Raw genomic sequence first — 56476 nt, 5'->3', positions numbered from 1 at the left:
GGACTCGGCACTGGAGGTCATCAAGGTCTAGGGAGGAAATCGCATACCACCGGGATGTCCGGTGCTCATTAAGTAGATAAGGGAACATCAAATGAAGAGAAGAGCTTTTTTGACGGCCACCGCACTCCTCGCGGCGGCCGGTCCTCGACTTGCGTCTTCAGCGTCGGGACCTTACCCGGCCGGCAATCCAACAATAGTCGTTGGCTTTGCAGCCGGCGGCGCGGGCGACATCGCAGCCCGCGTCGTTGCCAACTACGTGAAGGAGACACGTGGTTTAGCGGCGACACCGGATTTCCGTCCAGGCGCAGGCGGAACAATCGCGACCGACCAGGTTCGCCGCGCGCGGCCCGACGGATCAGTCCTGTCGCTTTATTCCGTCAGCCCGTTGCTCGTCGCACCGCATCTCCAGAAAGTGCCCTATGACTCGACGCGTGATTTCACCTACATTGCAAGCTACGCAGGAATTTCCGTCCCCTGCTTCGTGCGCAGCGACAGCCCTTTCAAGTCCTGGGATGAACTGCTCGACTATGCGCGCAAAGAACCGGAAAAGCTGAAATGGGCAACGGCCGCACCCCGCGGCCTTGCGCACATCGCAACGGATGCCGCGTTCCGCCAGGAGAAGGTGACAGCGACATTCGTCCCGTTTCGCGGCGGTGCCGATGCTGTGACTGCACTGTTGGGCGGGCATATCGATATGGTTGTTTCATCGGACTTCGGGCCCCATCTTGCGGCGGGTTCGGTTCGCTTGCTGGCTGAAACAAGCCCCAACCCCAAGGCCGCGCATCCTGACACCGTGAGCTTTGCCGAGCGAGGCTATCCGATCGCAATTCCCGCGTCCTACGGGCTCTTCGGGCCACCAGGCCTGCCGAAAGAGATCGTCGCGTGGTGGGAAGATGCCATCCGCGAAATGATCACGACCGCCATGTATGCGGATTTCCTCAAGATCATAAACGGATATCCGCTCTTCCAAGAAAGTGGCGAGTTCACGCAGATGGCCCGAGAAGCGTACGGGGATATCGGGCGTCAGGTCGAAGCGATGGGGATCCGCTTATGAATGTCGCCCCTCTCGTTCCATATACCCTCGCTGCCATCGGGCTCGGTGCAGCGGCAAATGCCCTTGAGCTTCGATTGTGGACCTACGGCGAACCGGGGGCAGGATTGTTTCCATTCCTGGCGGCCATCCTGCTTATTGTTACCAGCCTGCTTTCGACGCGGGAGAAAGTACCCGAAGAAGAGGCAATCGAGCTTCCTCGTCTTATCGGTTACTCCGCTGCGCTCGCGGGATTCTGCCTGATGTTGAACATCGTCGGCTTCGCACTGGCCGCGCTGCTGTTCCTAATAGCGGTCCTCACCCTCATCGAACGCATGGAATGGAAAAAGGGCATTCTCCTGGCGGCGCTCTTCGCCTTTTCGACATGGGGCTTGTTTGAGGGACTTCTATCGGTCCCTCTCCCTCAGGGCATGTGGAGGATGTAATGCTCGACTCCCTTACGCAGCTTCTTATGGGGCTTGGAATTGCTCTTGAGCCTGCCAACCTTGCGGTCGCACTTCTGGGAGCGATCCTGGGAACCGCGGTCGGCGTTCTTCCCGGCCTTGGCCCTTCCGCCACGGTCAGCCTCCTGCTGCCCGTCACCATGGTGCTTGACCAGACAAGTGCGATTATCCTGCTTGCCGGTATCTACTACGGCTCCCAGTATGGAGGCTCAATCACATCGGTGCTGATGCGTGTGCCAGGAGAGGCATCAAGCGTCATGACATGCTTCGACGGCTATCCCATGGCTCGCCAGGGGCGTGCCGGGGCCGCATTGGGGATCAGTGCCTTCGGGAGCTTCATCGCTGGGATCAGCGCGACCTTGGCGATCGCGATCGTCGGCCCCGCCTTTACATCGGTGGCACTCGCATTCGGACCGGTCGAGAAAGCATCTATCGTCCTGCTCGGCCTGGTGCTTGCCGCAAGCATTGGGAGCGGATCGCGTGTAAAGGCTTGGACGATGGTGGCTCTCGGGCTTCTTCTTTCGACCACCGGCGTCGATCTGATTTCCGGTGAGGAACGTTTCGCTTTTGGGATCAGTTACCTTCGCGACGGCTTCAACATCGCCGTCCTGGCAATGGGCCTGTTCGGAGTCAGCGAAATGCTGATGATGATCGAGAGGAGGAGTTCTGCGGAATCTGCGCCGATCCCATCCTATCGTCTGAGGGAATTGCTCCCGACAGGCAAAGACTGGCAGGCTTCGAGAGGACCGATCGCGCGCGGGACGGTGCTCGGGTTCTTCCTTGGTCTGCTGCCGGGCGGCGGGGCGCTGGTAGCCGGCTTTGCCAGTTACCTGCTCGAAAAGAAGCTTTCCCGCTCCCCAGAGCGCTTCGGCAAAGGGGCGATCGAAGGTGTAGCCGGGCCTGAAAGCGCCAATAATGCGGCCGCCCAGGCGAGCTTCATTCCGATGCTCTGCCTCGGAATTCCCGCGAATGCTGTGATCGGGATCATTATGGGTGCACTGCTGATGCAGAATGTCGTCCCGGGCCCACAAATCCTAACGGAGCATCCTGAGCTTTTTTGGGGTATCGTTGCCAGCATGCTGGTCGGCAATGCGATGCTGGTTGTGCTCAACGTGCCGCTGATCCGGATATTCGTGCTGCTCCTGCGCATACCCGCAGCGATGATGGCTCCGCTCATCGTATTGTTCTGCGTCATCGGTGCGTTCAGCATGAACAATAGCTTGTTCGATGTCGGCGTGGTGATCGGATGCGGTGTGGTCGCCTATGGACTGCGCAAGGCCGGCTTCGACCTGGCTCCGCTCCTGTTGGCGTTCCTGCTCGGCTCATTGCTCGAAGAAAACCTCCGGCAAGGTTTGATCCTCGGGCTCGGCAATCCCCGGATCTTCGTGGAGAGCCCGATCAGTCTGACGGTGATACTTTTCACGGTCGCCATTCTGATCGCACCGGCCGTGAAGGATTTGAGGACGCGCCTGATCCGCAAGCCCTGCTGAGACCCACCGGCGGACCGCTTAGAGCCGCCGCGTCGCTGATAAAGAACGCTCGATAAATGGGAGAGAGAGCTGTCAATGCAGAACGAGCACCTGAAAACGATCGAACAACGCGTTTTGTGGCTATCGCATTGGATGATCCATCACGCCAACCACATCCGTCCAAAGGCCGACGGGATCAAGGTGGGCGGCCATCAGGCATCGTCCGCTTCTCTGGTGTCGATCATGACGGCACTCTACTTCTCGGCGTTGCGTCCCGAGGACCGCGTGGCCGTGAAGCCCCACGCATCTCCAGTCTTTCATGCGATCCAGTATCTCATGGGCAACCAAACTCGCGAGAAGATGGAGAATTTCCGCGGCTATCACGGCGTCCAGAGCTATCCGAGCCGGACCAAGGACGTCGATGACGTGGATTTCTCAACCGGATCCGTCGGTTTGGGTGTCGCGATAACGTCGTTTGCATCAATGATCCAAGACTATGTGGCCGCAAAGAGCTGGGGAAAGGACTTAAACCCAGGACGAATGATTGCCCTGGTCGGCGACGCCGAGCTGGATGAAGGCAATATCTACGAATGCCTGCAAGAGGGATGGAAACATGGCCTGCGCAACACGTGGTGGATCATCGATTATAATCGCCAGTCTCTCGATGGCATCGTGCATGAGGGACTTTTCCGGCGGATCGAGGATATCTTCAGCGCCTTCGGCTGGGACGTGGTCCGCATCAAGTACGGTGTCCTGCAACGCGCCGCCTTCGAAGAGCCGGGCGGGCTCCGGCTGCGGGAATGGATCGATAATTGCCCCAATCAGCTCTATTCGGCTTTAACGTTCATGGGCGGAGCCGTCTGGCGCAAGCAGCTCATGGACGATCTGGGCGACCAGGGAGATGTGACGGCGCTGATCGAGCGGCGTAGCGACGAGGAACTCGCCACGTTGATGGAAAATCTCGGTGGCAACTGCGTCACCACCATGGCGGAGACTTTTGCCGCTATCGATCACGATCGCCCGACCTGCTTCCTGGCTTACACTATCAAGGGCTGGGGAACACCCATCGCAGGCCACAAGGATAATCACGGCGGGTTGATGACCAAATCCCAGATGGCGACATGGCAGGCTCAGATGGGCGTGCCCGAGGGCCAGGAATGGGAAAAATGGACGACGGTCGATGACCCGGAACGGCTAAAGGCTTTTCTCGACACCGTCCCCTTCTACTCGAAAGGCCGGCGCCGCTACGAGGATGACGTGATCGCGGTCCCCACTATTGCCGTCGGCAGCGAGCGCGAAATCTCCACGCAAATGGCTTTCGGCAAGATCCTGGACGACCTTTCCAAGAGCAGCAACGATCTGGCCGCCCGCATCGTGACGATGTCGCCGGATGTAACCGGAACGACGAGCCTTGGTCCTTGGGTCAATCGCCGGAAGCTTTTCGCTCGCGAAACGCGCGCCGACGTATTCATGGACCAGAAAATTCCCTCCACGGCCAAATGGGAGTTCACGCCGGAAGGACAGCATATCGAACTCGGCATCGCCGAGATGAACCTATTCCTGCTCCTGGGTGCAGCCGGTCTTTCACACTCTCTTTTTGGCAAGCGGCTGCTGCCTATCGGAACGGTCTATGACCCGTTCGTCGCGCGTGGTCTGGATGCGCTGAATTACGCGTGCTACCAGGACGCCCGCTTCATGATCGTGGGTACGCCTTCAGGTGTCACGCTGGCACCGGAGGGTGGTGCCCACCAATCCATTGGCGCGCCGCTGATCGGCATGTCGCAGGATGGCCTTGCCTCCTTCGAGCCGGCCTTCGTCGACGAACTTGCCGTGATCATGGCCTGGGCGTTCGACTATATGCAAAGAGATGGAAGCGGCGATCCGGATGAACGAACCTGGCTTCGCGATGAAACCGGCGGCTCTGTATATCTGCGGCTCTCAACGAATCCGATCGAACAACCCGTAAAACGGCTCGACGACGGCTTTCGACAAGGCGCCGTGGACGGCGCCTACTGGCTTCGCAAACCAGGTCCTAACTGTGAGATCGTGATCGCTTATCAGGGTGTCATTGCCCCGGAGGCAATCAAAGCCGCCGGGATGATCAGCGAAGGACGGCGCGACGTGGGCGTTTTGGCGGTGACCTCCGCCGATCGACTGCATGCCGGCTGGACGGCCGCACAGCGGGCCCGCGCGCGCGGAATGATCGCGGCACGGTGCCATGTCGAGCAACTGATGATGAATGTACCCCCGCATTGCAAGCTCATAACAGTTATCGACGGGCATCCGGCAACCTTGTCCTGGCTCGGATCGGTCACCGGACATCGGACAATACCGCTGGGAGTCGAGCATTTCGGGCAGACGGGCACGATCGCCGATCTTTACCGCCATTTCGGAATTGATGCGGCTGGTATCGTGGAAAAAGTCAATGGCCTGACGTATGGCCGGCCACTCGCAAGACCTCTTTCGATCGCGTGGTCCAATCCGTAACTAACAGGCTGGACAAGAGCATAGGAACACTCAATGCAGGGCGCGGTTGATCCCAGCGCCCTGCCCTCCCCGAAAACCTCCATCGGTTTTACGGAGACTGCGGCTCGGTCACGACTTCGACCACCTCCCGCGAACGGATGAAGCCGCCGAGATCGCCATCCATGCCGTTGAACAAGTCGACAATCGCCCCGCGGGTAACCGGCAGCGTATGAAGGCGCACAATCTTCATATCGCGCAGCGGCTGTTGCCGTCCCTCTTCTTCAATCAGCGCCGTCCTGAACGCCACGAGGTCGTTGCGCGCCTCGTCTACCGATTGGTAGAACTGGCGTGCGCAGTTTTCCAGATCGTCGCCGTAGGAGTAAGTATAGAAGGTAAAGCCCTTGTCGGTCCCTTGATCGATATCGGCCATATCACGGTTTCCAAACAGAGCATTCGCGGTACGCCCCCGCCTATGCTCATTGACCCCTGGTGACCGGGGAGTTCGAAACCGTCACGAAACGGCCCTGTAGCCTTTAGCCGGAGGCCTGTTGCATACGCCACAGGCTCCCCGACCATAAGGTCAAGGAGTGTGGTGCCGTAGCAGCCGACACCAACTTTCGTGAGGGGTTTCGACGCCCCACGGCAGCGCGTCACTGCCTTATGTTCATTCTAGTATACCGATCCTCGGTTGTCGCGCTTTTTTTTTGCATTTGCTTCGGGCGCTCAACAGGGGAATTGAAGGCAAAGACAAGGACTTGCCAGAGGGAGAGAATAGCTTGCTCTGCGGTCAGTGGTGCGACTCAGATGCAAAATGTTGGGCGATCAGGGAGGAGAGAAAGATGCGCAGGATCTCGCCGTTCTCGTTCTCGTCTTCCCAGATCATTGTATAGAGATCATCAGTGTCCAGCACGAAGGACACCTTGCGCCGCATGGCAGCAAATGTCCGGCAAGGATGGTGGAGAAAGACAAGGCCTGCGCTTTCGACGCTTCGAAACTCTCCCCTTGAGACACCAGATCGCCACCGGCAACAGCGCTGTTGAGCCATGCCGCCCGCGCGTCAATGTAGGCCGAGATTAACCGCTCGAGTTCGAAATCTTGTGCGGATTCCTTCATGCCGGGGCTCGCTGGACATGGCCGCATATTCCTTTGTAACTTACTCTTTTGGGCGCTAAGTTACGATTATGATAAGTCTTATAACTTTCGCTTTCAATACTAAAGTTTCCAAAAGGGAAAGTTTTGATCACAGCTGAACAATGTCGAGCCGCACGCGGCCTGTTGGACTGGACCCAAGCTGAACTGGCTCGGCGCGTGTCGATCAGCGTAGTTTCGCTCCGGGCGTTTGAAAGAGGCGGAGAGATGCGAGCTTCAAATTTGAAACTGTTGAAGCTAACTTTCGAGCAAGCCGGCGTGGTCTTCATCCCCGAAAACGGTGGCGGCGCGGGCGTACGGCTGGCAAAGCCGCGACATGCGGAATGAAGGGGCGGCAATTTAAGACTTGCCAAACCGAACCCACGTGATCATATGTAGGTAAAATCACTACTTTGGGATTCCTGCCATGGAAAAAGCCGTATCAGCAGCGGAGGCCAATCGCCGTTTCTCCCTGATCCTCCGCGAGGTTCGGGAGGGAGACAGCTATGTTGTAACCAGCCATGGTAAACCCGTTGCGCGCATTCTTCCTGCCGGCGCTCACCAGGAGACTGCCACGGGCGCTCGATCTGCCCTGATTTCCCGCCTCGAAAAACAGCCCATCGTCCATGCCGGAAAATGGTCGCGCGACGAGCTCTACGAGGATGACCGGTGAGGGTTGCGTTCGACACGAATGTCCTTGCCTATGCAGAAGGGGTCAATAGCGGCGAGAAACGCGATGTCGCGCTTGATCTCGTGCGGCAACTTCCACAGTCATCCGTTGTCATTCCGGCGCAGGTCCTCGGTGAGCTCTTCAACGTTCTGGTGCGCAAGGCCGACAGAAGCCGCAGTGAAGCGCGGGACGTCCTGCTAAGCTGGAAAGATACGTTTCTGGTCATGCCGACCACGGCGGAAACAATGATGATCGCTGTCGATCTCGTGACAGATCACCGGTTCAGCATATGGGATGCCGTTATCCTGGCGGTCACCTCACAGGCGGGCTGCCGCCTGCTCCTATCGGAAGACATGCATGAAGGCTTCACATGGGGAGGCGTAACCATCGTCAACCCCTTCGCGGTCCCGCGGCACGAGCTTCTGTCCATCCTGCTGAGCGGTCACCCAAACTGAGCGTACGAACCGGGACGTTGAACGAGCTGAGGCCCTTACAGCGGCCGCCGGGCCCACCGCATGTATGTCCAATCGCCCTCACCGGCTGGGGCTATCTCGGATAGCTCTGTCGGCTCGTTCAATGCGGCGGCCGGCCAATCGGCTTGGGACGTTAGCCATTCGTCCGAATAGACCGTGGATTGATAGCGATAGCCTTTGTCCGGCATGACGACCACGACCGTCTCCTCTGGATGGCTTCGGGCATACCAGGCACCCACGAGTGCCGCCGCACCGCTGGTCGGGCCGACATACATCGCATGACGGCGGTACAATTTCCTGGTGGCGCCAAACGCTTGCAACGCGCCCACCCAATGCACCTCGTCAATCAGCGTATGATCGAGGTTCTTGGGGACAATGCTGTTGCCGAGGCCGCGCAGCAGCCGGGGACCGGCCACATGTCCGAAGAGCACGCTGTTGTTGGTATCCACGGCGATGGCGCGCATCTCGGGAAAGAGCGAACGGAGATAGCGCGTCGTCCCGCTGAGCGATCCGCCGGAGCCGACACAGCCAACGAGGCAATCGATCCTGCCGAGCTTTTCCACGATCATCTCGGCAAGTCGCGAATAGGCGGCGGGATTGTCCGGATTGTCATATTGCTTCGGCCAGAATGCGCCTGGTTTGCTTTCCAGCACCCGGTGCAGTTCCGCAAGCCGGCCGCTCTGATTGCCGGTCCGGCTCTCGTCTTCCACCAAGGTGACGGAAGCGCCAAGCTGTTTCAGTCGTTCCTCGAATCCCGCATCCATCAGGCTTGTGGCGCTGACGATCGTGAGCCCGTATCCGCGAACGGCAGCAAGCATGGCAAGCGCCATGGCGAAGGTGCCCGAGCTCGTTTCGGCGATATGGCCGCCCGGTTGCAAGGCACCGCTTTCTTCGGCGCGATCCAGCATATAGCGGGCCGGCAGGAGCTTCATGAGATGAAACTGCGCGGCATAAAAGTTTGCCCCGAGCTCGACCATGCGCGGCGTTTCGTAGTCGAGAAGAAAGGACAGCTGCGGTTGCACGTTCATCCCCATACCGGCATGGCATCGGCATTCACGGCAAACCTTACGATATCGGTGAAGCCGGCCTCGCGGGCAGCTGTTGCGGCGCGCTTTGCCCGAGATGGTGCATCGAACGCCTTTCCGTCGAGCAGAACGCCCATCAGGTTTCCGCTATGGGCAACCTGCACACCGCAACCGTCGTTCTCTTCACAAATTCGAAGAAGCTCCTCGAAATGCTTTTTTGGAAGATGTCGCTGGTTGATGCGGGCGCTGGCCGTCGCGACGTGTCCCAACAGGCTGGCATCCTCATCAACGATAGCGCGGCGGGCAAGTCCGCGCAGCACACGGAAGCTTTCGATTTCCGAACTGTCATATTGGGCCGGTGAGAAGGCGATCGTATCCACGGGCGGATCATCTCGTGAGACAAATCCAACAACGTACAGGGGTGGATAATCGCCGGGAAAATATTCGAGCACCCTTCCCTCGCGATGCGCAAAGAGGACCACCCGCTCGCCGAAGGCAATGCTGTCGCTTGCGGTTTCGGCCTCGACAGCCAGCCGGCAAATCAAAGACCGCCGCAGCTCCACGCCTGTCGCGGCGGCAGCAGCGCGGATTGCCGCGACGACGTCCGCCGTCGATGATCCGTAACCGTAACCAATGGGAATTGAGGTTTCGATGGTGAGGCATCCGGAGACTTGGGAGTATCCCAATTCCTGGAAGGTCAGCGCTGCGGCTTTCGCAGCCTTGCTGCGGCCGGGCGGACGCGTGCGGATGTCCCTGCCATCCTCAGGCCAGAAAGTGGCGATGGATTCCGCACATGGAAATGGAAGCGTGAGGAGCGCGCGATGAAGTCGGCCCGCCTCGTCCAGGAAGACACCTTGCAGGATCTCACCATGATGGGCGCTGGCCCTGCCAGTTCCGACACGTAGCGGTCGGGAATAGACGTGGCCTAGAGTTGTGCGGGTTTCGAATGGAAAGCTGTTGGGAAAGGACATGGAGCGCCCTCAAAGAGAATCGTGACACGTCGTAAGTTTTCTCGGAGCGAGCGATGCTGTCTCTCCTCATTTATGAGGATAAACAATAACTTGACATGGATTTACGCTCTAACGAGTTCTTGAAGAGACGTGATCTTCTGACCATGTCGGCTGGTTGATTTCCGAGTTGCGAGCCGGGCGAAGCCCGGCGAGCGCCGCCACGCGCGCTTCACGGAGCCGTGAAAATCTGTCATAGACTGTTCTCTCGGGACACCATGCGACGGACCGATGGATCGGACGCGGCGGAACTCGTTCACCGCGTCCGATCCAATCTTTTATGATGCCCGCTCCAACAGGACCTTTGCCTTTCCTTCAAGCTCAAGGCGGGTATCCTGATGCGCCTTGGTGCGGGCGTGCGCCGTCAATCCCTGCACAAAGTCGAAGATGCTTTCAGGCGGGCGGCCCTCCTCCTGCAACACTGTCTCGATGATCCTGCCGGTCTCCGCCTTGCTGAACCCGCGACGGCGAAGGAAGGTTTCACGATCCTCATCGGTGCGGGCGACGATCTTTTCGCGGGCCGCCTTGATGCCGGCGACAAAGGGCGCGGGCGAGGAATTGGCGAAGCTCTTCAGCGCCGGGGCCGCTTGATGCGCGAAACGCTGCGCCGCGAACTTCGAATGCCGGATGGTGATTTCCTCGAAATTCTCGACGCCCCACAAGCAACGGTTCATGCAAACCGCCCTGAGATAGAAGCTGGCGATGCCGAGCGTCTTGCTGCCGACTTCGCTGTTCCAGCAATAGAAGCCTCGGAAATACAAATCGGGCTCTCCGTTCGGCAGGCGTCCGGCCTCGATCGGGTGCGTGTCGTCCACCAAAAACAGGAAAACATCCCTGTCCGAGGCGTAAAGCGTGGTGGTGTCCTTCGTCACGTCCACGAAGGGGTTATGGGTCATGGTCGCCCAATCCAGCACGCCCGGCACCTTCCACATCGTATCGCCCACGCCATTGCCCGCGATCTTCATCACCGCTCCGACAAGCTCATGATCCCAGATACGCCCGTAGTCCGGGCCGGTCACGGCGCGCAATTCAATCCGGCCGTCGTCCGTTTCCAGCGTCTTGACCAGTTCGGCGCGATGCGAAAGCAAACCATGCTGCAGGTTGATGCCTGCCAGCGGCCCGGGGAGCTGCCGCATATAGGATGCCGGTGCACCCACGAGGCTGCAAAGCTGGCCGAAACTCCAATGCGTCGGAGCAATCGAGGCCTCCTGCCCCGGGACGACAAGCGAAAGCCTTTCCGCATTGTCGCGACTGGCTTCCACGCGCACGGCGCGGCTTTCCACCGTGCGGGCCGTGGCGCGATCCGCACGCGCCCTCACGGCGTCGTAAAGTTCGGTGAGCGACAAGTACCGCTCGTCATCGGGACGCGAAAACCATTCCGAGGAAACGCGGGTGTTCAGGCTGCCACGCGACACATCAATGCGGAAACCGCTGCTGACTGGCTGGCTGTTCTGGCTGCTGCTGATATTCATGTCCTTGCTCCTTTCCCTTTGTTGCCGAAGGCATGTGCTCGGCATGCCTTCCGGGGGCGCGTGAGCGCGCGGGGATGGAGGGGGCAAATGCCGGCGAGCATGACCGGTCTGCCAGCGTGAGCGGGACGCAATCGAGAAGATCGGAATTATGAGGATCGACGGCCGTTCTGCGAACCGGCGGGCCTGCCATGCGCAGGCGGCATTTGCGGGGAGCAAGGGGGAAAGTCTCCCTTGGCTCCCGCCTGATCGGCAAGGCCCGTCCGCAGCCGAACGAGACAAGGCGCGCGCAGCGCTCCGAGTTCCATGATGGCGGCGGACATAAGCATGGCAAAGCCCCGCTTTCGCGGGGCCCGGCCGGTTCGGATTTCAGTCGTTCTCGTCAGGGCGGCTGCGGCGCGACCAGGCCAGCACTAGGTCTTCGCCCTCGGCTTCGAAGAGGCCCGCGTAAATGGGCTTCGGGAAGCTCGGGTCATCGAGCTTCACGGAGTAGAAGTCGCTGCCCCTGTCGGAACGCTTCTTCCAGGCCGCTCCGAACTCGGCGGTTCCGGCGAATACCCGGAAGACCGGGCCGTTCTCCACCGGCTCCTCGATTGGGACGAACCGTACGCCCTTGACGTTGATCGTGAGGGTCTTGACCGAGCCGGTGAAGCCGTTTTCGGTGCGGGTGAAAGTGCCGATCGTAGCCATGTCGTGATTTCCTTCTGCTGATCGGGCCGCGCCCATCGCGGCCTCGATAGCGGTCGATGGACCGGGGACGATCGTCCTGCACCCAAGGGGCGGCAACGCAGTGGGAGGCGGCCGGAGGCAGCTTTTTTGGTTGGCGATGCAAAGCCGAAGGCGGCGGAAAAAAGCTGGCGACGGACGTTGCGGGATCAAGATCGAGGCGGCGCCTGCGTTGCCGGTCTTCGGTCAGACCAGCCTCATCGAGGTCGCCGTGGTGCCGCCTGAATCAGTCGGAAAGGAAAGTCACGACACGATTGCCATCCGTCGAGCGGTTTCGCCTGCACCGAAAACGGCTTTACCGGATCCATTGCGGCAAACGCCCAAACATCGACCTCAAGGGCATGAGGTTTCCCTCTCCTTTTGAGAGGCGGTGGAGAACGGCGCCGTTCCTCGGGCCTGCTTCGCTTTGATCCGTTCGCTGCCGGACGGCGTGAAAGGCGTGGTCGGCGCAGCAGCGGCGGCTTCTCCGTGAAGCTTGGCGTTCGGGTTTCCCGATGCCCTCTTGCTCTATGCGGGCCTGTTCAAAACCACGGCGGAGATATGCGTGTCCTGTACTTGTCCTGCCGTTGCCGTCCCGACGAGAACGACTGAATCCCGGGTGGGGCGTGGGCTCTTGAGCCGGGGGATGACAGGCGAGGTCCGCCGTTGCCCTCTGCGTCAGGGATCGTCACCGGAAGGCGAAGACCCGTGAGGGGCTTCGCGAGCCGTCGCAGGCGGCGAGTAGAGCGCGGCCCGCAGGGAGACGCCTAGCGATTCAGACATTACAAAGTTATGTATATCCCAATTGGATATGCGGGAGATGGTCCATGACCAGTTCCACGGTTTCACCAGCAATCGCAGCCAGGCGGTTCGGCTCCCAAGGCGGTCACCTTTCCCGAAGACGTGCATCAGGTCGACATTCTCAAGATCGGGCGCAGCCGGGTGTTGCAGACCTTAAATGATGTCGCGAAAGTCTATTCTCTGCGACCGTGCATGCACCCACGCGGATGCTCGTGGTGCTTGTCGAGTTCGTGCGCCTGTTCGCGGGTTATCCCAAGATCGTCAAGCAGATGATTATCGAGCCGGGATAGCGGTCGATTATGTTGCGAGCCGCGCCGTATGCACAGTCTGCGCCAAAGCGATGCCATGACCATACCGACCAAGCTTCTTTTCACGGCAACCACGCCCAAATCCCGCCGAAAGCGTATCCGATCGCCAAAGAACCGATCACGGCGAGCGCCACGAGCAGAGCTATGGTTGCGGGCCCAAGGACCGCCACCACAGCCAGGACACCCCAAATGCTGACAGCGCCGCCGGACACGAGGAACGCCATCGCTGCACCAGGCGACATGCCGAGATCACGCAATCCACGAACCAGGGGCAGCGCCGCGTAGCCGTCGAGATACATTGGCGCACCCACCAGCACCGCCAGCGGAACCCCGTAGATGGAATCGTCGCCGACATAGGTTGCCAGGAGATGCGGCGGCAAAAGATCGCGCAGCAAATACTCCGCGGAGAAGGCGAAGCTGAGACATACAACGATCAGCCTCGTCATCGACAGAAGTTCTGCGCGAAAGACGCGCGTCCGGGCCGGTTCCCGCCAGATACGGAAAGAGAAGCCACTCGGAGAGCAGGTGTTGCAGTCATTGCTGGCCGCGATCCGTGACGCACGGAGTGGACGCCGCACCATACTTGTGCCCGTCAGCGCCGCCGTTCCCGCCCCCGCAACAATCCCGAGCGCGAAAGCCGCAATCATTTTTCCAACAGCAAAAGCGGGACCGAGAATGGCCCAGGTGACAGTGAACATTGCCGGATCGGTGAGAGGCGAGGAAAGCCAAAACGCCATGATGGGCGCCAGCGGTACGCCCGCCGCTAGGAACCCCGTCATCAACGGAAGCACGGTCACGCCGCAGACCGGCGTTACTGAGCCGATAGCGGACGCGATCACGATGGTAGAGGCAGGACGGCCCTCGAACCACCCTGCCGTGATAGCTCCCGCCCCGCTCGCTGCAACCCACGCCGTGAGGATAAGCCCGACCGCGATCGTCGGCGCTACGTCAACGAAGCTCTTCAGCACGAACCGCAGGGTCTCCTGGGCCTTCTCCGGCCAAGAAACGGCCACGGCGGCCATGGCGATCGCGACCGTCGCCCAGATGACCTGCCTTTGCCCACTCGGCAGCGCAATGTTCATGATTACCATCCTTTTCGTGGCAATCTATTACGTGCGCTTCCATTGATAAAACGAATAATATAAATACTAGATATGAGCCAAGCAGATACCTTATTTCCTCAGCTTGATAGCGATTTGCTGCGCAGCTTCCTGGCGGTCGCCAGTGCCGGCAGCGTCAGCGGAGGCGCGGCGCGTCTGCTCCGCACGCAATCCGCCGTCAGTCTCCAAGTGCAGAAGCTCGAAGAGATCGTCGCGCAGCAATTGTTCGATCGGCATGGGCGCGGAGTTTCCCTAACGACACACGGCGAGCAGTTGCTGCCGATCGCGCGTCAAGTCGTTGAAACACTCGACCAGGCAGTCATCGCGATGCGGAGGCCGGACGGCAATGGTGAGATCCGATTCGGAATGCCGGAGGAATATAGCGATACGTTGCTGCCCGCGATCCTGGCCGGCTTTGCACAAGAGCAGCCCCGCGCGCGCATCCTATTGCGGTGCGGATCAAGCGTACAGTTCCCGGCTGCGCTCGCAGCCGGAGAACTCGATATCGCGCTACACACGCCCGAGAACATGGAGGCTGGCGACATTGTCGTTCACCGTGAGGGAGCCATTTGGGTCGGATCGGCATTCCACGACGTCGAAAACCGCCGGCCGCTTCCAGTTGCTCTGTTTGAAAGAGCATGCTGGTGGCGGGAACGCTGCCTCGACCTTCTGCAAAAATCCGGAGTGGACTACGAGGTCGTCTGCACCTGCGAAAGCGTGGCCGGCATCCGGGCAGCAATCTCAGCCGGCCTCGCTGTCGGTGTCCTGCCGCAAGGCGCGCTTACCAATAGCGTCCGGCAACTATCAGGTACCATCCTTCCGCAGCTTGAGAACACCGCGCTCGTCCTCACGCGATCGGCCGCCGCGCCGGCTCGCCTCGCTGATAATCTAGTTTCGATCGTGAAGAGGACGGTTCAGGCGCTTGATGGTTCAGCCTAGCCACAAAAAGCTGCAACCCTATCTCGGTCCAAGCGGTCAAATTATGTAGAGGGAAATGACGGAAATACCTCGAATTCCACACGCAATCTAAAGTAGCTCTGCATAATCCTACACTCGATTTAATTCGGGTTATGTCGAGCTCAACATAAGCCGAACAGCCGCAAATCGCCGTCTGGTTCCTCGTATCCTTCGGTGATCAGCCAAGTTGGGCTGCCGTCTGGCGTGAACAGCTTTACGACCGGCCGCGGGTCGAAGTCTTCCCGTTCCTGGCTGGCTCGGCCATTATCGATGAGACGGGCGCGCAGTTCGTCCGGGATCAGAGCTTCGGTGCGGGAAAATCGCCGCGTCATAACGCCGCCTCCCCCGCCTCGACCCAAAGCTCCGCATCCTCGTTGATCCGGTAGCGGACGCGGAAGGCGGCTATGGCGCCTTCCTGCCGTTCCAGCTTGCGGGTCAGGGCGTCGATCTCACTGCGCCGCTCGAAGCGGAGTTGTGCGGCGTTCTCCTGATACTGGCGCTCGTCCGCAGTCGTCCATGTCGAGGTCGAGCGGCCATATTGTCTGGTCTTGACGCGGGCGGTGATCGCCATGCGCTCGGCGCGCTTCCTGATCTGCCTTTCGATGATTTCGATGTGGTTGCGGGTTTCTTCGCAAGCCCTCATCATGCGGACCAGCTTTTCCCGCTGCTCGGCATAGGTTCTCATTGTCGTGGTTCCTGTGATCCGGTGGTGGTTCCCGGCCGTAGCGCTACCGCGACCGGGGAATTCCTCGGCGCAATGGGGGAGTGGCCGGAACCGCGTGGCGGCTCCGGCCACGGCCGCTCATTCGGCAGCGTCATGGAAGACGGGTGCGTCTTCCGCCGCATCCGGGTTCTCGGTCGAGGCAGGCTGACCCGCATCCGGCTGGCTGGCTTCGGCCGTGCCGATTGCTGCTGCGTCCACAGCGGTCTCGGCGTCTGCTTCCGCCTGCGGTACCGCAGGCGATGCGGGTTGCTCGGTGCGCAGCGACGGCGGGAGCCATCCGGTTCCGGCCAGAAGCTGCTCGGCGGCTTCCGCCATCTGCACCTTCTTCATGCCTGAGAGCCGTTCCGCCGCCTCGTCGCCAAGGGCTTCCCCCACGGCGGCGAGGATGTGCGCCTTGGTGATGCGCCCGAGATAGGTCCGCACGGTTGGCATCCACTGCTGGCTCATGTCCAGCGCAAGCGCGGTCGCCAGCTTGTCAGCGGTTTCAAGAGCGCGCGGCTTCTGATCCCATGGCAATTTGACGGCACTGACGGTCAAGGACGCGCAATGTGCGAGCAAGGCCATGACGCTCACCTGATCCAGCCCGGCGATGAAGCCCCAAAGGGCCGCAACGTCCTTCGGCATGTCCGCCGCCCATCCGGCATTGCGATCCGAAAGCAGCTTTGCCGCCGCCGTATCCTCGATACCGTCCGCATGCACTCCGAGCGGTAGGTTGTAAGGCCGGATGTCGAGGGCTTGCGCTTCCTTGCCGCGATAGAACGTCTGGGCGGCGAGCGCATGAGTGACGGCGATCAAGGCAATCTCTGGCTGCTCACCAAGCGCAAGGCGAAGCCCAAGCGTCCGGTGCGCGGTCAGGTCACGGACAAGGCCGTCCGAAATCGGCCTGCCCTGTTCCTCCGGTTCGTCGCCCTCGCTGTCAGGGTCCGGACTGATATCATCCTCGATGATCTCGCCGTCCTCGTTCACGCGCACGCCGTCAACGACGGTTTCACCGTCCGCGTTTCCGTCATCTTCCGGCTGCGGGGCCTCGTCCTCGGGCCGGATGAAGCCGCGCTCAATGCGGGCGGTTCCGTCATGATTGAGGGAAACGAATACGCCGCCCCGTGCAAGCTCATCCGTCTGATAGGCGTCCCTCATGCTGTCGAGCCGCTTCATTTCCGCTTCAAGTTCCATGAAGCGGGCTTCGTCGTCCGGGGCGTATTCCTCCGCGTTTCCCAACTCTTCCGCCAACCGTTCATGTTCCTCTTGCGCGGCGATGTAGGCGGCTTCGTCCTCGTCCGAAAGGTCGACCAGTGCCGGATAGACGCGACGGAAGCCATGGGCATATGGGAAGTCGATCGAGGCTTTCGCCCACTTCCACCCCTCCGCCTGAACGTCGGCGGCGATGCCTTCCAGCTTCTCGATGACCAGCCGATCGAGAAGCGCTGCGTCTTCGAAGTATCCGCCGCGATCATCGGTGAACAGGTCGCGGACGATATAGCCTCCCGCTTGGGTATAGGCTTCCGCTCCGACGAAAATCGCCTTACGGTCGCTCGCGTGAATATGGGTCTGAGTCAGGTCGCGGCGGATAATGTGCGGCTCGCGGTTATAGCCGAGACCGGCATAAACCTGCTCCTGCCGCGCATGATCATCGGTGATAGCGAAGGCCTGCAACTGGTCGAGCTTCAAACCGCCTTCGCGATAAATCTGCATCAGCTTCGGGCTGACTGCCCCGAGCCGTAGCCGCTGCCTGACGACATGGGTGCTGACGCCGAAGCGGGCAGCGATTTCTTCCGCTCCCCATCCGCGATTTTCCGCAAGTTCGCGAAACGCCTCGAACTGGTCGGCGGGGTGCATCGCGGCCCGGTTCACGTTCTCGTCAAGGCTGATCTCGAACGGGTCGTTTGCCGTATCGATGATGCAACGGATGCCTTCCGTCTTCCTGATTTCCTTGCGCTTGGCGCGGAGAAGCTGGGCCAGCCTTCGGCCTTCGCCGATGGTGACGTAATAAAAACCGGTGGGCTGGCCGTCCGGATCATATTCCGGCTCCACCACGAGGTTTTGCAGGATGCCCTTGGCGGCGATGCTGGCCGCATAGGCTTCGATGGTTTCCTGGCTGTGCGGGGTCTTGCGCGCATTGCGCGGCGATTTCTTGAGCTTGTTGAGGGGAAGGAAGACCTCCCTGCCGGTGACGGCCTCCGATGCGGTATCCGCAGCCGCAGCGACATCCGCTGCCGCCTCCGGGGCGGTTTCCGTCGGAATAGTTTCTGCATCCGCGACGTTTTCCGCGTCGAACGCAATGACATCCGGTTCCCGCGCTGGCACCGCATTCACTCCCGCTTCTCCGACGCTGCGGGTTTCCACACCCGCTGCCACGTCTTCCACCGTCGCGAGCGCGACGGCCTTGGCCTTCTTCGATATCCTTGCCATTGTTCCAATCCTTTCCTTGAGTAAATGCCGGAGGCATGTCCCCGACATGCCTCCCGGGGGCGCGTGAGCGCGCGGGGATGGAGGGGGCAAATGCCGGCGAGCACGGCCGGGCTGCACGGCGAGCGGGGCGGGTTGGATGCTTTGAATCGCACTGGATTTGTTGCGCCGCTCTGCGAGCGAGCGGCCCTGCCGTGTGCAGGCGGCGTTTGCAGGGGAGCAAGGGGGAAGACCCCTTGGCTCCCCAGGGATCGGCAAGGCGCCAGCCGCAGCCGACCAGAACAAGAGAGCGAAGCTCACCTTATGGAAATCGAAATTGCGGATCGGTATGAGCGCGCCATCGAAATGACGAAGGAAACATAGTCCCCGTGCAGGGGAAAGAAGCCGCCCACTGTCTCGATTTTTCAACAACGTGATCGCGATAGATTCGTCGCAGGCTATGATTGATCTCGCTCATACGATGAAAGACGGGCGAGCCGCCAATATCGAATGGATCGTTGGCCTTGCTGAGGACTATGAGGGCTCTGGCGATAGCCTTGATCTGATCGTCGCGGCCGCGAGTATCCATTGGATGGAACACCACCGCCTGTTTCCGCGACTGAAGTCCTTTGCTTCTGCCGCCCATAAAATCGCAATTGTATCCGGAGATACACCGTCTGCGGTCTGACTGCTTCCCGAACGCAAGAGACGAAAGCGGCCATTCTAAGAGGCGGAAATCCGAAGTGCGTTGATGACGTTCTGGCGCAATATCGGAAGCATTCTATCAAGGCGCGCAACCGCTTCGGCCGTGGTCAGCGTTGATCGCTTCTTTTTTCGAGTCATCCCCTATCGCCTCTGAAGCGCGGTCAGGGCGTCTTTCATCGTCGCCAGATAGTCGTCAAGCTTGACCAGTAATCCGTTCGAAATGCTCTTCGCCCGATCAAAGGATGCGTGCGGCACCTGAATCACGATCCGATCTTTAGGGAGATCGGGAAGAGGTGTCCCGCCAAGATGGATGAGATGATCGGAATATTGATCGATCACAACATACGAATTCGCTATCGCCTTGATGGCGTCAGGCGGCAGCGCCGACAGCTGCTGAGTGATCTTCGGCAGGATGAGCAACTGGTTTGCCGGGTCCAATATCAAGACATCGCCATTCGGTTTGCCGACGCTCGTAAAATTTCGCTTGAGGTTTTCGGCGAGGTTCTCGATTTCGGCTATGCTTGCCGTGAGCAAGCCAACTACCTCTTGCTTCCGAAGCCGGCTGTCGCGCCTGCGATTCAGTTCGGCATTCAAAAGCGCGCCGATTACGATGGACAGCAAGCCGAGCGCCGAGCCGGCAGCGGAGCCAACGACAGCCGGCGCGCCTCCCTGAAGAGCCTGGAGCCATACCCAAAATTCCTGCCACCAGTTTGCCATCGCTGCCCCCCGATTCGTGCCAGGTGGCAACTATCGGCAACACACATGGTGCGGTTCAAGGCGCGGCTTGCGAAGGATTGGCGTAATCACCGTTTATACGAAACTGGCAATTTCAATAACAATAGCGACAGCGATAACCTTCCCAATGTTATCCGGATGAGGGGCTGCTCCATTTATTACGACAACCGCAGCCGGCAAGAATTTGAAACCATCTGTGAATATCTAACAGAGATTACTTCATTATCCGGGAAACTCGCTAAGATAGAAGCATCCGCTTTGGAGCGCTTCATGAGTATTTTTGCATCCCACAACGTCGAAACAATGACTGAGGCCGACGTAGAAGGCGAAATCGTCAGGCCCTTCTGCAAAGCTCTCGGTTATTTCCAGGGACATCCCGAAGCCAATCTGCGCAGCCAGGTCACTATACGATATCCACGAGCATTCTTAGGGCATAAAAATCCCAAGAAAGACCCCCCTCTTGTTGGAAAACCTGATTTTGTCTGCGAAGTTGTTTCCTATGCGCGGTGGGTGATTGAGGCAAAAAAGCCGTCCCTCGAGCTGTCTTTAGAAGACAGCGAACAGGCCCATACATATGCCACGCATCCAAGCATAGCGGCCGAATTCTACATCCTCGTCAACGGCAGAGAGTTTCGCCTCTATCGCGCAGGGAATCCCGAAGTGCCGCTTTGGACCTGGGCAAAGGATGACACAGACGATTTGCTACCGGCGCTACGCGAGCTGCTTGGTCCGGCAGCAATGAAAAAGCGTGCTAACGTCCAGATAGACAAAGGCAAACCACTTGCCGCTGGCATACCATCCCATGTCGAAATTGTCGGTGGACACGTAACTTATGAGAAAAATGTCAGCAATCTTCCGCAACAGCTGAATATGGATGGCCTCGTAAACAGCGTTCGGGGCACAAGAGTTTATCGAACAGATGAGGGCTTGATCGAAGCTGAGCTTGATCTGAAATCTGCTTTTGCCCCTATGGATGAGATGTTCTTAGCGTTCGGGTTTTATCCACTGCGCTTTAGCACATCAGACGAGTATCTTTCAGCAGATGCTGATAAGCCGACTTTATTACAGGGGCTCGTAGTTGTCGATTTTCCAGCAGGGACAAAGCTGCCCAAGACCCCGCTTTCGCCCGGCGGTATCCTGCCCGTCAGGATAAAAGCCGAATGCTTCACTGAAGCCGAAGGCATTATCGAAGGCAACACGTTCAAAGGCGTTTTTACAGTCCAATATTTCTACGAGGTATTCTCTCCTGTTCCGCTACCTTTGCCCAAAACCATCGAGATGCGAACAGACGGAACTTACGAAATTAATTTCAAATAGTCATAACCCTGCCGAGAAAATCGGAAGGCTTACCGTTTTGCGGAGCCGTTCACTCGTATAAGAAGCGCCAACTTTCCGGCGCGATCAAGCCGATGCCGACCAGGGCGTAGTGGATGGCCTTGTCGCGGGCCTCGCCGGCAGCAGGCCAGACCTTGGTCTTAAACGAATGGCCCGCCTAGCAGCCGATCATTGCACTTGCTACCGGCCCTTTGTTGTGAGCCTTCGTGCGAGCGGGCTGACAGCATCTAACCCAATGCGGATATCGCAGTAACCTAAGTGGACCGGCAGCTTTCAGGTAAGCGCCACGACGGCGTTTATGACCGATAAGGGGGCGCAAAGCTGCCGTTGGCGATGTTTTCGACCAGTCGTAAACACAAGAAAACCATCCATTCCGGAAAGGACTGGAGGGCAATAGACGGCGTCGACATATGATGAAACTGGCAGTGTACGGCATTATTCATTAAGCTCCCCCCGGGGGCACCACGACATCGCTCGCCCTCGCTGCACTAGCTCAGGACGAGCCGCAGCAATATGACCATAGCGGAAGCGCGTTTCTGTTGGGGAAGTAAGCCACCATGCGTGATCCAGACGTTGCGAAGCACCAACCAGAGCCCAGGCGACTCGCAAACTTCATCCGGGCAAATGTCGCCCCAATCGTCGCGGAGTGGGTGAAGTTTGCACAGACCCGTACACCGGCTAGCGACGAGATGACGGATTTGGCCCTGAAGGACCATATCGTCGAACTTCTCAAATTCATCGCCGATGACCTTGAATCGCCCCAATCAAGAAATGAGCAGGTTCGAAAATCTCGCGGCCTCGAAGCGGAAGGCAAGTTTACACGGAGTGCTGCGGAAATTCATGCTTCGTTGAGATGGTCCGACGGCTTTAATATCGACCAGATGGTCTCTGAGTACCGTGCGCTGCGGGCCAGTGTCGTGAAACTTTGGACGGCCTCCACCCAGGTTCTCCCCGCGACTGACCTCGAAGACATGACCCGTTTCAACGAGGCAATCGATCAGGCCATGACGGAGTCGGTCGCCGAATATACAAAAATGGTCAATCAGTCCCGGGACCTGTTCCTCGGCGTGTTAGGGCACGATCTGCGAAATCCAATCGGCGCCGCGTTGATGGCGGCACAAAGAATGGTCAATCACGGGGCGGCAGGCAGCAAGGAGAGCCTGTTTTCGGGGCAGATTGCGAAATCGATGACCCGCGCGATATCCATTCTCGACGACCTTCTTGAAGTCACGCGCTCTGCCTTCGGTTCGGAGTTGCCACTTGTCCGCACGTCCATGAAGATGAGCGAGCTGGGCACGGAACTTGTCGAAGAAATGCGCACGCTTTCCGGGGGTAGACAGATCGAAATCACATTAGCCGGCGATACAGAGGGCGAGTGGGATAGGCCCAAAATGGGGCAAGTGTTTTCAAACCTGATAGGAAACGCTCTCCAATACAGTCCCCACGACAGCATTGTATCGGTCGCGGTCTCCGATGAGGAGGACCGGGTTATGATATCCGTCCATAACGACGGTGACCCAATTTCTCTCGATCAGCAAAAGACGATTTTCAACTTCCTGACGCGTGGCAAGGAGAATGGCTCGGAAGGTTCTGGATCGACGCACCTCGGCTTGGGCCTTTTTATTTCGCACAAGATCGTCGTCGCGCACGGAGGAAAGATTTCTGTGGAATCAACTCAGGAGTTGGGGACGACCTTTTCTGCAGTTCTACCAAAGCGCCGCGTCGACTACAGCTGAAATATCCCGATAGAAGTCAATGGTCCCGGCAGGGCACGCCAGGTTGTGCGATTCGCCGCTGATCCGCTAATGCGAGTCAGGCCGGGGGTGCATTCGTGCATTGCTGCATGTTAGTTGTATTCCGTTCCTTCGCGCGGAGCCCCCATCGCCGATGTTCTTCGCCAGCTTCTGGACGCCATGGAAGGCTGTTCGCAGGGTCCGGGACGGTGAGCCGGCCGCCGGCATTCACCTGAACCAGTGGTGCGGTCATCCCAAAGGCGGAAAATGGGGATGCTATGGTTTCGGGCGGTCGAAGGCGGAAAAACCCATGTCGCATTGCAGCGAGCATTATCCGCACAAGCCGTTCAACCGGGATTGAGGTAGGCAGGCGAGGATTACAATCATGGCGGAAATCCACCAGTTCCCCAAAACGAAGAGCCAACACGAGGCTGAACAGCGGCTGATCGAAGCCATGCGAAACGTCAACGATGCGATTCGAGCGGCGGCGAAATGCGGGTTCGAAATCTCGATCGTGCCTGTGAAAGCCTATGCCACCTACAGCGCCGATCCTCTCCCGCTGGTGAACATCCAGGCTCATTTGCCGGGGAGGGTTTCGCGGCAGGAGGTTGCCGACTTCTAAGCGGACGTAGTTGGTCCCCTCGTCCAATGGGTTGCGAAGCCGCTGCCGATTTCCGCCAAGCACTGGCGCGAAGGGACCTTGAAACCCAGGCTGCCGCCCTACTTTTGTTAGCATGCTTGAGAGACATGTTCATATCACGTCCTCGATCAAGCCCGGCGAGTTGGGCATGCTGCAGCGCGTTTTCGATAAAATACTGATACGTCGAGGGATCGCCGAAGAGACCGATGCAGCATCGCAAATCGCGGCCGATCTAATCTCGTTTTTCCAGCACGGGATTCGGGATGAGCGACAATTGTTGGCCATGTTATCTGGCCGCTCGTTTCCTTGATCACTGCCGCTACTGGGCGGCAGACAACCGCTGGCGCTCGATGCGATCGATCCGCTCTCCCAAATAAAGCAGGATGCGGTCGAGCTCTTCCCGTGGTACCTGGGCATCGCGAAGCTCTTTCACGCCGGCATCGGTTCTCGCCCGATCCTCAGCAGCCTGGGCGGTACGCCATTCCATCTCATCGCGGGTCACCACCCTACTCCCCAACGCTGATACGCTCGCCTTTAGGCCGCTGGTGGCCTCTCTGATCGGAAGATAGGCGAGCCCGCCGAGCGTGGCGGCAAAGGTCAGGGCCACACCGAGCGCCTGCCATTGCGGCTTGCTCCTCTCAGCGTGATTCGTGGACAATGGGCGGAACATCGGAATTGAAAACCTCCGGGACCGGAAGAACGCGTTCCTTGAGCCGCGCATCTTCGAAATACCGGCCTTCTTCGCCCGGATGGGCCGGAACACCCGCGATCATGACTATCTCCTCGTCAGATGGAAGCTGCATGATCTCCCCGGGTGTCATGAGCGCGCGCGCTGTCTCCTGCCGGGAAACCATGATGTGCGCCAGCCACGGCGCCAGCCGGTGCCCGGCATAATTCTGCATCGCGCGCATCTCGGCGGCGGTACCAAGCGAGTCCGACACACGTTTGGCTGTCCTCTCGTCATTGGTCGCAAAGCTGACCCTCACATGACAGTTGTCGAGTATCGAATTGTTCGGACCATAGGCCTTTTCGATCTGGTTGCCGTCGACGAAAATCGGCTGCTCAAGGCGGCCCGACGGGCTCTTCCTCCAGGGTCCGTTCGCGAACCATAGGGATCCGGAAACCGCGACGAGCAGCAGGGCGACGGTCAGAAAGGAATAGAAGGCCCGCTGCGCAGCCAACTGCTGCCAGTGGCGCTCGATCATTGAGGCGCTTTCGCCGAGCTTCGACGGTCCGCAGCGCGATCAGGTTCAATGCGAGCGTGACGAGGAAGAGGACCAAGCCGAGGGCGAACGCGGCAAGCGTCTTGGGATTGTCGAACTCGGAGTCGCCGATCAGCAGGGTGACGATCTGGACGGTCACGGTGGTGACTGCGTCGAACGGGTTGAGGGTGATCTTGGCGATCAGGCCCGCCGCCATGACCACGATCATCGTCTCGCCAACGGCGCGGCTGAGGGCGAGAAGCACGCCGCCGATGATGCCCGGCAGTGCCGCCGGCAGCAGCACCTTGCGGATGGTCTCGCCCTTGGTCGCGCCGAGGGCGAGAGAGCCGTCACGCATCGCGCGGGGAACGGCAGCGAACGCGTCGTCCGAAAGGGACGAGATGAACGGGATGATCATGACGCCCATGACGAGCCCTGTCGCGATCGCGCTGTTCGGCGAGGACGGGATCCCGATCACGGCTCCCAGATCCCTGACGGCCGGCGCGACTGTCAGCACCGCGAAGAAGCCGTAGACGACAGTCGGAATGCCCGCGAGGATTTCGAGCATCGGTTTAACCACCGCACGGAAGCCCGGATGGGCGTATTCGGTGAGGTAGATCGCGGAGAAGATTCCGATCGGAACCGCGACGATCATGGCGATCGCGGAGATGACGAAGGTGCCGAAGAGAACCGGAATGACGCCGAATGCCCCCTGCCCGGCGACTTGATCGGCACGGATCGCGATCTGCGGCTCCCAGCGAAGGCCGAACAGGAATTCGGTGACGGGAACGCGGGCGAAGAAGTTCAATGCCTCGAACACGAGCGAGCCTACGATGCCGATCGTGATGATGATCGCCATCAGTGAAGAGAACATCATGAAGATCGTCACTGCCGTTTCAACGCTGTGGCGCGCCCTGTAGCGCGGGCTGATCACCTTGAAGCCTAGAAATGCTCCGAGAGCGGCGACGCAGCAGGTGAGCGCGACCATCAGATAGGTCGATGTCGCCTGCAGCGAGCGCATGTGCTCGGCGGCGGCGGTCACTTCCGGCGTCGGCTGCCTGAAGATGTTTCCAGCGGCCACCTGCCTGATTTCGCTCAACTGCAGGTTCCGTGCCGCGCCTTCTAGTGCGTCCGCACCGGGGAAGGAGGAAATGACGAGCTGATCGATGATGCTGTTCTGGAACAGCAGCCAGAGGAGAAGGAAGATGAACGCGGGCACCGCGGTCCAGATCGCAGCGTTGAGTCCATGGTAGATCGGCCTCGAATGCGATCTTGATGTCCTTCAGCTTGTCTTCGTTCTCATAGAGGAACGAGTAACCGAAGATCCCCACGGCGTTTTTGTCAGACTCCAGGCGCTGAACGATCAGGTTGTCGTTCTCACCTGCTTCGATGAATGGACCGTCCTGACGCATGCGCGAGCAGGCTTCGGTGTACTTCTTCTCGTCAGCCTTTTTTACGGCATCCATTCCAGGAACCTTTGCGCAGCCCTCGAGCATCACCAGCTCGACGAATGCATCGCGGGTACCGGAGGTCGGTGGGGGGCCGAATGCGACGATGTTGACGTCCGGAAGAGACTTATCACGACGACGTCGTCGACGTGTGTGCGGAACTGGTGAAGTTCACGCTGCTGACCCGGAACGCCTCCGCTTATCTCGTCGACCGCTAAAGCGAGCGCAAGCTTTAGAGAGCATTTAGTAAGGTGACCTATCGGAAATCAATTATCATTATTGAAAGGCGCCTCCTCTCAGCTTCCATTTGTCACTTGGCCTATTCTATGGACGTGCACTGGCGGGATCCGCCATGCGCTAAAAGCGTTATCGTCAAGTTGACCTGCTGTGATGCCAACGGGATTCGCCACCGCGAGATTCAAGTATTCTTACTCCATCGCTCTCTATTTCCCTCGCATGATGCGCGAGCGACCACGAGGCCATGCGAAGAGAGACGGCACGCTGTCATGGAGGTCGCTAACCTGCCCAGAATTTCGCATTCACATCGGCCATCTTCCGGCTCAGTTTTCCGACGAGCGGGGCGGACCACCCGACGCTGAGGATTGGGTGATTACGTAACAGAAGGGGTCGCCCCCTCTGCCTATTGAAACACGGAGAGCTGGGCCATGAAGTTGATCTCAAACAGCGATGCGTCTCGTCCTCGCCTGCGCAGGGTCGATGTGCCGGCCTATCTTGCAGCAAAGCACGGCATCGACATCGCGGTCTCCACGCTCGCCAAGATGGCAACGGTCGGCGGCGGTCCGCCCATGCAATATAGCGGGCGAATCCCGCTTTACCATGTTCAGGATCTGGACGGCTGGGCGAACGAACGACTTTCTAAATCCGTCCGTTCAACATCGGAAAGACGCTCGGGTTAAACTTGCCTTGGTAGTTTCGCCGCTTCGGCCAAGTCCGTCGTCATCATTCGGTGGACCTCGCCGGAAACCTTATCCGCAGCAGCAATCAGAACGCTATCAAGATGATGAACGTATCGCTGCGTCACATTACCGGCCGCATGACCGAGCAGCGCAGAAATGGTGATCTCCGTAAAGCCTAGATCGCCGGCCACGCTGGCATAAGAGTGCCTGAGGGTATGCGAGGTGACGCCGCTTAGACCGGCCCTCTTCGTCAGACGCCCGATGGCCGCATCCAGTGAAGTGTAGTGACCGTCTACATCTCTAGGACCTGGAAGCACGTATGGGTTTTTCTCCTGCTTACTCACCTTAGACAGAACCTCGAAGACAGGCTTCCCCACCGGTCGAATTGATGCGTCTTCCTTCGAATCATCAAGACGAAAGCAACTGCCAGTCTCATCGACCTCATTCCATTTCAGACCGGCAATTTCGCTCAGTCGGAAACCTGTCAGCAGAAACAGCTTTGTCCCCACGACACCTTGCCAGATCTCATCGTCCGCATTCTCCAACGCCTTCCCGAGGGCGCGGTATTCCTTTGCGTCGAGGCGTCGTGTTCTCTTTCCAACTGCTGGCCTCTTGATGCCGCGTGCCGGATTATGCTTGATAACACCTTCTGAAACGGCGTAGGTCAGAACGGCGCTTAGAAGCGTCACGGCCTGCGAAGCCGTACCAGGCCCACCCAGCACGATCGCCCTCCCCCTCATCTTGTCGGTCTTCTCGTCCATTGCGGTCTTGCCGACGGTGATATCCCGCATCATCTTTACCGCGTCGGCGGTGGTCAGATCCTTTACCAGCTTGGTTCCGATTAGTGGGATGATGTGCCGATTGATCCGTCCGCGATCGACATAAAGGGTGGATGCCTTTTTAGGCTTGCTCCGCTTGCCAAACACGAGGCCTTTATCCGCCGCGTCGAGATAGGCTTCGCACAGCTCCCTGACCGTTAAAGATTTGCGGCGGGTGGCACGATCTAATTGAGGATCGCCGCCGCGCGCGACGTCACCTAAAACGGCCTTGGCTTCCTTTCTGGCTTCCTCAACGGTTAGAGGGCCATGAACGCCGATCTTGAAGCGCCTGGTCTGCTGACCGGCTCGATATTGAGCCAAGTAGGTTTTTCGACCAGTTGGCCAGATACGAACACCAAAACCGGGCAGCTCATCGTCCCATTCGAAGTAGTCTTTGTCGCGTGCCTGAAGGCCATCTATCACTCTCTTCGTCAGCTTCGCCACGGAGGCACCTTACCAGTTACAGGAAGCATATAGGAAGCAGCAGGAAGCAAATTCGGGTAAATTTGAGCCAAACCGTTGGAATCGAAAGAAACACTTTCATATTGATTTAGGTTACAAAATCTGATTTCTTCAAGCAAGAGGAAGCATGAGAAAATCGGTCAGACCTGTTTTCCGATTCCAAAGGTCACAGGTTCGAATCCTGTCGGGTGCGCCATTTAGCCTATAGCCCTAAAGCTGAATAGTAGGTCGAATTTTAAGGTTCGCAGTGCATACGTCAGTTTGATACTTTTATCCGATGCGATTTCCTTCGAAACGAGCTGCCTTGGCCATGATCATTGGTGCGATGATCGCATTTGTTGCGTTCATCCGCTTCTCTGCATTCCTGGCTCAGGATGCCTGCCTTGATGCCGGCGGTGTGTGGCTGGAGGATCGCTGTCAGCCCTGAAGCGCAACGAAGTGAGAGGTATCGGGGACGGCTACCGAGTTTACGAGAAAGCACACGAGATTGTCATGAGCATAGAAAACATTACAGGTCTCAACTTGTATTTTGCCGCCACTGACGGCTCTGCGTTAGCGACTGAACAAGACGCACTGGACCTGTTGGGCGAGACCTATGGCAAGGAGGTCGATGTCATTGTCGTCCCTACCAGCCGATTTACGCCTGAGTTCTACGACCTCAGCAGCAGACTTGCCGGACATTTCTTCCAGAAAATGCAGAATTACCGAATGCGCCTCGTGATCCTCGGTGACATCTCTGTCTACACTACGGCGAGCAAAGCGCTTCGTGACTTCGTCGCCGAGACCAACCGCATAGGCCATCATCTATTCGCTACTGACCGAGCCGAGCTGGAGAACAAGCTCCGCCGGAAGGGTTGATCCTTCGCTTCGCTGCCTTTCCAGGAGGACGAGAGCCACATGTCTTGATGCACCGACACCAGATATTGCGCATTTGGCGACTTCGGGTACACTACCCTAGCGCTGGAAGTTGAACCCCGCTGGGGAAGAATGCCGGTTGTTGTCTTAGTAGGAGCATCCGGATCCGGGAAGGCCACCAATGCCAAAGCGATAGTGGAGCGTTTTCCGGAAGCATCGAGGTTCTGTTTTTCGACAGCATAGATGTGCCAAGCACCGCGATGATGATCACAGCCGATTTTGGTTGATTGCGATGATGCAACGAGAGCTAGACGGCTCATTGTTGGTCGGCAGCAGCCTGAGCTCGCCAGTGACGACATGATGAGGTGTGCCCCGGAGCTTTCTGACCTTCGAACGATCCGGATTGGAACGCTCGCACCCGGAGTAGAAGCCGCGCTGACAGGCCGCTACCAATTGGACAAACAGCTTTTTCCCATCCATGATATGTTAATCGCAGACCACAGACATTCAACATCGCTTTGCACGGATGCGATCGTTCGTCAGTTCACCGGGGCGCGACATGACATCAAAGAATGGTCCTTTGCGGGTTGGCATCGGTGGTCCTGTCGGATCGGGCAAGACTACCTTGACGGAGAAGCTCTGCAAATCCCTGCGAGATCGTTTTTCGATCGCGATCATTACCAACGACATCTACACTAAAGAGGATGCAATGATCCTCGTGCGCCGACAGGCGCTTTCCGAGGACCGGATTATGGGGGTAGAAACTGGCGGATGCCCGCATACCGCGATCCGTGAAGATGCTTCGATCAACCTCCAGGCCATTGCCGAAATGAACCGCAAGATTCCCGATCTCGATATCGTCTTTATCGAATCTGGCGGCGACAACCTAGCTGCAACCTTCTCCCCCGATCTCGCCGATCTCACCCTCTATGTTATTTCGGTCTGTCAGGGGGAGGAAATCCCTCGCAAAGGCGGGCCAGGCATCACGCGCTCCGATTTCCTCGTTATCAATAAGTCGGATCTCGCACCCTATGTGAACGTGAATCTCGACGTCATGCGGGCTGATGCGTCGCGCATGCGCGACGGCCGGCCGTTCGGCCTTACGGATCTGTCGCGCGGTATCGGCCTGGATGCGGTCATCGCGTTCATTGTAAAAAACGGCGGCCTGGAGGCCGTGTAGCAAGCTATTCCTCCGGCGGCTTGGGCCACCCCATTCCAGTGACCTCACGCGAGCCGAAAGGTATGGTTTTCCGCCTCGTCGGACAGCGTTGCGGTTCATATCGCGACCGGCCCAAGTTGCAGCAGACTCCTTGATTGAATCGTCCACCAAATAGGCACCGCGTCCCTAATCCAAGAAGCGCTCAAGCCGCTTCTTGACAAGGTGCCGGGCGCCGAACCTATCGTCGCGAAGTCTATTCGGTGGAGGAAGAAGATGCGCAAAAACATGTGGTCGGCATTTGCTCTCGCGCTCAGTCTGATGCTTCCTTTATCGGTACCTGCACCGGCTTATGCCGTGACGGTGAACATTCAGATCGGCTCCGACCTTAACTTCGGACGTGCGATCACGTGCGGCCAGGGTCAGAGGCTCATTCAAAACCGGGGCTGGCGGAATGTCCGCCGCATCGACTGCCGGGGTCGGATATTTATTTATCACGCAAGGCGCGGAAACAGCAATTTTGAAATCGCCCTCAGTGCCCGTACCGGTCGCGTTGTCGATATCCGCCGCCTTCGCCGATAAAACGTCACGAACTTCAGCCAGGAGAGGGAGCAAGTGATGACGAGCCAATCCGGTGTCAGCCGTCCCAGATCTTCACGATGGACCAATGCGGCCATCGGCGTCGCCTTCGTCATTGCCGGTGCGTTCGTTCTTGCTGATGTCGCATACGCAACCATCGTCAGTGCGGCCTTTCTGGCAATCGCGGCCATCTGTGCCGGTCTCGTGGAGATCGGCCTTTCCATTGTTGCGGGCGGATGGCGAGGCTTCCTTTTGCAATTCGCGCTCGGTCTTCTCTATATCGCTTTTGGAGTGGTACTCCTGAGCCTGCCTGGCTTCGGCTCGCAGTTCCTGACATGGGCGCTTGGCGTCATCCTGCTGCTCTCGGGCATTGCCCGGGTTTTCGTTGGCGTGAATTACCTGCGGAGCGGCAAGCGTACGATGTTTTTCTCAGGCCTGCTCGGCGTGGTTGCCGGCTTCCTGATCCTGGCAGGATATCCGGCAACCAGCGGCTGGGTGATCGGTGCATTCCTGGGGATCGATCTGATCGTACACGGTGTCGGCTGGCTCAACGCCGATCGGTGAGCGTGATCCGCGTGATGGCGGCAATCGAAGGAATACCGCCGCCGCCATGCTGACCTTTGCCAAGAAACACATCCTGGTTGGCGTCGTTCTCAGGTTCCTGCGATCCCTGTCGGCTGGCGGCGTTGTGCTCGGCACGATATTTTTTGCCGCATCTCTGACGCCGACGCTCATTCCGCGGTCCTTCCTCATGCAGGGTGCTCTTTCCGGCGCGTGTCTCGCCGTCGGCTACGCGACCGGCGTCGGCTGGCGCTCGCTCTGGCGCTACATGCAGTTGCCCGAGCCGCGCGGCCAGGTGGAGAGATGGCTCAAGATCACCATTTTGGGCCTTTGCCTGGTCCTGGTGGTCGAATTTCTGCGGAACACGACAGCGTGGCAAAATTCGATCCGCAAGCTCATGGAAATGGAGCCGGTCAGCAGCGCGCACCCCATCGAGGTCAGCCTGATCGCCATCCTGACCTTCGTATTCCTGGTGATGTTCGCCCGTCTGTTCATGGCTGTCGTTCAGCTGATTTCGAAAGGCGCCGATCGCATCCTCCCGCCGAGGGTTTCACGCGTCATCGGGTTTTCGCTCGGGATCATCCTTTTCTGGTCCGTTGCGAACGGTCTGCTGGTTCGCTACGCACTGCATGTCCTGGATTCATCCTTTGCGGCCTTCGACGCGCTCTTTGAGCCGGATCGGGACCAGCCTACATCGCCGCTTCAAACCGGAAGCGCTGCCTCGCTGTTGGCCTGGGAGGAGCTTGGAAGGACCGGGCGGCGTTTTGTTTCCTCTGGCCCGAGCGCGGAAGACATTGAGGAGTTCACAGGCCAGCCGGCCGTGGAGCCGATACGGGTCTATGCAAGCCTTCGCGCCGGCAACAGCGCCACGGAACGGGCGAAGCTGGCGTTCGATGAGCTGAAGCGTGTCGGTGGGTTCGACCGCGCGGTCCTCGTCCTGATCACGCCGACAGGCACTGGCTGGGTCGATCCCGCGGCGATCGACACCGTCGAATATCTCCACCGGGGGGATATCGCGAGCGTGGCGCTGCAGTACTCCTATCTTTCAAGCCCCCTCTCTTTGCTAATCGAGCCCGACTATGGCATGGAGGCGGCTCAGGCACTTTTCGCACAGGTCTACGGCTACTGGACGACCCTGCCCCGCGACCGCCGGCCAAAGCTCTATCTGCATGGACTCAGCCTCGGAGCTCTGAACTCTGAACGTTCAACGGAGATCTTCGAGATTCTCGGCGATCCGATCCAGGGCGCGGTCTGGAGCGGCCCACCGTTCGCAAGCAGGATCTGGCGTCAGGTAACGGAAGCACGCAATGCCGGATCACCAGCGTGGCTGCCGGAATTTCGCGCGGGCTCGACATTCCGCTTCATGAACCAGAACGGCTCGACAGTGCCGGCCGAAGCGCCGTGGGGGCCGATGCGGATCGTCTATCTGCAATATGCCAGCGACGCGATCACTTTCTTCGACTATCGCGACCTCTATCGCCAACCCGACTGGATGAATGCGCCCCGCGGTCCGGACGTGTCTCCTCATCTGCAGTGGTTTCCCATTGTGACCATGCTGCAGCTTGGCGTCGACATGGCTGTGGCCAATGCCACGCCCATGGGTTTCGGCCACGTCTTTGCTCCGGAACACTATCTCAGAGCCTGGCTGGCGGTAACCGATCCACAGGGTTGGCGACCACAGGAGATCGAGAGACTGTCGCACTATCTGGCGGAACGCGATCCATAAGTCCAAAACCAGGCTGTTACAAACGATCGCTTTCCGATGCGGCGGATGCGCCGAAAATTTCCGAGACCCATCGCGTCGACGAGAACTGAGCGCAGAAGGTCAGGATCGCAATCGTGATCGGCACGCCGATGAACGCGCCAAACAGGCCCCAGACGAATGACCAGGCGAAAACCGAGAAGAGAACCACGTAGGACGACATTGCGAGCGCATAGCCGGCGACTCTCGGCTCGATGTAGCTTCCAATGACGAACTGGATGATGTTGAGGCCAGCAAAGATGAGAATGGCTGCCTCCGGCGAGCCGAACTGCGCCAGGGCATAGGCGCTTGGCAAGAGGGTTGCCACGAACGGCCCGATGAAAGGTATATAGTTGAGGGTAAAGGCGATGACACCCCACTCGGCGGCGAACCGGAGCCCGAATGCGGCGGAAAGGGCCCAAACGAAAGCGCCGGTGGCAAGACTCATGACCGTCCTTACGAGCATGTAGCGCCGCAGTTTAGAAGCCGTGAGAACGCCGCCGCGGATCACGGCATTTGCGGTTTCGCTGGAGAGGGCCCTGCGGATGTTCTGGGCGATCGCCTCCGTATCGAGGAGGCCAAGCAGCACATAGACGATAACGACCACCCAAAACGAGATCGTCGTGTTCAGCCGGGCGGTCACGCCTTGCAGTATCCGCAGCAACCAGCCGACGTTGAAATGCTCCGCCCACACCCCGGCGACGACGATACCATGCCCTTCGAGCCAGTCGGCGAGCTGGTTATAAAGCGCCTGAAACCGTGCACCCTCGGCAACGACAGAGCGACCGATGCGCCCGAATCCCCAGGCGGCGGCCGATGTCAGGGCGACGAAGACGCAGACGATAACAGCGACCACAAGCGCAAGAGCCAGCAGCTTCGGCAGGAAACGCTGCAGGTTCTTTTGGAATGGCCATACAAGCGCGATGATAAAGAGCGCACCAGCCACTGGAGCGAAGACGGCAGCCGCTATCTGCAAGGCAGATACGAACGCAATGGCCGCGATAAGTAAGAGGGGAGCAAGCAGCGCTCGGCTGTTCATGACGACGATATTTCCTGGAGGCACCAACGGCACGCCGCAAGCACCAGCGCAATGCTATCCCAATGTACGACTGCCTTCCAAACGCACAACCGCCGATTTCCTTTTGTTTTGCATTGAAGTGGTAGCGCGTCAGCAGCGCACCCTGACACGATTGCCCCACCTGTCACGAGCCCAGCACTCGCGAGGATTGGTGGCTGCGCCCACCATGGCGCCAGTCGCCCCACCGATCGCAGTGCCGACCAGGGCACCGCGACGTCCATTGGCAATGCCGCCGATTACGGCACCGGTTGCAGCGCCCGCGACAGTCGTTCCTGCCACTCGCTGCTCGTTAGAGGTGCAGCTCGCGGCAAGCATAGCGCAGACTGCGATAAAGGCGACTTTTCGCATTTTTCTCTCCAAAATGAACTCTTTCCCTTGCGGGATCGCAGCAATGCGACAAAGCATCTTCGCAAATATCATGGGACGAATAATTAGTTGCCTGTCCCAAAATCATGCGCCGCGTCTCTAAACATGCTGTATAAGCCAAACGGCATTTCCTAAGTCCGGGCGGCCTCTCTAAAGCGGCCAAATCAACGGGACGATGAAAACGGCCACAACGAAAAACCAAACCATCAGAGGTGTGCCGAGCTTCCAGTAATCGCCGAACTGATACCCGCCCGGCCCCATCACCATCATGTTCGTCGTCGTGGCGATCGGCGTCATGAACGACGCCGAGCCGGCGACACAAAGGCTCATCAGAACGGGCTGCGGCGCAATGTGCATGTTTGCCGCCGCCGCCATCGCAATTGGGATGACCAGCATTGTCGTCGCCGTATTGCTCATGATCTGGCCCAGGAACGCCGTGAGCAGGAAAAGTCCGGCAAGGAGCGCCGTCGGCCCCGCGTGGCCGATCGCGGACACAAGCTCTTCGGCCACGAACTTCGCCGTGCCGGACTCCATCATGGCCGTCGAAATCGGCATCATCGCCCCAACGAGAATCACCGTCGTCCAGTGGACGGCGCGGTAGGATTGTTCAACCGTGATCACCCCCGTCCCGATGAGAATGCAGGCGGAGAGGATGCCTGCGACGGCAGGCGGCACGATGTTCGCCGCCAGCATGACGACAAGCCCGATAAGCGTGGCGACGGCGATCTTCGCCCCCGGCCCCATGGGCACGGCCTGCCGGCGGACGAGATCCGGCGAATCGACAACAAGTACATCGGGATCATCCAGCCGCCGATCGAGGGCTTCCCAGCTCCCTTCGAGAAGAATGGTATCGCCCGGCATCAACTCCGGTTTGGTGTAGTCGATTTCCTCGCCGCCCCTCTGCACCGCCAGGACGATCAGGTCGCCATCTTCCGTTGCCAGACCGGGATACATCGGCCTTCCGATCAGGCCAGAGCGCGGAGGGATCATCACTTCGGCCAGCCCCGACCGGCGATTGAACGCCGGACTTCCGCCTTCCGACGATGCGTCCTCGCGAATGGCTAGATGCAGGCGTGATGCTGCATCTGCGACGGATTGCGCGGCGCCGCGAACGAGCAGGTAGTCTTCCGAGGTAACCGCACGGCCGCGAACCGGAAGGCCGGATGCGGAGGCCTGTACGGCCATGATCTGCAAGCCGTCGGAGCTTCCCAAATCAATGCTATCAGGCGACTGCCCGACCAAGGGGGAGCTCTTCCTGACGCGGAGCCTGAACAAGCCATCGCGCAGACCGTAGTGCTCGACCAAGGTCTGGGCGTGCTGGCTGAAGTCGGCGGGCAGCCGCGCACTGCTCTGGCGGGGCAGCAGGCGCTTGCCAAGGAGGAGGACGATGAGCATCGTCCCGGCAAGCAACGGTACACCGACAAGTGCAAATTCGGCAAAAGCGAACCCTTCGAGTCCCACATCCTCCAACGCCTCCGAGACGAGGAAATTCTTCGGGGCGCCCGTCAAGAGCAGGTTGGCTCCGGCATGCGCGGAAAATGCCAGCGGCATCAGCAGCTGGGCCGGCGACTGGCCGATGCGCGCCGCAGCTATCACGGCGACGGGCATCAGCGCCGCGACGGCGCCGCTTCCGCTAAGGAGCGACGTCAGGCAGCCAACGGCGGTCATAAGAATAAGGAGCAGCCGCGTGCGGTTGTTTTCGCCTGCCCGCGCCATGAGGATCTGTCCGGCCCATGCCGTCACGCCCGTCCTTTCGAGCGCGGCACTCACCACGAAGAGACTGGCGATAAACAAGACGGCACGGTCGCCGAAACCGGCGAAAGCCTGATCGAGAGTGACAAGGCCTGCAGTCCAAAGAGCAAGAGCCGCAGCGCAGGCGACGGCGATCACTGGAAGCTTGTTCCACGCAAACAGCGCAATCGTGGCAAAGATGATGAGACCGGTGCTTTGAATTGCAGTCACAACTCATCCCACCTGCTCGTGGTCCCGGGGCTCGACATGCCCCAGGCCGGTTTCAGCCTCTGTAAGCCGCGCCGGGACAGGAGGCTGGCACGCCCAGCCTCCGTGAGGTGCGATTGCCAGGTTCCGGTCACGAAGCCGCTGCTGGCGCCGCCTCGGCCTCGGCCTGGACGGCAGACAGCGCTTCGCGCAAAGCAGCTTCCTTGGTCTCGTCAAATGACGTCTGCAAGAGTTCGCCACCGACACCCTTGAGGTCGGCGAGGACCTTGTCGGTCGTCATCTTGCGCACCAGCAGGAAAAGGCCGGCCGTCCCCGGCTGAAGTGCACTTGCGGCGTCCTTCATGAAATTGTCGTTGATCCCGCTGTCGCTGAGTTGACCGCCAAGCGCGCCGGAGGCCGCGCCGAGTGCCGTTCCGGCAAGCGGCATAAGAAAGATGGCGCCAATGAGCGTCCCCCAAAGGGCGCCGGACATCGCACCGCGCGCGGTGAGATTGACGAGCTGGTTCAGCTTGATCTGTCCCTTCTCATTCTTGACGACGACAACGGCATCGCCGAGTTCGATCAGATAATCCCGTTGCAGCGACAGCACCTTCTGGCGCACTTCCTCTGCCTTTTCCTCCGTCGCGAAAGCGATGAAGACCAGATCGCTCATGTCAATATCCTCTCATTGAAACGCCAACTTTGCGGGATGCCAACGCAACACCAATCCTCGTCCTCCGGCTCGCCGGCACGATTGGTCCCGCATGCAAAGCCGAGGTGCGGCTTGCCCCAGCTATGCGAACGCTAGCAATTGACGCATCGACAAGGATGAGCGACGAATCCCAAGTTTACGCAGGCCGTCCCATTTTGGCCTTTCCTTTCAACCGGAGAATGCATGGCTAGCGACTGGCGGCCGCATCGAAGATCATGATCGGGGCGGTAACGATGAAGGTCGCGGCCGACCCGAGCGCATCTACCGCCGTTGTTGGGCGTGCAACATCGAGATCGGTGATCACCTGCCCCTGCAGCAGCCTGTCGCCGATCAGACGAACGACGTGGGGACTGGTGGCGTAAAGAGCGTGATTGATCCGGTCGCCCGAATTCAAGGCACTGAGATCCAGCACCGTAACGCCGGCAAGACCCGACAGGGCTCTTTGGTAGTCCTCCCGCGACAAATCGATCCCGCCGAGACGTGCGCCGCCGCGCGAAATGAATTGGGATAGCTGAAGCGCCCGGTCGTGCTGCGCGATGAAGACCGTGATCGGCGGCCGCTTCGGGCCCATGTCCTCGACTTGCCGCCGGAAAACGCCGACATCGAGGTCGGGCGACGCGAGAATTAGGCTGGCGACCTTGCCGGATACCCCTCCACGCCGCAAGGCGACGTGCCGGACTGCTTCAACGGCAAGCCACGCGCCCATCGAATGAGCGAGTATGACGACCTCGTCTATGGCTGAACTATCGATCGCGGCCTCCAGCAGATTTGCGAGGTCCGAACGCGAATAGGACGCATTGTCGAAATCACGCTTGTAGTCGAGTAAACGTCCGCGCGACGGCCAGGAGAAGAGGATCGGCACCGCCTCTGCGTCGGAGTCGTGAACCAGTTGCGCGAAACGGAAAACGGCTCGATCGAATGTCGTACTATAGCCATGCACGAAGACGAAGGCGCGGCGCTTGCGCGGAACGTTGGCGCGGAACGCGGCAGCGATATCCTCCCGGTCAATCGGCGCCACGGCATTGGCGACGAAGGTCCGCTCGGGATTGCCCGGAACCCGCCGCGGAAGCTGGAGCGTGCCGGCCTTGCGGCGACGCGGAACGGATACGACGATCCGGCTGTAGGAAACTGTCTTGCCCCGATCTCCGCCGAAGAGCATGTCAGGATTGTCGACCGGCGCACGTGTCGTCGCGGCAAGGATCGTGATTTGATCGGCATCCTGCGAAGGGGGCGCCACACGAAGCAGCCCCGTTTGCGGCGCAGCGCAGGCCAACAAGCCGACGTGGAAAACAGCAAGCGCGAACAGGCTTCGCCACCGCATTTTCTCGCCTCCGCTACGTATGGACGCCAATTTCGGCGTCTATAGGAGCCCAAGCCTGTTTTCACGGACTGTGCGGTTCACTCACCACATCTCTCACCTGCTTTAAGACTTCACACCCGGTCAAGGTCTCGTCCGATGAATTGAAATGCCGCTCGTAACTCCGGGACGCAGTGCGTAGCGCCGGGACTCTCGGCTCATGACTTATCACGCCGCCCGGCTAATCTCAGGCAGTCGGTCGGGACGCCTGCCTGTATTCGGCAGGCCGTGACGCCGGTCCCGGAGCGGGCATCTCAAAGGAACAGCAGGATTGAGCCCGGTAGCTCTCATCGCAACCATCATCGCCGCGGCGATCGTTCTTTTCGTTTGGAACAAACTGCCAGCCGTTGTTGTCGCGATGCTCGTATGCCTGTCCTTGTGGGCGTCAGGGATTCTCAGCCTCAGCGAGGCGTTTGCCGGTTTCGGCGATCCGGCTGTCATATTCATCGCGACGCTCTTCGTGGTCAGCTTCGCGCTTGAGGTCACAGGCGTGACCGCCTGGGCCGGGCAGCGTCTCATCCGGGCCGCGGGCGAAGAAAGCCGCACACGGCTTCTGGTCCTAATGATGAGTCTTGCTGCAGTCCTGGCGGCGCTCATCGGTGTCTACGGCGCCGTTGCGGCACTCCTGCCGGTCGTCGTTGTCATAGCGGTCCGTCTCAGGAGAAAGTCCTCGCAGCTTCTGCTGCCGCTCGTCTTCGCCGCGCATGCCGGCTCGCTGCTGACATTGACCGGTTCGCCGGTGAACGTGCTCGTTTCGGATGCCGGTATCGACGCAGGCGTGAAAGATTTCGGTCTCTTTGAATTCGCCCTCGTCGGCATTCCGCTCTTTGCCGGCAGCATGGCCATCATCGTTCTCTTCGGCGAGCGGCTTTTGCCGCAGCAAAACGGAGTGCCGATACCGGCGGACTTCAGCCGCCACGCCAGGACGCTGGTCGAGCAATATGGGCTTGGAAACGGCATCTACCGAGCGCGCATCCGCGCCACATCGCCGTTCGCGGGGCGCGAGCCGTCGGCGATCGACGTAACACACTATGAGGGCCTTCAGTTGGTGGCGGTACACGAGGGCGATACGGCTCAACCGATCCGCCGGCCGCATGCTGCCGAGAGCGATCATCTTCTTCTGCGCGGTGATCGCGAGGCCGTGGCCAGGTTCGCAGCGGACATGCATCTATCTTTCAGGGAGAGCGAGCTGCAATCCGGGGACGGTCGAGACACCCTGTTCAATCGCCAGTCAGGGTTGGCCGAAGTCGTTATCCCGCCGAGGTCAAGCCTGATCGGTCAAAGCGTCTTCCCCGGGATGGTGACCGCAAGCGGCGACCTTGTCGTTCTCGCGGTCCAGCGGGCCGGCAATCCTATCGATAAAGCCAGGGCGCAGGACAAAACGGGCGCGATAGTGCTTCGCGCCGGCGATACAATGCTGCTCCAGGGAACCTGGCAGGCGCTGGACGACCGCCTCGACGATCCGGACGTCCTGGTGGTCAGTTCGCCCGAGCTCGTGCGCCGGCAGGCCGTTCCGATGGGGTCAGGAGCAAAGCAGGCCGTCGCGATCCTGCTCGGCATGGTGTTTCTGCTCGCGACCGGCATTGTTCCCCCGGCCATCACGGGCGTTCTCGCTGCCGGAGCGGTCGTTCTTTCGGGGATCATGACCGCCGAACAATCCTACAGAGCGATCGGATGGACCACCGTCATCCTCATTGCAGCCATGAAGCCACTCTCCACCGCAATGATGGAAACCGGCGCCGCTCAAATGATGGCAAACCAGCTCGTCGATATCGTGGGGGGAACCAGCCCTACGGCATTCCTGGCGGGACTTTTCGTGCTGACGGCGGTTCTCGGCCAGTTCATCAGCAGTACGGCGACGGCCCTAATCGTGATTCCGATCGGCGTGACGGCGGCGGCCGGCATGGGCCTTTCGCCCCGCCCCGTGCTGATGAGCACTGCGATTGCCGCAGCTGCAGCCTTCCTGACTCCGATAGCATCCCCGGCGAACGCAATGGTCATGGGACCCGGCGGGTACACCTTCAGTGAATATTGGAAGCCGGGGCTGCCGCTCCTGGCATGGTTCTTCGTGGTTGCCGTCTTCATCGTCCCGCTGATCTGGTCGTTTTAGATCGATCGCAGGCGCCAGGATGGAGTCTTCTCAACGCCGGCCGGCAAGGCCGGGCACATGACATGATGGAGGAATGGATCAATGACGGCTGATGGCAACGAGGGACTGGACCGTCGTCGCTTCATGATCGCATCAGTCGCCACGGTGGGGGCGGCCGGGCTCATGGCGACAACGGCCAATGCCCAGGCGCAATCCGGTCAGGACGGCAGCGCGACGGCGAGCGAACAGGGTACTGTCTATACCGGCGATGTCGTTGAGGGAAAGCAGGTTATCTCCTCCCTCGACATTGAGGACCTCGAGCCGGGAAAGAAGCACAGCTTCTATTTCAAGGGCGTGCAGATGCCGACCGGCCAGACCTGGTACGTGTCGGTCATGGTGGCGAAAGGCGCCACGCCGGGCAAGCGGCTCGGGCTGATCAGCGGCGTGCATGGTGACGAGATGAGTCCCGTCCACACGATCCAGTCTGTAATGAACCAGCTCGATCCAACCGCGATGTCCGGAACGGTGATGGCGGTCTTCGACATTTCCCGCCCCGCGTTAGAGGGAATGACCCGGCGATGGCCAAGTTCGGGCCGCGGCATCGATCTTATCGACATCAACCGGCTGTTTCCCGGCAATGAACAGGCGCCGGAAGCGGCCATGCGCCATGCGGGTCTCGTTTTCAACCGGCTGCTTCGCGCCAATCTCGACTACGGGATAGACTTCCATACGGCTGCTACCGGAATGGACATGACGGCATTCCACCTCGCCCGCATGGACCTTCCAGATGTCCGCGCGATGGCGGAGCTCTACCCGATCGAACAGATCTTCGACAACAAGGCCGAGCCGGGTCTTCTTGCCAATGCCCTCATCGACGCCGGCATTCCGGCATTCACGCCGGAAATCGGCCGACCGCGCGTCTTCGACCATGAGATGATCGACCTGTTCGTGGAAGGAACGATGAACGTGATCAAGCATCACGGGATCCTGCCGGGGCAGATCGGTCGTACCGGCAGGGATTCGAACGTCTTCATCGCAGATGGAATGTTCCCCGTGATCACCACCCATGGAGGCTTCATCGAACTCCTTGTGCAGCTCAACGAGACCGTGGAGGCCGGCCAGAAGGTTGCGATCCAGAGGAACACGTTCGGCGAGGTGATGGCGGAATACACAGCGGCACGCGGCGGCAAGGTCGGTGCCAGACGGACAGACGCAACGGCCGAGCCCGGAACGCCGATCGTCTTCATGATATTTGACAGTGCCAGTGCCGTCGGAGGGGATGTGGTGGTCGAATAGCCTCTGTCACAATTTACCGAACCAGAGAGGAAAGCCCTATGTTGCGGATCGGAACGAAGTATCGCCACCTTGTCCATGATGCCGGCTGCGGGTGCTTCAGCCCGGACCTGCAGAGGGCCTCCCACCGGCTGGAAGTCCTGTCGCGACGCGGCTTTCTGTCCGGGCTGGCCGCGGCAGCCGCCGCCGGCACCTTTCCTGCACACGGCTTTGCGCAAGCGGAAGCCAAGCCGACGAAGGTCCTGCTCCGCAACGCGCGCCTCTTCGACAGCAAGACCGGTATGGTCGCCGACAATGTTCAAGTCCTTGTGGTCAATAACCGGATCGCTGGAACCGACCGTACCAACGCGCCGCCGCCGGAAGACGCAACCGTCATCGACTGCAGGAACGGCGTCATCATTCCCGGACTGATCGATGCGCACTGGCATGCCATCTTTGCCGCGGTGCCGCTGAACCTCCTTCTCGGTGGGGATCCAGGCATCATTTTTGCCGCATCGACGGCAGAGGCCGACCGCACGCTGATGCGTGGCTTCACGACCGTTCGAGACCTTGGCGGCTCCGTATTTTCGTTCAAGCAGGCCATTGACGCCGGCATGATTCCCGGGCCGCGAATCTACCCGTCCGGCGCGATGATCACCACCTCCGGCGGCCATGGGGACCTGCGCCTGCCGACCGAGATTCCGAGGGACGGCGGACGGCTGAGCGGGGGCGAACTTATGGGCGGATCCGCGATCGTGGATGGGATCGACGACCTGAAGCTGCGGATCAGGGAGCAGTTTCTGCAGGGCGCATCGCAGATCAAGCTTGTCGGCAGCGGCGGTGTATCGTCGCCGCGCAGCCCGCTGGACATGACGACGTTCAGCGAGGAAGACCTGCGCGCGGCCGTGAGCGTCGCAGAGGACTGGAACAGCTATATCGCGATCCACGTCTATACGTCGCGCGCCGTGCAGCGTGCCCTCAAGGCCGGCGTGACCTGCATCGAGCACACCCACCTGATGGACGAAGAGACGGCGGTCATGATCGCCGAAAAGGGCGCATGGCTGAGCATGCAGCCCTTCCTGACGATGGCGGACGCGGCATCCCAGAGCGGGCCGGGTGTCGAGCGGGCGCAACAACTCTTCGCAGGGACGCCGAAAGTCTACGAATATGTGCGCAAGCACGGCATCAAGACCGCCTGGGGCTCAGACGTGCTCTTTTCACCGGAACTCGGCCCCCGGCAGAACATCATGCTGACGCATCTGAGCAACTGGTATCGCAACGCCGAAGTGCTGCAAATGGCGACTTCCGGCAATGCGGAGCTGCTCGGGCTCTCCAGCCTGCGTAATCCCTATCCCGGCAAGCTCGGCGTCATCGAGGAAGGCGCCCTGGCCGACCTTCTCGTTATCGACGGCAATCCAGTCGACGACATTGCCCTGCTCGAAAACCCGCAAAAGAATTTCACGGTGATCATGAAAGATGGGCGCCTGCACAAGAACACCCTTTGAGAACAGGCGGCAGTTCGCGTGCTTTCCTTGCGTCGCCTGAAGAAGCCCGGACCGAATAGCGTCGGCCCACCATCCGCCCGGACGGACCTGCTGGACCGCATGAAAGGAGCGATATGCGCTGCGGGCGCCCTCCTCGCGCTAGTGGCAGAACCGACGGCGGCGGCGGGTCCATACCTGACCGGACAGGATTGCGTCGTCCTCGTGCATGGCCTTGCCCGCGGCACCGGCTCATTCTGGCTGGTGGAAAAAACCCTCACACGGAAGGGGTACTATGTCGTAAACGCCGACTATCCCTCAACGACGGCAAGAATAGCAGAGCTCGTGGAGCACCTCGGCGCCGCGGTCGAACGATGCGGCTCGCGTCCTGTTCATTTCGTGACGCACTCGCTTGGGGGAATCCTCGTCCGCTACTTACTCGCTTACCATTCTCGGCCGCAACTGGGCCGGATAGTGATGTTGGGATCTCCAAATCATGGTTCGGAGATCGTTGACCTGTTCGGCGATCTGCCGCCATTCGAATGGATCAACGGTCCGGCCGGACAGGAGCTGGGGACGGGAGCAGATGCAATACCGAACCTCTTGCCCAGACCCGACTACCCTATCGGCATTATCGCGGGCGATATCTCGGTCAATCCCATCTTCAACGCGATGCTTCCGGGGCCGAACGACGGAAAGGTTACCATCGAATCCACGAAGCTCGAGGGCGCAGCCGACCATCTCGTAGTGCACGCGACGCATACCTTCATGATGTACAATCCAATCGTCGTCATCGAGATGTTGAATTTTCTTGAGAACGGCGCATTCCAGCATGGCCTTTCATTCTCGGTCGCGTCCAGACAGCTTGCAGCGGCTTTCGAATAAAGGACGCCCGAACTACTTTCATTTGCGGTCCTATTTCCGCAGGCTCACCAACACGTCATTCGTCCCGACGAGCTGCACGTGTCCTGGCGATACGACTTCAAAGCGGATTACGCCATCGAACGCTGCCAGAAGCGCCCGTTCCTGATCCATCAGCGGTTGATCGCAAAGCATCATCGATGCGCCGGTCTCCGAGAGTTTCAATCCCTCTCCCGACAGCGTGAAACCGCCGAAGAACCGGTTGCAGGATCCGTTGCCGTGAATGCGGCCATCCGGCTCGAAGGTAAGCGTCGGTTCGGATTTCCCGACAGTGGCCTTCCCGCCGATGGCGTCAATTTTCCAGTCTCCGTGAAGAAGACTTGCAGGATCGCCGCCGCATCCTGTCAGGTGACGTTTGCCGACGACCAGTGTTATCGTTTTCGGATGGGGCATTCCCGTCATCGTGTCGGAGCAGCCCTTATCGGCGATCGTAAGGGTGAAAGCCTCCCCTCCGACAACAGCGGAATAGGTTTGGCCATCCTCTGTTTCAACCGCCGTGGGCACGGGCTCGATGGAAAGAGCCTTTCCGTCCTGAGCGTGAAACGTGATCGTTCTCTCGGTCATCTCCAACTGCCAGCCCGGCTCGTTACCACGGGCGCTCAAGGTCACTGCTTGCGCTGCATGCGCCGCAACAAGGCTCACGCCGAGCACCGTGCTCGTTCGTACGAGGGATCGGATCATAACTGTCTTGATCATGGTCAGAGGCTCCAGGCGACAATGGCAGTTCATGGCCCGTTGCCGGAGAATAGTCGATGCGCTACGTCGCCTTGAGCCTGAAGAGGCATGAAATAGGTACGGTAGACCCGGATTTGGGATTGTCTGCTCACCTCCTCCGCCACGCGTTACTCCGCGACTGTATCGTTTCGCCTCAGCGGTTCACCGACTTGACACATCGTTAATGATCTTCGCTCCGATTTATGGCCGCCCCAAGACGAACATTGCAACCTCGGGAAGAATCGGCTTACCTTTCAATCAGCCTGCCGTTTGCGCGACACTATCGGAATTCATGCTTGCTTACTCTTGAGTTCAAGGAGCTATCATGGACGCACAGGTGGAACAGGGACGGAAGCCCACCGATCCCTTGCTGGATGATCCCCTGGATTGCGCGATCGAATGTGATACCGCCTGTGCGTCTGCGCACGAGCGCTTCGAGTTCTTTCGCAGCTGGCACTCGGACATCGTCGATGTCGGCCTTCGATGCGGCGAGATCGTTACCTTCAAGGCGCAGGAGAAAATCTGGCAACTCGGCGACCTGGCATTCGCCGCGATCGACTATTCTCCCCATCACCTCCTCCGCTGGGAGCATAAAAAGAAGCCGGCGGTCGATCATTGGTTGGTGACCGTGAAATTTTCACCCGGAGCCGGCTCGATCGAGGGAAAGCCGCAGCGAAAGCTCCGCATGAAAAACCTGGCGGCGCCCGACATCTGCGAAACCGAAGGCGCAATCATTGCGCTTTTTCTTCCCCACAGCGCGATCGCCGCCCCTCTCCATCCGGAGATCGCGGAGAGCGCGGCCGAATTCCTCGCGGACTATCTAACCCTACTTCATCGCAATCTTGCCCATCTTAGGCAAAGCAACATCTCCGGGGTCGTCGCAGCCACCGAGCACATGGTCGCGGCAGCGGTTGCCCCTTCCCAGGAAAGGCTGGAGCAGGCACAAGCGCCATTCGACGCCGTAATCACCACACGTGCCATCCGCGCGATCGAGGCGAGGCTTTCAGACCCGGAATTGTCCCCGGACTTGCTATGCCGAAGCATTGGTGTTTCCCGGTCGCGCCTCTACCGAATTTTCGAGCCGGCCGGAGGTATCTCGAACTACATCCGCCGCAAACGCCTGCTTGAGACGCGACGCGCGCTCTCGAACAGTGCAGATGGACGCTCGGTCTCGAACATTGCCGAGAGCATGGGGTTCATGGACCCGTCGACCTACAGCCGCATGTTCAAACGGGAATTCGGCCTATCTCCGAAGGGAGCGCGGACCCTTGGGTGGGAAGGGATTCAGCATTCCACCTGGCTGAGCATCGACCAGCCCGCCGGCTGCGCCTGTACCCTTAACAGCCTCCTGATCAACAACTCGCTGAGGCTGTCGATAAACGCCGGTTGCTGAGGGTACGGGTGGCTGCGATGTGTAGCCGCCGAACTATTGTTGTCATCGCCCTCGGAACGAATTGGACGGCGTATCCATAATTGGGATTCGCTGCATATGTTAAAAGCTTTTGGCGCGACTAGACTTGCCGACACCGCCTGACCCTATTTTCGGTCTGGAACAACCTTATGTGGAGGTGGCGAAATTGGTCTTCGTGGTTTCCGGGCAGTCCCGCTGCTGGGACAGGTCGGCTTTTGAGGTCGCTCTAGCCGGAATATGACTGGTCACGGCGCAAGAAGCGCCCCTCGTCCGTTCCGCGATGAACCTTCCAAGTATGCGCGCTCGATATCGATACTTCCCCGGCACCGGGTTCACAAACCCCTCCAGCTACAGCCGGAATTCAAGACGGAATCGGCATTATGGCACCCAAGGAACCACGTGAACTCAACCGGAAGGGCTTAGATCACTCGGCCTGCATTGCTGTCGGTGAAACCGGCGAGGCGTCCAACTCGCTGCCATCTGTCGATCAACAATTTACACGGCCTTGCGCTATCGCCCAAACGGTGGGGTGGTCCATGCTGGACAAGGCTCAAGCCGTAACGGAGAGCAACCCAGAGCCCCCTCTAAAGTGCGTCATCGACGTAGACACCTCCGCCGCACCTCCTGCGGAACAGTTCGATCTTTACAGAACTTGGCATTCCAGCTTGGTGGATATCGTGCTCCTGCGGGATGAGTTCAAATCTTTCGCGGCGCGCCAAACGGTTTGGCGGCTGGGCAATCTTACATTGTTGTCCCTGGAATATCCCGGCATGAGATATCGCCGGCGCTGGAGCAGCAGGAAGAACCCGGTTTTTGATCACTGGGTTCTTTCTGTTCCCCATACAGTTTCTACGGACGGACGGCCAGCGCAGGTTGGAAAGCTGCGCTGGCAATGTCTTGCCGTACCGCATGAGGACCAGGGTGAGGACGATGGTTTCCTCGCGCTTTTCCTTCCGCGGGATTTTGCGTTCTCGCGACCGTGCGATCTCGCCATACGCCCGGAAATGGCGCTCTTCATCGCCGACTATATCCAACTCCTCCATCGCTCACTTCCGGATCGAACGGAACGCGATGCCGAATACATTGCCGTTGCGACGGCCAATCTGATTGCCGCTTGCATCACCCCCTCCCGCAATCACCTGTTCGAGGCAGAAGGGCCGATCAACGCGGTAATCATGGCGCGTGCGAACAAGCTTATCGCCGCACAGCTCTCAGACTGCGATCTCTCGCCAGAAAAGCTCTGTAAAGACCTGAACGTGTCCCGGTCGCGGCTCTATCGGATTTTCGAGCCGACCGGAGGCATCTCCGGCTATATCCGACGCCAACGCCTGCTGCGCACCAGGGACATCCTTGCCGACGGCACGGACAGTCGGTCGATTTCAGCGATCGCCGAGGAATGGGGTTTCATGGACGCATCAACATACAGCCGGATGTTCAGGCGTGAATTTGGCATGACTCCGAAAGAGGCCCGCGATACGGGCTGTCTCGGGATCAAGAATCCGTGGATTCCTCCCGGGGGAAAGCCAGTCGACACGGCAGCCCCGTCCCTGACCTCTCTCCTGACGAACAGCTATCTCGGAGGCAAATTATACCGACCGCAATAGAGCCTGCCCTCACATGCTTCCCGCAACGGCGGTACGCGCTGGTGGTCACCGGGAGTTTCAACCCCGGCTGAGGCATTGACTTTTATGGAGTAGAACGGATGGGAATTCCCGCCAGCATTCCTTGCGCCCTCCTCGCCTCGCTGGTCGCAGCTTCGCAGTTTATGCCCGTTCCAGCGCGCGCTGACGACACGCCAAAGGTTTCAACTTTCACCGTTATACTGGAAGACGTTTCGCCAAAACACGAATTCGTGGGCCGTGTGGAAGCACTCAATGCCGTCGATATTCGTTCACGCATCGAGGGCTTCATCGATGAGCGGCTATTCGAGGAAGGTTCCTTCGTCGAAAAAGGCCAGGAGCTGTTCCGGATGGACAGCCGGGCGCTCGACATAGCGCTGATTGATGCGAAGGCCGCCCTTATCCGCGCTGAGGCAACCCTGCTCGATGCCGAGCGGCAGCTGGCGCGGAACCGGTCGCTAAACCAGTCGGTCGCCCAAGCCGTACGCGAGCAGAGCGAGACGACGCGCGACACGGCCGCCGCGAGCGTCCAGTCGGCTGAAGCGGCCGTAAGGCAGGCCGAACTCAACCTCAGCTACAGCCACATCACCTCTCCCTTGAAAGGACGCATCGGGACGGCCGCGCTTGCGGCAGGCAGTTTCGTCAACTCCGCCTCGCCGGCGTTGGCGCGCGTCGTGCAAATGGACCCTATTCGGGTGGTCTTCTCAGTGAGCGACCGCGCCTTGCTGGATCTGCGGAAAGCCGCCGGAGGCGCGAGCAAGGACGACCTTGCCAACCGTTACGAAACGACCCTCAGGCTGTCGAACGGGCAGGTCTATCCGCACAAGGCACCGATCGAGTTCCTGGGAAGCGAAGTTGATGAGCGAACAGGGACCCTGCCGGTCCGGACGCTCTTCCCCAACTCCGACCACCTGCTCGTCCCCGGCCAGTTCGTGACGGTCGTCGTCTCCGAAACCACACGGATCGAACGTCCGACCGTCCCTTTAGGCGCGGTACAGCAGGACCGCGATGGCAAATACGTCATGCTGGTGGATGCGGGCAGTAAAGTCGTTCGGCGCCGGATCACGGTAACCGAGCAGGCGCATGGAAACTGGATCGTCGAAACCGGATTGGAGGGCGGCGAAAGCGTGATTGTCGACGGACTCCAAAACATTGCGGAAGGATCCGTGGTCGAGATCGTCGCGGAGGCAGCCTCCGCCGCAGGCACGTCCCAGCCGGCGGTGTCCAGATGAATTTTTCCGCCCCGTTCATCGACCGCCCTCGTTTCGCAATGGTGATCGCGGTCGTCATGCTGATCGCCGGCGTGGTCGCTCTCCTGCAGATTCCGGTTGCGCAGTTTCCCCAGATCACGCCGCCGGAAGTCCAGGTCTCCGCCAGCTATCCGGGTGCCAACGCGACGGTGATGACAGACAGCGTCGGTGCGCCGATCGAAGAACAGGTGAATGGCGTCGAAGGCATGATGTACATGTCCTCGTCCAGCACCGACAACGGCACCTACAGCCTGACCGTAACCTTTGAGGCGGGGACGGACCCCGCAATAGCCCAGGTCAACGTCCAGAACCGGGTGGCTCTGGCGACGCCCCGCCTTCCGGCCGCCGTCACTCAGGCCGGGGTGACAGTCCGCAGCCGGTCGTCCAGCATGCTGCTCGGCCTGTCGATCTATTCGCCGAAGGGGACCAGAGACGAGGTCTTCATCAGCAACTATGCGACAGTGAACATTCGCGATGCCATCGCCCGCCTTCCCGGCGTCGGCGAGGCAAGCGTTTTCGGGCCGACATACAGCATGCGCATCTGGATGAACCCCGACCGGATGGAGGCACTGGGCATTACGGCAGCTGACCTGACATCGGTGATCCAGGCCCAAAATGCCCAGGCCTCAGCCGGCCAGATCGGTTCGCCTCCCGCTGCAACAGGGCAGCAGCTGCAGCTGACGGTGATGGCGCGCGGGCGGCTCGCCGACGAAGCCGAATTCGGCGACATCATCGTCAGGAGCAATCGGGACGGCGGCGTGGTCCGGCTTCGCGACATCGCACGTGTGGAGCTCGGCGCCCAGTCCTACGACACGGCCTCCACCCTCAACGGCCATCCGAGTGCGACGGTCGTCGTCTACCAGTCGTCCGACGCCAATGCGCTTGCGGTATCGACGGCCGTGCTCGCCGAACTGGAGAAGCTTTCGACGCAGTTTCCGGATGACGTTGCCTATACGCTTGTCTTCGATACGACATCCTTCGTGCGGGAGACCATCCGCGAGATCTTCGCGACGCTCGCGATCACTTTCGTGCTCGTCGTGGCCGTGGTCTTTGCATTCCTGCAGGATTGGCGCGCAACGGTCATCCCGACCCTGACGATTCCCGTGTCGCTGATCGGCGGCTTTGCCGTTCTCTACCTGCTCGGCTATTCGGCGAACACGATCACGCTCTTTGCCGTTATTCTGGCGATTAGCCTCGTGGTGGACGACGCGATCATCGTCGTGGAAAATGTCCAGCGGCTGATGAGCGAGCACGCCATGGATATCCGCACCGCGACCCACACCACCATGCAGCAGGTCACCGGTCCGATCGTCGCGACGACACTGGTTCTCGCCGCACTGTTCGTACCGGTCGCGTTCCTGGCCGGCATCACCGGCGAACTCTATCGCCAGTTCGCGGTCACCATCCTCGTGACGATCGTCTTCTCGACGATCAACGCCCTCAGCTTGAGCCCGGCGCTATGCGTGCTCATCCTCAGGCCTGCGCCAGAACACAAGAGCGGGATTTTCGGCAAGCTGAACAGCGGCCTGGATGCATCCCGCCGCTTTTATCTGCGGCTGTTTGCGATCTTTGCGCGCCGTCTCGCACTTGCAGGCCTTCTCTTCGTCGCCGTGGTTGGCGGCATCTACGGCTTCTATCGCGTTCTGCCGACCGGCTTCGTGCCGGCCGAGGACCAGGGATATCTGTTCATGAACGTGCAGCTTCCAAACGCGGCGTCCCTGGAGCGGACGCAGCAGACGATTGCTCAAGTCAGTTCCCTCCTGCAGCAGACCCCGGGCATAGCCAATACCATCGGCATTGCCGGTGCCAGCATGGTCGGCGGTGGCGGTTCCAATAGCGGCATGATCATTTCCGCACTGGAACCTTGGGGCGAGCGCGGGCCGGACCAGAGTGCCTTCTCGCTGATCGACCGGCTGCGCCCTGAGCTTGCAGCTATATCGACCGCATCGATTGTGCCATTCAATCCGCCTGCAATCCCCGGACTCGGTGCGACTGGGGGCTTCGACTTCCGCCTACAGGCAAGAGCGGGGCAAAGCCAGCAGGAACTTGCCGAAGTCATGCGCGACCTGATCATTCGCGCGAACCGGACGCCCGGACTTGCCGGCATGTTCAGCACCTTCTCGGCCAATGTTCCGCAGCTTTACCTCGACATCGACCGAAAGCGCGCCGAACTCTACAGCGTTTCGCCCGCGGCGATCTTCAGCACGCTGCAGGCTCATCTTGGATCGGCCTATGTCGACGACTTCAACATCTTTTCGAGGGTGTACCAGGTTCGGCTGCAGGATGAGCCGTCCTTTCGCCAACGCATCGAGGACATTCAGCGACTGAGGGTGCGAAGCCAGCCCGGAGACCTCGTTCCGCTCCAGAGCATGCTTTCGATCTCGACGATCTACGGGCCAAGTTCGGTCAACAGATACAATCTGTTTTCATCCGCCTCGATCAACGGTCAGGCCGCAGCCGGAACCAGCACGGGCCAGGCGCTCGAGATCATGGAGGAATTGGCCACGGAGGCGATGCCGGCCGGCTTCGGCTTCGAATGGACGGGGCTTGCGCTTCAGGAGCAGCAAGCGGGTAACGAGACGGTACTCATCCTCATCATGGGCATCGTTTTCACCTATCTCTTCCTCGTCGCCCAGTATGAAAGCTGGAGCGTGCCGGTCGCCGTCATGCTATCGGTCTCCGTCGCGGTCGTTGGCGCGTTGGGCGCTCTCGTCGTCGGAGGGATCGATCTCAACATCTACGCGCAGATCGGTCTTCTGCTGCTCATCGGCCTAGCGGCCAAGAATGCCATCCTCATCGTGGAATTCGCAAAGGAGCGCCGCGAGGAAGGCATGAGCATCGTCGAGGCGGCGACCGAAGGCACATCCCAGCGCTTCCGGCCCGTGCTGATGACCGCGCTCGCCTCGATTCTGGGTGTCGTGCCGCTGGTCGTCGCTTCGGGCGCCGGCGCCGGCAGCCGCCAGGCGATCGGCTCCACGGTTCTGGGAGGCCTTCTACTCGGCACGGTCCTTGGGCTGATCGCGATTCCGGTGCTCTACGTCGTTATCCAGACGGTGCGGGAAACACTCAAGCAACGGCTTTTCGGTGTGAATTCCAACGGCACCGTATCCGACGCCGCCGGAGAGTAGACGGCCTTCGTCCTCTTCCGGAGCAGGCCGGCAGTCATACGCTCAATGGAGCATTTCCCGCCCGGGGTAGCGCGCCCGGTTTTCCTCGGGCGTGGATTTGGCCGGCAGCACCGGCACGAGCGCCTTGAACGCCCCCTGCCCCAGCAGCATGAGCCAGGTGACGAGAACGAAAGTGGAGGTCAAAACCGGCATCCCGATCGGCTTGAGGAAGATGGCGACAGATGCCCAGAGCCAGCTCGCGACGACGGCCCCGAAAACGGCATAGAGCAGACTCCGCCAGGTGAGGACCAGGAAGACGCCGCCGAGCGCCATGGCGGTCAGGGCGGAGTTGTAGCCAAAGAGGCCGTCCCGTACCGCCCCTTCGGGACCGCCATAGAGGGCTGCCGTCACGGTGCCGACGATCGCGCCGAGCAGCCCCATCGCAGCGCAGATGCGGGAGTTCAGGGCAATGGCGACAAGAATGACGTAGCCGGAGATCCAGTTGTCCTGGAAGAAAATCTGTCCGATCGATGTTCCTATTCCCTCGTACCAGGTTGAGAGTACATAGGGCACCGTTTCGGAAAATTGCTCGGGGGAAATTGGCTTGGCCATCGGACCCGCATCAATCGCATCGAACTTCAGGACGGCGAAGAGAAACAACCAGCCGACGAGGACAAAGGGCATGGTCAGAGGGGCAACCTTGTGCGGCCTCAGGACAGCGCCCATGCTGGCAAATGCCATTGTGGTGAAGGCGGCAGCGCAGATGAGATAGACAGCCATCGCGGCGGACGGCACCGCACCGGTTCGGAAATCCTCGCTGGTGAATGCAATGAGGGCCAGCCCGACCAGCGCGCCGTTGAAACCGTACAGCCCGTCACGCATCATGCCCCTGTCGGCCTTGAGGAGAAGGGCCGTCGCCGTGCTCGATATGACGCCGAGGATGCAGATCGCGGCGTAAATCCACGAGTTCCAGGCGAGCGCGAGAAGGATCACCAGCCCCGACAGCGGATTGTTCTGGAAGACGACCTGCCCGACGCCCCGCAAAGACCAATCGACGAAGGACAGGGATGGATGATCACGAAAACGATCCAACTGCATTGATCTCTGCTCCTCATGAAGATTTGCGGACCGGCATATTCACTCGTCAATCCGCGTGGCGACCGATGGAGGCCCGGGCGCGGCATCCGCGCCCGGTTTTTCTTCCGTTCCTAGAAAAGGAAGTATCGCTGCGACATCGGCAGGACGTCGGCCGGCTCGCAGGTGATCAGCTCTCCGTCGACACGCACGTTGTAGTTCTGGGGATCGACCTCCAGCTTCGGAGTGAGGCTGTTGTGCACCATGTCCTTCTTGCGCACCGTCCGCGTGCCCTTGACGGCAACAAGCTGCTTCGAGAGCTTCAGCTTCTCGCCGATCCCGTCGTCGAGCGCGGCCTGCGAGACGAAGGTGACGCCCGTCGAACCCAGAGCCCGGCCGAGCACGCCGTACATAGGGCGATAATGGACCGGCTGGGGTGTCGATATCGACGCGTTCGGATCGCCCATCGGTGCGATCGCGATCATCCCGCCGATAATCACCAATTGCGGCTTGACCCCGAAGAAAGCCGGCTTCCAAAGCACGAGGTCAGCACGCTTGCCGACCTGGATGGAGCCGATCTCGTGGGCAAAGCCATGCGTGAGCGCCGGATTGATCGTATATTTGGCGACGTAGCGCTTGACACGGAAGTTGTCGTTCCGATCGCTATCCTCCGGCAGAGGACCGCGCTGCACCTTCATCTTATGCGCAGTTTGCCAGCAGCGGAGCGTCGTCTCGCCGATGCGGCCCATTGCCTGGGAGTCCGACGACATCATCGAAAAGACGCCGAGATCGTGAAGGATGTCCTCCGCGGCTATCGTCTCCCGCCGAATGCGCGACTCGGCGAAGGCGACGTCCTCAGGGATTTGGGGGCTGAGATGGTGGCAGACCATCAGCATGTCGAGGTGCTCGTCGACCGTGTTGATCGTGTAGGGCCGTGTCGGGTTCGTGGAAGAGGGCAGGACATTCTCCTCCCCCGCCGCGGTGATGATGTCGGGCGCATGGCCGCCGCCGGCACCTTCCGTGTGGAAACTGTGAATGGTCCGGCCTTTCATGGCAGCGAACGTGTCGCGCACAAAACCGCTCTCGTTGAGCGTATCGCTATGGAGCGCGACCTGGATGTCCATTTCCTCGGCGACCGTGAGGCAATTGTCGATCGCCGCGGGCGTTGTGCCCCAGTCCTCATGCAGTTTCAGACCCACGACGCCCGCGCGGATCTGCTCCCGCAACGGGTCGGGCAAGCTGACATTGCCCTTGCCGAGCAGACCGACATTGATCGGCAGCGCTTCAACCGCCTCGAGCATCCGGTGGATTGCCCAGGGACCGGCTGTCACAGTCGTTGCTAGCGTGCCGACGGTCGGGCCAATGCCTCCGCCGACGAGCGTGGTCGTTCCGCTTGCCAGCGCTTCTTCGGCCTGCTGAGGGGCGATGAAGTGGATATGCGTGTCGATACCGCCCGCCGTGAGAATCCGACCCTCGCCCGCGATGACATCCGTTGCACCACCGACGACAATGGTGACGCCTGGCTGGATGTCCGGATTGCCGGCCTTGCCGATACCGGAAATGCGGCCATTCTTGATGCCGACATCGGCTTTGATGATGCCCCAGTGATCGACAATGGTGACGTTCGTGATGACCAGGTCGGCGACCTCGGCCGCCGGGCGCTGTCCCTGTCCCATTCCGTCGCGGATCACCTTGCCGCCGCCGAAGGTCACTTCCTCGCCGTAGACGGTGCGGTCTTCCTCGATCTCAATGACGAGTTCCGTATCGGCCAGCCGCATCCTGTCGCCCTTGGTAGGGCCGTAAAGATCGGCATAGGCCTGTCGTGTGATCGTTCCCATCGGTGCCTCCTACAGCTTGCCCATGACCTTGGCGTTGAATCCGTACACCTCGCGCTTGCCGGCGAGCGCCACGAGCTCCACGGTGCGCTCCTGGCCCGGCTCAAAACGGACCGCCGTCCCTGCCGGGATGTTGAGGCGGAAACCCTTTGTGGCTTCACGGTCGAAAAGCAGGGCCTCATTCGTTTCGTAAAAGTGGTAGTGCGAGCCGACTTGAATGGGCCTGTCGCCGGAGTTAGCGACGTCGACCTTGCATGTCTGCCGCCCCGAATTCAGCTCAATGGAGCCATCATCGACAAAATATTCGCCGGGAATCATAACAGCCTCCTCAGGGAATCGGGTTGTGGACGGTGACGAGCTTCGTGCCGTCCGGGAAGGTTGCCTCAACCTGGATGTCGTGGAGCATCTCGGGCACGCCCTCCATCACATCCTCGCGGGTAAGAAGCGTCGCGCCGTAGGACATGAGGTCGGCAACGGTTCGCCCTTCGCGGGCAGCCTCCAGTAGAGCCGCCGAGATATAAGCCACGACCTCGGGATAGTTCAGCTTCAGCCCTTTTGCCTTGCGGCGCTCGGCGACCAGTCCAGCTGTAAAGATCAGTAGCTTGTCCTTTTCACGCGGTAGCAGTTCCATGGGTTGGTCCTCATCGTTTCAGTTCATGTTGCCCAGATGCGTGGAGCAACGGCCTTCTTCATCAGGCCCTGCTCGCGGAGGATGCTCCATGCCTGGAGAAAGAGCGCCTTGCCTTCCGACATGCGCTGGCCGAGGTAGCGGCAGACGATCACGCGTTCGAGCTGGCTTACCGAAAAGACGCCGTGCGCCGCCTCGCCCAGGTGATTGCGGATGCGTTCAACCGTGTTCTCAAGCGCCGGCCCGGCATAGACCATCGTTCCCATGATGGGCCGGCCGGCAAAAATGAACGGCGCATCCAGAGCCTCCGGTGCACGCGAAAAAGCCACCTGCTCGAACCAGATGGGCTCGCCGCCGCGGACTATTTCGACGCGCTGGCGAAGGCGCCCGCCGGCGAAGCGTTCGCCCGCGGCCGGCCGGCCGAGGCTGACGAAATCCCACCCGATAGAGCGTTTCATGTTTTATTTGAAGCGTATCCGGCATTGACAAGATAATTGGTGCACTCGTCTGGACCGATGGTCTTGACGAGTGAGCCGAGATATCGCCAGGTGTCTTC

Annotated in this window: 53 protein-coding genes and 4 pseudogenes (1 of these 57 cut by a window edge); 30 read left to right on the top strand and 27 right to left on the bottom strand. The window is 59.8% G+C overall.

Going from position 1 to position 56476, the window contains the following annotated elements:
* From ACMGE0_RS29595 to ACMGE0_RS29575, 5 genes are all read left to right on the top strand, one after another.
* Positions 1–31: the 3' portion of a threonine synthase gene (locus ACMGE0_RS29595; protein WP_436819474.1), read on the top strand. It extends 1208 nt beyond the left edge of the window; the window shows 31 of its 1239 coding nt (coding positions 1209–1239); its start codon lies off the left edge, out of view; the stop codon is at positions 29–31.
* A 60-nt stretch (positions 32–91) separates the two neighbouring features.
* The gene (locus ACMGE0_RS29590) at positions 92–1054 is read left to right on the top strand and encodes a tripartite tricarboxylate transporter substrate binding protein (RefSeq protein WP_436819473.1); all 963 of its coding nucleotides are present in this window, start codon (positions 92–94) and stop codon (positions 1052–1054) included.
* Entirely contained in the window at positions 1051–1476 is a 426-nt protein-coding gene (locus ACMGE0_RS29585) for a tripartite tricarboxylate transporter TctB family protein (RefSeq protein ID WP_436819472.1), read from the top strand. The genes ACMGE0_RS29590 and ACMGE0_RS29585 overlap by 4 nt, the downstream gene beginning before the upstream one ends.
* A complete protein-coding gene (locus ACMGE0_RS29580; RefSeq protein ID WP_436819471.1) occupies positions 1476–2984 on the top strand; it encodes a tripartite tricarboxylate transporter permease in 1509 nt (502 codons plus the stop codon). Before ACMGE0_RS29585 ends, ACMGE0_RS29580 begins: the two co-directional genes overlap by 1 nt.
* 75 nt (positions 2985–3059) lie before the next feature.
* Positions 3060–5450, top strand: a complete 2391-nt coding sequence (locus ACMGE0_RS29575) for a thiamine pyrophosphate-binding protein (RefSeq protein ID WP_436819470.1) — start codon at positions 3060–3062, stop codon at positions 5448–5450.
* Between the two features lie 88 nt (positions 5451–5538).
* On the opposite strand, the gene ACMGE0_RS29570 is transcribed toward ACMGE0_RS29575, so the two are convergent.
* Positions 5539–5859, bottom strand: a complete 321-nt coding sequence (locus ACMGE0_RS29570) for a hypothetical protein (RefSeq protein WP_436819469.1) — start codon at positions 5857–5859, stop codon at positions 5539–5541.
* 449 nt (positions 5860–6308) lie between these two features.
* Complete coding sequence (locus ACMGE0_RS29565) at positions 6309–6542, bottom strand: hypothetical protein (RefSeq protein WP_436819468.1); 234 nt, start codon at positions 6540–6542, stop codon at positions 6309–6311.
* A gap of 123 nt (positions 6543–6665) precedes the next feature.
* On the opposite strand from ACMGE0_RS29565, the gene ACMGE0_RS29560 reads away from it, so the two are divergent.
* The 3 genes from ACMGE0_RS29560 (at position 6666) to ACMGE0_RS29550 (ending at position 7682) form a co-directional block, all read left to right on the top strand.
* Positions 6666–6905 carry a helix-turn-helix domain-containing protein gene (locus tag ACMGE0_RS29560; protein WP_436819467.1) on the top strand — a complete coding sequence of 80 codons (240 nt, stop codon included), beginning with the start codon at positions 6666–6668 and terminating at the stop codon, positions 6903–6905.
* A 79-nt stretch (positions 6906–6984) separates the two neighbouring features.
* A complete protein-coding gene (locus tag ACMGE0_RS29555; protein WP_436819466.1) occupies positions 6985–7230 on the top strand; it encodes a type II toxin-antitoxin system Phd/YefM family antitoxin in 246 nt (81 codons plus the stop codon).
* Complete coding sequence (locus tag ACMGE0_RS29550; RefSeq protein WP_436819465.1) at positions 7227–7682, top strand: PIN domain-containing protein; 456 nt, start codon at positions 7227–7229, stop codon at positions 7680–7682. Before ACMGE0_RS29555 ends, ACMGE0_RS29550 begins: the two co-directional genes overlap by 4 nt.
* A gap of 35 nt (positions 7683–7717) precedes the next feature.
* On the opposite strand, the gene ACMGE0_RS29545 is transcribed toward ACMGE0_RS29550, so the two are convergent.
* From ACMGE0_RS29545 to ACMGE0_RS29530, 4 genes are all read right to left on the bottom strand, one after another.
* Positions 7718–8728, bottom strand: coding sequence for a PLP-dependent cysteine synthase family protein (locus ACMGE0_RS29545; protein WP_436819464.1), 1011 nt, complete (start codon positions 8726–8728; stop codon positions 7718–7720).
* Positions 8725–9696 carry a GHMP family kinase ATP-binding protein gene (locus ACMGE0_RS29540; protein ID WP_436819463.1) on the bottom strand — a complete coding sequence of 324 codons (972 nt, stop codon included), beginning with the start codon at positions 9694–9696 and terminating at the stop codon, positions 8725–8727. The genes ACMGE0_RS29545 and ACMGE0_RS29540 overlap by 4 nt, the downstream gene beginning before the upstream one ends.
* 314 nt (positions 9697–10010) lie before the next feature.
* Complete coding sequence (locus ACMGE0_RS29535; RefSeq protein ID WP_436819462.1) at positions 10011–11204, bottom strand: DUF932 domain-containing protein; 1194 nt, start codon at positions 11202–11204, stop codon at positions 10011–10013.
* 366 nt (positions 11205–11570) lie between these two features.
* Positions 11571–11891, bottom strand: a complete 321-nt coding sequence (locus ACMGE0_RS29530; RefSeq protein WP_436819461.1) for a DUF736 domain-containing protein — start codon at positions 11889–11891, stop codon at positions 11571–11573.
* 835 nt (positions 11892–12726) lie between these two features.
* Here ACMGE0_RS29530 and ACMGE0_RS33725 point away from each other — a divergent pair.
* Positions 12727–12854: pseudogene (locus ACMGE0_RS33725) on the top strand (AbrB/MazE/SpoVT family DNA-binding domain-containing protein); the annotation flags it as partial.
* 26 nt (positions 12855–12880) lie between these two features.
* Here the strand turns inward: ACMGE0_RS33725 and ACMGE0_RS29525 are convergent.
* Entirely contained in the window at positions 12881–13054 is a 174-nt protein-coding gene (locus ACMGE0_RS29525; RefSeq protein WP_436819493.1) for a YjiS-like domain-containing protein, read from the bottom strand.
* A gap of 23 nt (positions 13055–13077) precedes the next feature.
* Positions 13078–14097: a permease gene (locus ACMGE0_RS29520; protein WP_436819460.1), complete on the bottom strand. Its 1020-nt coding sequence runs from the start codon at positions 14095–14097 to the stop codon at positions 13078–13080.
* A 72-nt stretch (positions 14098–14169) separates the two neighbouring features.
* On the opposite strand from ACMGE0_RS29520, the gene ACMGE0_RS29515 reads away from it, so the two are divergent.
* Positions 14170–15054 (top strand): LysR substrate-binding domain-containing protein, encoded by an 885-nt coding sequence (locus ACMGE0_RS29515; RefSeq protein WP_436819459.1) that lies wholly within the window; start codon positions 14170–14172, stop codon positions 15052–15054.
* Between the two features lie 140 nt (positions 15055–15194).
* On the opposite strand, the gene ACMGE0_RS29510 is transcribed toward ACMGE0_RS29515, so the two are convergent.
* From ACMGE0_RS29510 to ACMGE0_RS29500, 3 genes are all read right to left on the bottom strand, one after another.
* A complete protein-coding gene (locus ACMGE0_RS29510; protein WP_436819458.1) occupies positions 15195–15404 on the bottom strand; it encodes a DUF2958 domain-containing protein in 210 nt (69 codons plus the stop codon).
* Entirely contained in the window at positions 15401–15757 is a 357-nt protein-coding gene (locus ACMGE0_RS29505; RefSeq protein ID WP_436819457.1) for a hypothetical protein, read from the bottom strand. The genes ACMGE0_RS29510 and ACMGE0_RS29505 overlap by 4 nt, the downstream gene beginning before the upstream one ends.
* A gap of 117 nt (positions 15758–15874) precedes the next feature.
* On the bottom strand, positions 15875–18205 hold the full coding sequence (locus ACMGE0_RS29500) for a ParB/RepB/Spo0J family partition protein (RefSeq protein WP_436819456.1): 2331 nt from the start codon (positions 18203–18205) through the stop codon (positions 15875–15877).
* A 382-nt stretch (positions 18206–18587) separates the two neighbouring features.
* Here ACMGE0_RS29500 and ACMGE0_RS29495 point away from each other — a divergent pair.
* Positions 18588–18869 (top strand): annotated as a pseudogene (locus tag ACMGE0_RS29495) (class I SAM-dependent methyltransferase); the annotation flags it as partial.
* A gap of 158 nt (positions 18870–19027) precedes the next feature.
* Here the strand turns inward: ACMGE0_RS29495 and ACMGE0_RS29490 are convergent.
* Positions 19028–19603, bottom strand: a complete 576-nt coding sequence (locus ACMGE0_RS29490; protein ID WP_436819455.1) for a hypothetical protein — start codon at positions 19601–19603, stop codon at positions 19028–19030.
* Positions 19604–19648: 45 nt separating this feature from the next.
* Between ACMGE0_RS29490 and ACMGE0_RS29485 the strand changes: the two genes are divergently transcribed.
* The 3 genes from ACMGE0_RS29485 (at position 19649) to ACMGE0_RS29475 (ending at position 23311) form a co-directional block, all read left to right on the top strand.
* Positions 19649–20938, top strand: coding sequence for a type I restriction endonuclease subunit R (locus ACMGE0_RS29485; RefSeq protein WP_436819454.1), 1290 nt, complete (start codon positions 19649–19651; stop codon positions 20936–20938).
* Between the two features lie 575 nt (positions 20939–21513).
* Positions 21514–22692: an ATP-binding protein gene (locus tag ACMGE0_RS29480; RefSeq protein ID WP_436819453.1), complete on the top strand. Its 1179-nt coding sequence runs from the start codon at positions 21514–21516 to the stop codon at positions 22690–22692.
* Between the two features lie 382 nt (positions 22693–23074).
* On the top strand, positions 23075–23311 hold the full coding sequence (locus ACMGE0_RS29475; RefSeq protein ID WP_436819452.1) for a hypothetical protein: 237 nt from the start codon (positions 23075–23077) through the stop codon (positions 23309–23311).
* Positions 23312–23648: 337 nt separating this feature from the next.
* Here the strand turns inward: ACMGE0_RS29475 and ACMGE0_RS29470 are convergent, their stop codons facing one another.
* The 3 genes and pseudogenes from ACMGE0_RS29470 to pstC all read right to left on the bottom strand — a co-directional run bounded on the left by ACMGE0_RS29470 (position 23649) and on the right by pstC (position 25750).
* On the bottom strand, positions 23649–23987 hold the full coding sequence (locus ACMGE0_RS29470) for a hypothetical protein (protein WP_436819451.1): 339 nt from the start codon (positions 23985–23987) through the stop codon (positions 23649–23651).
* Positions 23988–24009: 22 nt separating this feature from the next.
* Positions 24010–24369 (bottom strand): annotated as a pseudogene (locus ACMGE0_RS29465) (type IV secretory system conjugative DNA transfer family protein); the annotation flags it as partial.
* A 22-nt stretch (positions 24370–24391) separates the two neighbouring features.
* Positions 24392–25750, bottom strand: a complete 1359-nt coding sequence (pstC, locus tag ACMGE0_RS29460) for a phosphate ABC transporter permease subunit PstC (RefSeq protein WP_436819450.1) — start codon at positions 25748–25750, stop codon at positions 24392–24394.
* Positions 25751–26104: 354 nt separating this feature from the next.
* On the opposite strand from pstC, the pseudogene ACMGE0_RS29455 reads away from it, so the two are divergent.
* Both ACMGE0_RS29455 and ACMGE0_RS29450 read left to right on the top strand, forming a co-directional pair.
* Positions 26105–26197 (top strand): annotated as a pseudogene (locus tag ACMGE0_RS29455) (arsenical resistance protein ArsH); the annotation flags it as partial.
* Between the two features lie 447 nt (positions 26198–26644).
* Positions 26645–26896 carry a hypothetical protein gene (locus tag ACMGE0_RS29450; protein WP_436819449.1) on the top strand — a complete coding sequence of 84 codons (252 nt, stop codon included), beginning with the start codon at positions 26645–26647 and terminating at the stop codon, positions 26894–26896.
* Here ACMGE0_RS29450 and ACMGE0_RS29445 read toward each other — a convergent pair.
* Entirely contained in the window at positions 26893–28158 is a 1266-nt protein-coding gene (locus ACMGE0_RS29445) for a tyrosine-type recombinase/integrase (RefSeq protein ID WP_436819448.1), read from the bottom strand. The genes ACMGE0_RS29450 and ACMGE0_RS29445 overlap by 4 nt on opposite strands.
* Before the next feature lie 322 nt (positions 28159–28480).
* Between ACMGE0_RS29445 and ACMGE0_RS29440 the strand changes: the two genes are divergently transcribed.
* The 6 genes from ACMGE0_RS29440 (at position 28481) to ACMGE0_RS29415 (ending at position 33053) form a co-directional block, all read left to right on the top strand.
* Positions 28481–28603: a hypothetical protein gene (locus ACMGE0_RS29440; RefSeq protein WP_436819447.1), complete on the top strand. Its 123-nt coding sequence runs from the start codon at positions 28481–28483 to the stop codon at positions 28601–28603.
* A 65-nt stretch (positions 28604–28668) separates the two neighbouring features.
* Positions 28669–29034, top strand: a complete 366-nt coding sequence (locus ACMGE0_RS29435) for a DUF4180 domain-containing protein (protein WP_436819446.1) — start codon at positions 28669–28671, stop codon at positions 29032–29034.
* A 556-nt stretch (positions 29035–29590) separates the two neighbouring features.
* Positions 29591–30211, top strand: a complete 621-nt coding sequence (ureG, locus tag ACMGE0_RS29430; RefSeq protein ID WP_436819445.1) for an urease accessory protein UreG — start codon at positions 29591–29593, stop codon at positions 30209–30211.
* Positions 30212–30463: 252 nt separating this feature from the next.
* Positions 30464–30769 carry a hypothetical protein gene (locus ACMGE0_RS29425; RefSeq protein WP_436819444.1) on the top strand — a complete coding sequence of 102 codons (306 nt, stop codon included), beginning with the start codon at positions 30464–30466 and terminating at the stop codon, positions 30767–30769.
* Between the two features lie 36 nt (positions 30770–30805).
* Complete coding sequence (locus ACMGE0_RS29420) at positions 30806–31330, top strand: HdeD family acid-resistance protein (protein ID WP_436819443.1); 525 nt, start codon at positions 30806–30808, stop codon at positions 31328–31330.
* Positions 31331–31376: 46 nt separating this feature from the next.
* Positions 31377–33053: an alpha/beta hydrolase gene (locus ACMGE0_RS29415; RefSeq protein WP_436819492.1), complete on the top strand. Its 1677-nt coding sequence runs from the start codon at positions 31377–31379 to the stop codon at positions 33051–33053.
* 16 nt (positions 33054–33069) lie between these two features.
* Here the strand turns inward: ACMGE0_RS29415 and ACMGE0_RS29410 are convergent, their stop codons facing one another.
* The 5 genes from ACMGE0_RS29410 to ACMGE0_RS29390 form a co-directional block, all read right to left on the bottom strand.
* Entirely contained in the window at positions 33070–34107 is a 1038-nt protein-coding gene (locus ACMGE0_RS29410) for an AI-2E family transporter (RefSeq protein WP_436819442.1), read from the bottom strand.
* Positions 34108–34236: 129 nt separating this feature from the next.
* Positions 34237–34494, bottom strand: coding sequence for a YMGG-like glycine zipper-containing protein (locus ACMGE0_RS29405; RefSeq protein ID WP_495885026.1), 258 nt, complete (start codon positions 34492–34494; stop codon positions 34237–34239).
* 168 nt (positions 34495–34662) lie between these two features.
* On the bottom strand, positions 34663–36474 hold the full coding sequence (locus ACMGE0_RS29400; RefSeq protein ID WP_436819440.1) for an SLC13 family permease: 1812 nt from the start codon (positions 36472–36474) through the stop codon (positions 34663–34665).
* A 127-nt stretch (positions 36475–36601) separates the two neighbouring features.
* Positions 36602–37123 carry a DUF1269 domain-containing protein gene (locus ACMGE0_RS29395; protein WP_436819439.1) on the bottom strand — a complete coding sequence of 174 codons (522 nt, stop codon included), beginning with the start codon at positions 37121–37123 and terminating at the stop codon, positions 36602–36604.
* Positions 37124–37349: 226 nt separating this feature from the next.
* Complete coding sequence (locus ACMGE0_RS29390) at positions 37350–38483, bottom strand: alpha/beta hydrolase (protein ID WP_436819438.1); 1134 nt, start codon at positions 38481–38483, stop codon at positions 37350–37352.
* Between the two features lie 307 nt (positions 38484–38790).
* Here ACMGE0_RS29390 and ACMGE0_RS29385 point away from each other — a divergent pair, with 307 nt between their 5' ends.
* The 4 genes from ACMGE0_RS29385 (at position 38791) to ACMGE0_RS29370 (ending at position 44246) form a co-directional block, all read left to right on the top strand.
* Complete coding sequence (locus ACMGE0_RS29385) at positions 38791–40629, top strand: SLC13 family permease (protein WP_436819437.1); 1839 nt, start codon at positions 38791–38793, stop codon at positions 40627–40629.
* Positions 40630–40710: 81 nt separating this feature from the next.
* The gene (locus tag ACMGE0_RS29380; protein ID WP_436819436.1) at positions 40711–41904 is read left to right on the top strand and encodes a M14 family metallopeptidase; all 1194 of its coding nucleotides are present in this window, start codon (positions 40711–40713) and stop codon (positions 41902–41904) included.
* A 38-nt stretch (positions 41905–41942) separates the two neighbouring features.
* Entirely contained in the window at positions 41943–43385 is a 1443-nt protein-coding gene (locus ACMGE0_RS29375; RefSeq protein ID WP_436819435.1) for a metal-dependent hydrolase family protein, read from the top strand.
* 18 nt (positions 43386–43403) lie between these two features.
* The gene (locus tag ACMGE0_RS29370; RefSeq protein ID WP_436819434.1) at positions 43404–44246 is read left to right on the top strand and encodes an alpha/beta fold hydrolase; all 843 of its coding nucleotides are present in this window, start codon (positions 43404–43406) and stop codon (positions 44244–44246) included.
* Positions 44247–44276: 30 nt separating this feature from the next.
* Here the strand turns inward: ACMGE0_RS29370 and ACMGE0_RS29365 are convergent, their stop codons facing one another.
* A complete protein-coding gene (locus ACMGE0_RS29365) occupies positions 44277–44963 on the bottom strand; it encodes an META domain-containing protein (protein ID WP_436819433.1) in 687 nt (228 codons plus the stop codon).
* Positions 44964–45321: 358 nt separating this feature from the next.
* Here ACMGE0_RS29365 and ACMGE0_RS29360 point away from each other — a divergent pair, with 358 nt between their 5' ends.
* The 4 genes from ACMGE0_RS29360 (at position 45322) to ACMGE0_RS29345 (ending at position 52404) form a co-directional block, all read left to right on the top strand.
* Positions 45322–46389, top strand: a complete 1068-nt coding sequence (locus tag ACMGE0_RS29360; protein WP_436819432.1) for a helix-turn-helix domain-containing protein — start codon at positions 45322–45324, stop codon at positions 46387–46389.
* A 398-nt stretch (positions 46390–46787) separates the two neighbouring features.
* A complete protein-coding gene (locus ACMGE0_RS29355; protein WP_436819431.1) occupies positions 46788–48011 on the top strand; it encodes a helix-turn-helix domain-containing protein in 1224 nt (407 codons plus the stop codon).
* Between the two features lie 98 nt (positions 48012–48109).
* Entirely contained in the window at positions 48110–49258 is a 1149-nt protein-coding gene (locus ACMGE0_RS29350) for an efflux RND transporter periplasmic adaptor subunit (protein ID WP_436819430.1), read from the top strand.
* The gene (locus ACMGE0_RS29345; RefSeq protein WP_436819429.1) at positions 49255–52404 is read left to right on the top strand and encodes an efflux RND transporter permease subunit; all 3150 of its coding nucleotides are present in this window, start codon (positions 49255–49257) and stop codon (positions 52402–52404) included. Before ACMGE0_RS29350 ends, ACMGE0_RS29345 begins: the two co-directional genes overlap by 4 nt.
* Positions 52405–52446: 42 nt before the next feature.
* On the opposite strand, the gene ACMGE0_RS29340 is transcribed toward ACMGE0_RS29345, so the two are convergent.
* The 5 genes from ACMGE0_RS29340 to ACMGE0_RS29320 all read right to left on the bottom strand — a co-directional run bounded on the left by ACMGE0_RS29340 (position 52447) and on the right by ACMGE0_RS29320 (position 56378).
* On the bottom strand, positions 52447–53481 hold the full coding sequence (locus ACMGE0_RS29340; protein WP_436819428.1) for an urea transporter: 1035 nt from the start codon (positions 53479–53481) through the stop codon (positions 52447–52449).
* 110 nt (positions 53482–53591) lie between these two features.
* Positions 53592–55295: an urease subunit alpha gene (gene ureC, locus ACMGE0_RS29335; protein WP_436819427.1), complete on the bottom strand. Its 1704-nt coding sequence runs from the start codon at positions 55293–55295 to the stop codon at positions 53592–53594.
* Between the two features lie 9 nt (positions 55296–55304).
* Positions 55305–55610: an urease subunit beta gene (locus tag ACMGE0_RS29330; RefSeq protein ID WP_436819426.1), complete on the bottom strand. Its 306-nt coding sequence runs from the start codon at positions 55608–55610 to the stop codon at positions 55305–55307.
* A 10-nt stretch (positions 55611–55620) separates the two neighbouring features.
* Entirely contained in the window at positions 55621–55923 is a 303-nt protein-coding gene (gene ureA / locus ACMGE0_RS29325; protein ID WP_436819425.1) for an urease subunit gamma, read from the bottom strand.
* A gap of 23 nt (positions 55924–55946) precedes the next feature.
* The gene (locus tag ACMGE0_RS29320; protein WP_436819424.1) at positions 55947–56378 is read right to left on the bottom strand and encodes an urease accessory protein UreD; all 432 of its coding nucleotides are present in this window, start codon (positions 56376–56378) and stop codon (positions 55947–55949) included.
* Positions 56379–56476: the final 98 nt, after the last annotated feature.

Source organism: Neorhizobium descurainiae (assembly GCF_051400715.1).
Classification (GTDB): domain Bacteria; phylum Pseudomonadota; class Alphaproteobacteria; order Rhizobiales; family Rhizobiaceae; genus Neorhizobium.
The sequence above is the reverse complement of the archived record's forward strand: the minus strand, read 5'-3'. Positions and strand labels throughout refer to the sequence as shown.

Bases quoted from the DNA above. Each gene is read 5' to 3' on its own strand.
- ACMGE0_RS29565 (WP_436819468.1), bottom strand. From the start codon at position 6,542: ATGAAGGAATCCGCACAAGATTTCGAACTCGAGCGGTTAATCTCGGCC.
- ACMGE0_RS29510 (WP_436819458.1), bottom strand. From the start codon at position 15,404: ATGACGCGGCGATTTTCCCGCACCGAAGCTCTGATCCCGGACGAACTG.
- ACMGE0_RS29540 (WP_436819463.1), bottom strand. From the start codon at position 9,696: ATGTCCTTTCCCAACAGCTTTCCATTCGAAACCCGCACAACTCTAGGC.
- ACMGE0_RS29340 (WP_436819428.1), bottom strand. From the start codon at position 53,481: ATGCAGTTGGATCGTTTTCGTGATCATCCATCCCTGTCCTTCGTCGAT.
- ACMGE0_RS29350 (WP_436819430.1), top strand. From the start codon at position 48,110: ATGGGAATTCCCGCCAGCATTCCTTGCGCCCTCCTCGCCTCGCTGGTC.
- ACMGE0_RS29590 (WP_436819473.1), top strand. From the start codon at position 92: ATGAAGAGAAGAGCTTTTTTGACGGCCACCGCACTCCTCGCGGCGGCC.
- ureG (WP_436819445.1), top strand. From the start codon at position 29,591: ATGACATCAAAGAATGGTCCTTTGCGGGTTGGCATCGGTGGTCCTGTC.
- ACMGE0_RS29570 (WP_436819469.1), bottom strand. From the start codon at position 5,859: ATGGCCGATATCGATCAAGGGACCGACAAGGGCTTTACCTTCTATACT.
- ureC (WP_436819427.1), bottom strand. From the start codon at position 55,295: ATGGGAACGATCACACGACAGGCCTATGCCGATCTTTACGGCCCTACC.
- ACMGE0_RS29535 (WP_436819462.1), bottom strand. From the start codon at position 11,204: ATGAATATCAGCAGCAGCCAGAACAGCCAGCCAGTCAGCAGCGGTTTC.
- ACMGE0_RS29420 (WP_436819443.1), top strand. From the start codon at position 30,806: ATGACGAGCCAATCCGGTGTCAGCCGTCCCAGATCTTCACGATGGACC.
- ACMGE0_RS29435 (WP_436819446.1), top strand. From the start codon at position 28,669: ATGAGCATAGAAAACATTACAGGTCTCAACTTGTATTTTGCCGCCACT.
- ACMGE0_RS29405 (WP_495885026.1), bottom strand. From the start codon at position 34,494: ATGCGAAAAGTCGCCTTTATCGCAGTCTGCGCTATGCTTGCCGCGAGC.
- ACMGE0_RS29320 (WP_436819424.1), bottom strand. From the start codon at position 56,378: ATGAAACGCTCTATCGGGTGGGATTTCGTCAGCCTCGGCCGGCCGGCC.
- ACMGE0_RS29530 (WP_436819461.1), bottom strand. From the start codon at position 11,891: ATGGCTACGATCGGCACTTTCACCCGCACCGAAAACGGCTTCACCGGC.
- ACMGE0_RS29330 (WP_436819426.1), bottom strand. From the start codon at position 55,610: ATGATTCCCGGCGAATATTTTGTCGATGATGGCTCCATTGAGCTGAAT.
- ACMGE0_RS29515 (WP_436819459.1), top strand. From the start codon at position 14,170: ATGAGCCAAGCAGATACCTTATTTCCTCAGCTTGATAGCGATTTGCTG.
- ACMGE0_RS29345 (WP_436819429.1), top strand. From the start codon at position 49,255: ATGAATTTTTCCGCCCCGTTCATCGACCGCCCTCGTTTCGCAATGGTG.
- ACMGE0_RS29375 (WP_436819435.1), top strand. From the start codon at position 41,943: ATGTTGCGGATCGGAACGAAGTATCGCCACCTTGTCCATGATGCCGGC.
- ACMGE0_RS29585 (WP_436819472.1), top strand. From the start codon at position 1,051: ATGAATGTCGCCCCTCTCGTTCCATATACCCTCGCTGCCATCGGGCTC.
- ACMGE0_RS29410 (WP_436819442.1), bottom strand. From the start codon at position 34,107: ATGAACAGCCGAGCGCTGCTTGCTCCCCTCTTACTTATCGCGGCCATT.
- ACMGE0_RS29500 (WP_436819456.1), bottom strand. From the start codon at position 18,205: ATGGCAAGGATATCGAAGAAGGCCAAGGCCGTCGCGCTCGCGACGGTG.
- ACMGE0_RS29545 (WP_436819464.1), bottom strand. From the start codon at position 8,728: ATGAACGTGCAACCGCAGCTGTCCTTTCTTCTCGACTACGAAACGCCG.
- ACMGE0_RS29520 (WP_436819460.1), bottom strand. From the start codon at position 14,097: ATGAACATTGCGCTGCCGAGTGGGCAAAGGCAGGTCATCTGGGCGACG.
- ACMGE0_RS29425 (WP_436819444.1), top strand. From the start codon at position 30,464: ATGCGCAAAAACATGTGGTCGGCATTTGCTCTCGCGCTCAGTCTGATG.
- ACMGE0_RS29365 (WP_436819433.1), bottom strand. From the start codon at position 44,963: ATGATCCGATCCCTCGTACGAACGAGCACGGTGCTCGGCGTGAGCCTT.
- ACMGE0_RS29485 (WP_436819454.1), top strand. From the start codon at position 19,649: ATGGTGCGGTTCAAGGCGCGGCTTGCGAAGGATTGGCGTAATCACCGT.
- ACMGE0_RS29505 (WP_436819457.1), bottom strand. From the start codon at position 15,757: ATGAGAACCTATGCCGAGCAGCGGGAAAAGCTGGTCCGCATGATGAGG.
- ACMGE0_RS29575 (WP_436819470.1), top strand. From the start codon at position 3,060: ATGCAGAACGAGCACCTGAAAACGATCGAACAACGCGTTTTGTGGCTA.
- ACMGE0_RS29390 (WP_436819438.1), bottom strand. From the start codon at position 38,483: ATGCGGTGGCGAAGCCTGTTCGCGCTTGCTGTTTTCCACGTCGGCTTG.
- ureA (WP_436819425.1), bottom strand. From the start codon at position 55,923: ATGGAACTGCTACCGCGTGAAAAGGACAAGCTACTGATCTTTACAGCT.
- ACMGE0_RS29450 (WP_436819449.1), top strand. From the start codon at position 26,645: ATGAAGTTGATCTCAAACAGCGATGCGTCTCGTCCTCGCCTGCGCAGG.
- ACMGE0_RS29395 (WP_436819439.1), bottom strand. From the start codon at position 37,123: ATGAGCGATCTGGTCTTCATCGCTTTCGCGACGGAGGAAAAGGCAGAG.
- ACMGE0_RS29480 (WP_436819453.1), top strand. From the start codon at position 21,514: ATGCGTGATCCAGACGTTGCGAAGCACCAACCAGAGCCCAGGCGACTC.
- ACMGE0_RS29355 (WP_436819431.1), top strand. From the start codon at position 46,788: ATGGCACCCAAGGAACCACGTGAACTCAACCGGAAGGGCTTAGATCAC.
- ACMGE0_RS29415 (WP_436819492.1), top strand. From the start codon at position 31,377: ATGCTGACCTTTGCCAAGAAACACATCCTGGTTGGCGTCGTTCTCAGG.
- ACMGE0_RS29580 (WP_436819471.1), top strand. From the start codon at position 1,476: ATGCTCGACTCCCTTACGCAGCTTCTTATGGGGCTTGGAATTGCTCTT.
- ACMGE0_RS29360 (WP_436819432.1), top strand. From the start codon at position 45,322: ATGGACGCACAGGTGGAACAGGGACGGAAGCCCACCGATCCCTTGCTG.
- ACMGE0_RS29380 (WP_436819436.1), top strand. From the start codon at position 40,711: ATGACGGCTGATGGCAACGAGGGACTGGACCGTCGTCGCTTCATGATC.
- ACMGE0_RS29555 (WP_436819466.1), top strand. From the start codon at position 6,985: ATGGAAAAAGCCGTATCAGCAGCGGAGGCCAATCGCCGTTTCTCCCTG.
- ACMGE0_RS29475 (WP_436819452.1), top strand. From the start codon at position 23,075: ATGGCGGAAATCCACCAGTTCCCCAAAACGAAGAGCCAACACGAGGCT.
- ACMGE0_RS29525 (WP_436819493.1), bottom strand. From the start codon at position 13,054: ATGGCATCGCTTTGGCGCAGACTGTGCATACGGCGCGGCTCGCAACAT.
- ACMGE0_RS29490 (WP_436819455.1), bottom strand. From the start codon at position 19,603: ATGGCAAACTGGTGGCAGGAATTTTGGGTATGGCTCCAGGCTCTTCAG.